We start from the raw sequence: 57,671 nt of genomic DNA on the forward strand, positions 1-57,671 counted from the left end.
TGACGACCATAGCGAGTGGGAACCACCTGAATCCATGCCGAACTCAGAAGTGAAACCACTCAGCGCCGATGGTAGTGTGGGGCTTCCCCATGTGAGAGTAGGTCATCGTCAGGCTCTTAAATATAAAGAACCCCCGTCACGAAAGTGGCGGGGGTTTTTTATATTTAGGATACGATGAACTCCTGTCCCTACACGGCCCATGTGAGCGACCCTGTTCCAAAGGAACGGGGAGCAGGCGCCAAAGGCGTCGCGAAGCGATCGCGAGCACCGCTCGCGACCTAAAGTAGGTCAGCTCACGCCAAGCCTCCGCTACCGGCAAAGCGACCTAAAGTAGGTCATCCCACGCCAAGCCTCCGCTACCGGCAAAGCGACCTAAGTAGGTCATCCCCACTCCACACCTCTCTGGAATCCTGCCGGCCGGCAGAGCCGGCCTTTCGCGGGCAAGGCCCGCTCCCACAAGGCCCAGCTCCCACAAGGCCCCGCTCCCACAAAGCCTCGCTCCCACAAACCCAGACCTCGAGCCCGTCCTAAACCTATTTATTTCTCCACCTCCATCATCGGACACTCCTCCCCAACCACCAGCCCCATCGCCCCCGGCAGCACCTTCAACTTAAACCGCTGATCCTTCAACGGCTCGCCATCCAGATTCAAATGCATCGGCTCCGGGGTCTCGATCTCCAGCTCACTGACCCGTGCACGCACGAACAATCCCTCACGCTCGCCGTTGCCGTTGCCATTGTCGCTGTTGAACAGCCCCCGCACGCCGGCGAGAAGATCCATATCCGAAGGCAGAATCGCCACATCCATCAGGCCGTCATCGATGCAGGCCTCGGGGCACAGCCGCTGGCCGCCGCCGGCCTGGCGGCCGTTGCCCAGCCCCAGGGCGAGGAATTCACCCTGCCACTCAAAATCAGGCCCCCGGAAATGCCCCTCCGCCGGACGCACTTCCGCGAACCGCGTCAGCCCGGTGAGCAAATAGGCGGCCCCGCCCAGCAGTTCTTTCAGATCCTCCGACGTCTGGGTGGTCACCTCGGTGCCGAACCCGCCGGTGGCCATGTTGAGGAAATAGCTGTCGTTTACCTGGATCACGTCCACCGGCCGGGGGGCGTGATCGAGCAGCGCCAGGGCCTCCGCAGGATCTTCCGGTATGCCGGCCGCGGTGGCGAAGTCATTGGCGGTGCCCATGGGGACTATGGCCAGTGCCAGGTCCGGCTTCCCGGACGCCATCATCGCCTGGGTGATGTCCCGCACCGAGCCGTCACCGCCCGCGGCGACAATCGTGCGGTAGCCCAGGGACAGCGCCTCGTCCACATAGCGTTCCGCGTCGCCGCCTTCCCAGGTGACTCTTACCGCCAGGTCCCAGCCGTCTTCCCGGCGGTCCATGACCGCTTCCCTGAGAGCCTGATGGGCCGCCTGTTTGCCGTGCAGAATCAGTAGCGCTTTACGCTCCATGTAAGAGTCCTTGGCTGGTGAATGGGGCGCCCCGAGGGGCGTGCTGCTAGCTTAGGCCGTGCAGGAGGAAATCGCACCCAGGCGACAGATGCCTTTACAACAATTAACCGCTCCGCCCTGAAAGCTGAATAGAGCGGACCTATCGACGCAATGAGAAAATGCGTGCTTTACCTATTGGCGAGAATGGATATCATTTACCCATCATCTAGGAGGTGCTCCATGGGTAAAACATTCAGCTTTGGCATCATGCATATCAGCATCGCCTTCCTGGTGGTTTGGGCGATGACCGGAGACTGGCGCATCGGTGGCGCCACCGCGCTGGTGGAACCCTGCGTGAACACCGTGGCGTACCACTTCCACGAGAAAGTCTGGAAGCGCCTGAAAAAGGGTAAAGGGTCGTCCGGTGGTAGCGGGGGAACGCTGATAGCGGCGTGATAGACTGCCTGTTTACGGCCCGGATGGCCTTGGTTAAGCTAGCCAGCCGGGTAAACAAAAACAGGGGAAAAATCACGTGCAACGCACACCGGAAGATCTGGACGCCATACGTCAGGTCGTCAATCAGGTCCTGGAGGCCCACGCGGAAGAGGAGGGCGGCCAGCGCTCCCAGGCGCGCGCGGAGATTCTGATCCACTCCATGTATGTGTTCGCCCAGCGCGGGCTGGCCAGGACCACCGTGCAGCACCTGCTGGACGCCGCCAAAGTGTCCCGGCGCACCTTCTACAAGTACTTCCGCAACAAGATGGACGTGCTGGAGAGCATCTACCGGATTTTTATCGATAACATGCTGCTGCACTTCCATCAGGAAATGCGCCAGGCCCAGTCGGTGAAGGAGATCATCACCAACACCACCGAGGTGTATTTCAACTACCACGTCAGCATGGGGCCGGTGATCAAGCTGATGATGGAGGAGGCCCGCTCCTCCAACTCGGCGCTGGCCCCCCACCGGGTGCGTGCCCAGCAGATTGCCGCGGAAGTGCTGTCGTCGGAGATCAGCCGGCTGACCCAGCGGGACATGGAGCCGCTGGTAATGCGGACCATGCTCTGGATTCTGGAAAACTATTCCCTGTACATCTTCGAGAACGGCGAATTTTCCGCCCAGCGTCTGGAGCAGTGCCGCCGCACCATGATCGGCATCGCCGAATCGGTGGTGCTGGGCGCCGACGCCACTCCCGGCATGCTGGAGCGGCCACAGAGCTGAAGCGCTACTCCGGCTTGCGGAACCGCAGCGTCATGCGGTCGCTTTCACCGATACGCAGATAGCGGTCCCGGTTCTCTTCCCCCAGCCGCAGGGTGGGCGGAAGGGTCCAGACCCCGGCCGGGTGCTCGGTATCGTCCGCCGGGTTGGCGTTGATACTGGCGTTGGCCTCCAGTTCGAAGCCCGCGTTCTCCGCCTGCTCAATCACGTACGCCTCGGTCATATAGCCGGACTCGATCTGCTCTTCCAGCGGCCGGCCGGCGGGGGCCCGGTGTTCCACCACCCCCAGCACGCCGCCCGGTTTCAGAGCCCGGAAAAAGCTTTCAAAGGCGGCCTCGGCGGTGCCGGCCTTGGCCCAGTTGTGCACGTTGCGGAAGGTGAGCACCCGGTCGGCGCTGCCGGCCGGCGCGATGTCGGTGTGCTCGGGCGGCCCCAGATGGGTGATTTTCACCTGGTCGTAGAGCGCCGGGCGGGCCGACAGCTTCTCTTGGTAGCGCTGCAGGGCGCGCCGGTAGAAATCGACGCCACTGTCGGCGGGAAACTGCGCCGCGTAGAGGGTGCCGTGGTCGCGCAGCCAGGGCGCCAGAATGGCGGTATACCAGCCGCCGCCCCCGGGCCAGACTTCCACCACCGTCATATCCGGCTCGACCTGAAAGAACGCCAGGGTCTCGGCGGGGTGGCGATCGCCGTCGCGGCCGCTGTCCGCCTCGCGGTGGGGGCTTTCCAGAATCTGTTCCAATGGCGCGGCCACGGCCGTGCCGGCCAGCCACAGAGTGGCGAGAGCAAAAAGCGTTGAGATGCGCATGCGGCCTCCTTCAGGCGTCGCCGGCGCGCAGGCCGCGCACCAGCACTTCCATGTAACTGACGGCCTGGTGCTCAAGCCGTCCTTCGCCGGTGAGCACCCAGGTGTAGGTGGTGCCCACCAGCAGATTCACCATCATCAAAATAGTGTCCCGGGTGGAAAGTGCAACAAAGTAGCCGTCGTTACGCAGCTCGTTGAAGAAGGCGTCGGCCACCGGCAGGTTGTCTTCCACCAGGCGCAGATAGCGTTGTTGGATCGGGCCGAGAAACTCACCGGCTTCCTGGATCAGCAGCCGGGAGAAATCGCGCTCGCTTTCCAGAAAGCGGGCCACGGCGCGGCACACATTCTCCAGGCGCTGCAGCGGCGGCGCGCCGTTGAGCAGCTCGCCCAGCACCAGGTCGCGGATCGCGGTGAGGTTTTCCTCCACCACGGTGAGCAGCAGCGCGTCCTTGGACGGGAAGAAGCGGTAGATGGTGGCCTTGCCGACACCGGCGCGCTGGGCGATGGTTTTCACCTCCGCCCGGCGGAACCCCTGTTCGGCGAACACATCCCGGGCGGTGGCGAGTATGCGCGCCCGGCGCGGGTCATTGTCGGTCAAGGCCGTGCCTCCTGACGCGGCGTGCTCGGCGCGCGCCTAAAGATACTTGATCTTCTCCATCTGCTCTTCCAGACGGGCCTGTTGCGAGCGGTGGTCGTCCAGTTTCTCGCGCTCCTTGGCGACCACTTCGTCGGGGGCTTTATCGACGAAGTTGGGATTGCGCAGCTTGCTCTCGCCACGGGCCACTTCCTTGCGCAGCTTGTCGATCTCCTTGCCCAGACGCTCGATCTCCGCGTCCTTGTCGATCAGGCCGGCCATCGGCACCAGGATTTCCATGTCGCCGACCAGACCGGTGGCGGACGCCGGGGCGGAATCCTCCGCGTTCAGCCAGGTGATGCGCTCCAGCTTGGCCAGCCGGCACATGAAGTTGTGGTTGGCGGCCAGGCGCTCGCGGTCGATGTCCTTGCCGTTGTGCAGGTACACGTCCAGCGCCTTGCCCGGCGGGATGCGCATCTCGCCACGGATGTTACGCACCACGGTAATCACCGCCTTGATCCACTCGATGTCGCTCTCCGCCTGCGGATCCAGGCGCGCGCTGTCACTGACCGGGAACGGCTGGCGCATGATGGTGGCGGCGGCGCCTTCCGCCGCCGGCGTCTTGCCCGCCAGCGGGGCCACTTTCTGCCAGATCTCTTCGGTGATGAACGGCATGAAGGGGTGCGCCAGACGCAGGATGGCTTCCAGCACCCGCACCAGCGTGCGACGGGTGCCGCGCTTTTCCGCTTCACTGTATTCGTCACCGTAGAGCACCGGCTTGGACAGCTCCAGATACCAGTCGCAGTACTCGTTCCAGATGAACTCGTAGGCGGCGTGGGAAGCGACGTCGAAACGGAACTGGTCGAGCGCCTCGGTGACTTCGGTTTCGGCGCGCTGCAGCGCGCTGACGATCCAGCGATCCGCCAGGGACAGGGTCACTTCGCCGCTGTCCGCGTCCAGGCCGCAGTCCTGGTTCTCGGTGTTCATCAGTACGTAGCGCGCGGCGTTCCAGATCTTGTTGCAGAAGTTACGGTAGCCTTCGATGCGGCCCATGTCCCACTTGATGTCGCGGCCGGTGGAGGCCAGCGACAGGAAGGTGAAGCGCAGCGCGTCGGTGCCGTAGGCGTTGATGCCGTCCGGAAATTCCTTACGCGTGCGCTTGCCGATCTGCTTTTCTTTCTGCGGCTGCATCAGCCCGCGGGTGCGCTTGTCCACCAGGGTGTCCAGGTCGATGCCGTCGATCAGATCGAGCGGGTCCAGCACATTGCCCTTGGACTTGGACATCTTCTGGCCTTCCGCGTCGCGGACCAGGCCGTGCACGTACACCTGCTTGAAGGGCACCTGGCCGGTGAACTTCAGCGTCATCATGATCATCCGCGCGACCCAGAAGAAAATGATGTCGAAACCGGTTACCAGCACATCGGTGGGGTGGAAGGTTTTCAGCTCTTCGGTTTGTTCCGGCCAGCCCAGGGTGGAGAAGGTCCACAGCGCGGAGCTGAACCAGGTATCCAGTACGTCCTCGTCCTGGCTCAAGGGGCGGTCGCCCAGGTTGTGCTCGCGGCGCACCTCGTCCTCGTCGCGGCCCACATAGACGTTGCCGTCCTCGTCGTACCAGGCGGGAATCCGGTGGCCCCACCACAGTTGCCGTGAAATGCACCAGTCCTGCAGGTCGCGCATCCACGAGAAGTACATGTTCTCGTAGTTCTTGGGCACGAACTGGATGTCGCCGTTTTCCACCGCTTCGATAGCCGGCTTGGCCAGGGATTCCACCGCCACGAACCACTGGTCGGTGAGATAGGGTTCGATCACCACGCCGGAGCGGTCGCCGCGCGGCACCTGCAGGGTGTGGTCCTCGACCTTCTCCAGCAGGCCCAGCGCGTCCAGATCGTCGACCACTTTCTTGCGGGCGTCGAACCGGTCCAGGCCGCGGTAGGCTTGCGGCGCGTTGTCGTTCAGATGCGCCTCGATGGTGAACAGGTTGATCTGCGGCAGATCGTGGCGCTTGCCCACTTCGTAGTCGTTGAAGTCATGGGCCGGGGTGATTTTCACGCAGCCGGAACCGAAGTCCGGGTCCACGTAATCGTCGGCGATAATCGGAATATCGCGGTCGGCCAGTGGCAAACGCACGGTCTGGCCGATCAGATCCTTATAGCGCGGGTCTTCCGGGTGCACCGCCACGGCGGTGTCACCGAGCATGGTCTCCGGGCGGGTGGTGGCCACCACCAGGTGCCCGGACCCGTCGGAAAGCGGATAGCGGAAGTGCCACATGTGGCCCTGTTCTTCACGGTTTTCCACTTCCAGGTCGGAGATCGCGGTGTGCAGCGCCGGATCCCAGTTGACCAGACGCTTGCCACGGTAGATCAGGCCCTCGCTGTGCAGGCGCACGAACACCTCGCGCACCGCGTTGGACAGCCCGTCGTCCATGGTGAAACGTTCACGGGACCAGTCCACGCTGCTGCCCATGCGGCGCAGCTGCTGGGTGATGGTGCCGCCGGATTCCGCCTTCCATTCCCAGACTTTGTCCAGGAAGCGCTCGCGGCCCAGTTGATGGCGGTCGGTGCCTTCCGCCGCCAGGCGGCGCTCCACCACCATCTGGGTGGCGATGCCGGCGTGGTCGGTGCCCACCTGCCAGAGGGTGTTGCGGCCTTGCATGCGGCGATAGCGCACCAGGGTGTCCATGATGGTGTCCTGGAACGCGTGCCCCATGTGCAGACTGCCGGTCACATTCGGCGGCGGGATCATCATCGCGAAGGATTGGCCCTCGCCGGAGGGGCGGAAATGGCCTGCCTTTTCCCAGGTCTGGTACCAGGCCTGCTCGATGCTGTCGGGTTGGTAGGTTTTATCCATGATCTCCGCTGTCTTCACCGCAAAAACGAAGGGCGAATTATAGCGAAAGGGGGCGCCGCCGTCGCGCTCCGTGGTTCAGAGACGGTGGCTCTGGATCTGAAAGCCCCGGTCGCGATAAAAGCGGAAACGGGCCCGGCCCGCCTCGCGCAGCGGCCCGTCACCGGTGATCATTTCCGCCACCCGCTGGAAACGGGTGGCGAAATCCGGCACCTCCGGCGCCAGGTTGATCAGCACATCGTGGTGGTCGCCGGGATCGTCCCCGTGCCCCACCACCACCGGGGTGCCGGCTGCCGGAGTGTCGGCCACCGGAGTGCCGGCCAGGTCGTGGGGCAGAAAGCCGGTGGCCGGCTGCGCCCAGAAGGCGGCGTCCACGTCGCGGGCGTGGGCGTCGTCCCGGCAGTGCACATAAATGCGCCGTGACTGCCGCCAGGCCTTCTCCGCGATACGGCGGGCGAGGGCGGTTTGCACGCCTTCGCCGGCCTGTTCAGTGATGTAGAACAGTATTTCCGTCAAGGGGTCAGCCTTTGCGCTCCGCCAGATTGATCAGGTAGCGGGTCAGCATCGGCACCGGCCGGCCGGTGGAGCCCTTCTCCTTGCCGCCGCTGCTCCAGGCGGTGCCGGCGATGTCCAGATGCGCCCACTTCACGTCGCGGGTAAAACGGTGCAGGAAGCAGGCCGCGGTGATCGAGCCGCCTTTGGGGCCGCCGATGTTCTGCATGTCCGCGAACGGGCTGTCCAGCTGGCTCTGGTAGTCTTCCCACAGCGGCATTGGCCAGCCCCGGTCGCCGGTGTCCCGGCCGGCGTCCAGCAGCGCCTCGCTGAGCGCGTCGTCGTTGCTGTACACCGCCTGGGCGTGGCTGCCCAGCGCCACCACGCAGGCCCCGGTCAGGGTGGCGACATCGATCACCGTGTGCGGCTTGTGCTTCTGCTGCACGTAGGTGAGGGCGTCGCACAGCACCAGCCGGCCCTCGGCGTCGGTATTGAGAATCTCCACGGTCTGCCCGGACAGGGTTTTGACGATATCCCCGGGGCGGGTGGCTTCGCCGTCGGGCATGTTTTCCGCCGCGGCCACCACCGCGACCAGGTGAATCGGCAGGCCCAGCTCGCACACGGTTTTCATCGCCCCGAACACGCTGGCGGCGCCGCCCATGTCGTACTTCATCTCGTCCATGTTGGCGCCGGGTTTCAGGGAGATGCCGCCGGTATCGAAGGTAATGCCCTTGCCGACCAGGGACACCGGCTTGCCGGCCGCGCCCTTGTAGTCCATCACGATCAGGCAGCCCTTGCGGCTGCTGCCCTGGGACACGGCGCAAAACGCGCCCATGCCCATCTTTTCCGCCTGGGCGTGGCTGATCACCTTCACGGACAGCTTTTTCTCGTAATCCTTGCCGAGCTGGCGGGCGCGCCTGGCCAGGTACTCCGGGTAGCAATCGTTGGGCGCCATGTTGCCCAGATCCTTGGCCAGCGCGGACCCGGCGGCCACCGCCTTGCCCACGCTGCTGGCCTTCTTCAGGCCGTTATTAAGCTCGGCCGCCCAGAAGGTCCACTTCTTCAGCGTCGCCGCCTTGGGGGCTTTGCTGCGGTACAGGTCGAACCGGTAGGCGGCTTCTTCCGCCACCCGGGTGCCTTCACGCACCTGCCATTCGGTATCCCGGGCCACGGCCACCGAGCCCAGCACCCACACCGCCTGCTTCACCGGGCCGCGCTGCAGCGCGCGGCTGACCTGGCCGACCAGTTTCAGGAAGGCGTTGCCGTCCAGCTCGCTCTTGTCCCCGCAGCCGACCAGAAACAGGCGGCTGGCGGTCAGGCCCGGCGGCTGATGCAGCCACGCGGTCTGGCCCTTGTCGCCGGAGAAATCTCCGGCCTTAATGAACGCCTTGACCGCTTCGCGTGTCTCATCGGGCAGGTTGTCTGGCAGGGTTGCGTCGCTGCTCAAGGGAAGAATCACGCAATCCGCTTTGATTTTTGCTAAAGCGGAATGGCTAATGGCGTACTCCATGCTGTCTCCTGAGTTACAATGCCGCACACTTTCAGTGCAGGTTAAGTGCGGGCGGGGCCGACGTTGATATTACACCGCTATATAAATCGACAGGTATTCATGACCACGGTACTGGTCACCTTCATTCTAGTGATGGTGCTGGTCAGTGGCCGCTTTATCAAGTACTTAGCCGAGGCCGCCGCCGGGCAGATCGCGGCGGACGCCCTGTTCCTGGTGATGGCGTTCCGGCTCCCCGAGTTTTTGCAGATGATTCTGCCGCTGAGCCTGTACATCGCCATACTGCTGGTACTCGGGCGCATGCACATGGACAACGAGATGGTGGTGCTGCGCGCCGGCGGGCAGGGCGACGGCCGGGTGGTGCGTTCCTTGATCGTACCCGCTCTGGTGGCGATGAGTGTGATCGCCCTGTTCGCGCTCTACGTCACCCCGCAAGGGGACGCGGAGGTGAACCGCATCTTCGAGGAACAAAAGGGGCGCTCGGTGCTGGAACTGCTGACCCCCGGGCGCTTCCACGTCAAAGGTGACGACGACAACCAGAGAGCTACCTACGCGGAAAGCCTCAACCGCGAGGAAGGCGTGCTGGAAAGCGTGTTCGTGGCCGACGCCAGCTTCTCCAGTGAGGAAGCCGGCCGCCTGCTGACCGTCTGGGCGCGCAGCGGCAACCTGGTGCAGCAGGACGGCATCAGCTATCTGGAATTGACCGACGGCTACCAGTACCAGGGCAAGCCCGGCGAGGCGGATTACCGCGAAGTGGCCTTCGAGAAAGCCCGCGTGCGCATCGGCAGCGAGCGTTCCAGCAGCCGGCCGCCGGAGGTGCGCGGCCGTTCCACCCTGGATCTGATCGATGACGGCGGCAACCAGGCCATGGCGGAGCTGGCCTGGCGCTGGTCCCTGGTGCTCACCGTGCCGATCATGTGTCTCGCCGCCGTGCCGCTGTCCCGCGTTAATCCCCGCCAGGGCCGGTTTCTGCGCATGATCCCCGCGGTGCTGGGCTACATGCTTTACGTGGGCCTGCTGTTGACCATGCGCAGCTGGATCGCCGAAGTGCCCGGCAGCGAACGGCCCTGGTACTACTCCATGGTCTGGATTCACCTGATCGCCGGGTTCGCCGTCTTCATGCTCTATTTCGGCGGCCGGCTGAAGCCGAGGAGGGCCCGCGCATGACCCTGCTCAAACGCTATTTCTGGCGCTCGGTGCTGCTGCCGTCGCTGGCCATCGTGGCGATCATCGTCGGCCTGGACTGCCTATTCAGCTTTATCTACGAGCTGGAATTCCTGCGCGGCGGTTACCAGGTGATGCAGGCGCTGCAGTTCGTGCTCACCACGGTGCCGCGCCGCTTTCACGAATACCTGCCCATGGCGATTCTGCTCGGCACCCTGATCGGCCTGGGGCTGATGGCCAACAGCGGCGAACTGTCGGTGATCCGCGCCGCCGGCGTGTCCACGCTGCAGGTAAGCTGGATGGTGCTGCGCCCGGTGATTTTCCTGATGCTGCTGTCGATCCCGGTGGGCGAGTACCTGGCCCCGTATACCGAGCAGGTGGCGCAGAGCAACCGCTCCCTGCAGGAGGGCGGCGGTGAGGCGCTGCGCAGTGAATACGGTTTCTGGCACCGGGAAGGCGACGAGTTCATCCATATCAATACGGTGCAGCCCAACGGGGTGCTCTATGGCCTCACCCGTTACCGCTTCAACGACGATCACCAGCTGGAAGAGAGCCAGTTCGTGGAAAGGGCGCTCTACCAGGGCGATCACTGGACACTGCAGAACATCCAGGGCACCCGTTTCGGCGACGACCGCACCGAAACCTACACCGAAGGTGGCGGCCGCTGGGACACCAGCCTGACCCCGCAATTGCTGAGTATCGTGGTCCTGGAGCCGCGGCGGCTGGCGATGGCCAAATTGTGGAACTACACCCGCTATATGAAAGAGCAGGGGCTGCAAAGCGCGGATTACATGCTGGCGTTCTGGCAGAAACTGCTGATGCCGGCGGCCACCATCGGCATGGTGCTGATCGCCATCTCCTTTATTTTCGGCCCCTTGCGCGAAGTGACCATGGGGCTGCGCATGGCCGCCGGCATCGTCGCCGGGCTGACCTTCAACTACGGTCAGCAGTTTTTTGGACATCTGTCCCTGGTGTTCCGCACCGAGCCGCTGCTGGCCGCCGGGTTACCCCCGCTGCTGTGCCTGGTACTGGGCATCTGGCTGCTGCTGCGGGTGCGCTGAACGGCTGGCAATGTTGGCCGGGCTTGGTATACTCGCCGCCCGAGACAGCGGGATCGCTGTCCAGCGGTAAGCCAAAGCCAGAGTGGTGGAATTGGTAGACACGACGGATTCAAAATCCGTTGCCCGCGAGGGCGTGCCGGTTCAAGTCCGGCCTCTGGTACCAAACATTATGTTGGGAATGGACTTCCGACGCAGCGTCGTCACTGGGATTTCCCTTTCCGGTTTCGTTAGGGCGCCCCGTTCAATTTGCTCCTTCGACTAGCTACGTTGAGGCTGCTGTAAACATCCCCGCTTCATCTGGTTACAAGCCGGGCAGCCGTAATCGGTGGTTGCCCTCCTCTCTCCTCCCTTGAACCGTACGACTACCTTATCAAACAACGGACCTGAGTTCCGCGGACGTCCCGACGCCCCTTTGTATGCACTGCTGCTTCAGATGGCAGTGTCCTGTTACGGTAAAAGATGAGCGATCTTTAAGAAAAAATTCTTATTGAGTCTTGGTTGGTTAACCAATAGCATCTTTGGAAACGTATACTTCATGCTGTAGTTCTCTAGAGGAGGTTCTGATGAGTGCAATCTCAATTCAGCCCCGTAAAGTAGATTTTGATGTGTCCTCTGTGCCGCGCCACTGGAATGGTGGTGATCCTGTGGTAACCCGTTTTTTTGACGCCTTGTCGGTGCATTTTCCCGAGGGGGAGCGGTTTTTTATCCAGTCGGTGCGCCATTTCCAGGATCAGGTGACGGACCAGCGCTTGCGTGAAGATATCCGCCATTTCATTCGTCAGGAGGGCCAGCACGGTATCGTCCATGATCGTTTCAATGACGTGATGGAGGCGCAGGGAATCGATGTCGATCAGATTACCCGCAACCTGCGTCGTTTTATTCGTACGACACAGAAATACATGCCGGAAAAGTATCAACTGGCGATGACCGCGGCTTTCGAGCATTTTACCGCCACTCTGGGCGAGGCGATGCTCAAGGATGAAACGGATATGTTCCGAGATGCGGATCCGGTAATGCGGGCGATGTTTCTCTGGCATGGTGTGGAAGAGGTTGAGCACAAGGCAGTGGCGTACGATGTATACCGAACTGCGGCAGGCGGAGGTTATTTGACTCGCGCTTCGGCCCTGGTGGTTGCCATGCTGATGGTGCACCTGGTCGTCGGGCCGGTGTTCGTGAATATGTTGCGTCTTGACGGTGCGATGCGACGGCCGACGGTAGTGCTGCGTGGTCTAAACCGGCTCTACGGTCGTCGCGGTATTCTGACCCGCATGTTGCCCGAGTTTGTTGCGTGGTTCCGTCCGGGATTCCACCCCTGGCAAACGGGCATGCCGGAGAAAGTCGCGGCATGGTTGAAGGAGTACGGAGAGCATGGTGATCCGATGCGGGCATCGGCCGCCGTATATGAAACCGAGCCGGTGAGCGAGGCCGCCTGAATGGTCGGCGGAGAAGTGTCTGAAACGGCTGTAAGACCAAAGATCGGGGCGCGTCACTGCCACAGGCCGGGCAGGCACTGTGGCAGTTCGGCCATCCGTGACTTGCTTGAGTTCCACGGCTTGGTGATGAGCGAGGCTTGCTGTTTTGGTCTTGGGGCCGGACTCGGCATTACCTATGTGGAGACTGCAGCCTCCAATACCCCTTTCATCGTGCATGTGCGTTCAATGGAATTCGAGGAAAAGGTATTCAATACTTTGGATATTCCCTTTTCCTGGCGCGGCTACCGCGATCAACGGTCCGCCAATACGGATCTCAAACGGGTGCTGAATGAAAATCGACCCGCACTGTTGTTAACTGACATTTTCCATTTGCCCTACTTCCAAAGCAACACACATTTTGCAGGGCACGCCATTGTGGCATGGTTATATGACGAGGAGCGGGACGAGGTGTTGGTCAGTGATACCGAACGCCCGGGATTGATCGCGGTATCTACGGCTAATTTGGCCGACGCACGCTTCTCCACTGCGCCCCCTTTTATTCATAACGGAAACCTGTTTGCCCCCGAAGCTATCAAAGCCAGCGTAACTCCGGAACGTATTCGGAGGGCCATCTTTGACAATGCCTATGCTCTGGCGAACGGCGATCGTTTTAGCGGTCTCGCGGCGCTGGATACTTGGATTGACGGGCTGTCACATTGGGCGGCTGACGAAAACTGGCGCTGGTCGTTGCGTTTTGCTTACCAGGTGATCGAAAAGCGCGGTACTGGGGGAGCCGGATTTCGTACCCTGTACGCCGATTTTTTGGAAGAGGCCAGTGCACGGCTTACCGTGGTGAGAGATGCGAAGTTAGTGGAGCTCATGCGAGGCGCGGCAGCGGCTTGGTCCGGCTTGGCGGCTGTTTTGAAAATGGCTTCCGAGGCAACGACATTTCCTTCCGCCGATATCGAGTTGGCTATTAATCGGGTTAAATCACACGAGTCGCGTTATGTGAAGTGTGCACTAGATGCTCTGGGCTGATTAGATAAAAGCGACCGGACCCGGAGCGAGATACCGGCTCCCGAGTGGGCCAGCCAATGAAAGGGGGAAGCGATTCGATGTCAGATCGTTATTTAACCATGGCCAAGACCTTCTTTGGCACATCCCATCCCTTGTTCAACGCCTTCGGCGTGGAAGTGGAGGAAGTTGGCAAAGGGCGTGCCGCCATGAGCCTCTCCTGCCGTCCAACGCTTTGCGATCGACACGGGGGGCTTCACCGAGGAGTTGTTGTCACGCTATTGGATACCAATTGCGGGTTGGCAATATTTTCCCGGCTCGGTGACATGCGTCCGATTGCGACCATCGATCTGCGTGTGGATTTCATCCGGCCTGTACCCGCGGGGGAGGGAATCTACAGCGAGGTGGAGTGTTACGCGGTACGAGGTGATATCGCCTATGTGCGCGGACAAGGTTGCGCTTATTCCGATCATAACTTGCTGGCAACGGTATTCGGTTCATTTGCCGTCGGTACTCTCGGGCCTGCATTCGATTCAGCCATGAAAGGAGAGGGGAAAGTATGAAAGAGCGATCGCTTTCGAATCGCCAGATGACGGGTTGGCTGACATGGCTCTGAATAAAGCGCAAAAAGAAATGCTTGAAAATACTCCATTTGTGGAGTTTCTAGGTCTCGAGGCGTTGACCTCTGATGAGGGGTTCTCTTGCCGGTTGTGCTTTCGAGAACAGCATATCGGTAATCCTCTGTTGCGTACCTTTCATGGCGGCATCCTAGCCAGTTTTGCCGAAATAACGGCAGCTCTTTATTTGATGGAATCGCTTGATCTGGTCGAAGAGCCGTCATGCAGTAGTATGACCTTTGATTATTTACGGCCCGCGTTTGCGGGCACGATTCGTGCCGAGCCTTGTATTGTCCGTGCAGGAAGACGTTTCGTAGTCGTATCGGTCGACGTTTATCTGGATAAAACGCTCGTGTCAATCGGGCGCTTTATCTACAGCCGCTAAGTATTTTCAACTGGGGCTGATGCTTTTTAAGCGACTTGGGAGAATACCATGATCATATCGCAAACATTACGTCGTGCGGTCCAGCAAAATCCTGACGGCATCGCCACGATTTACAAGGATAGAAAGCAGTCATGGCGCGCTTTTGAGAATCGTGTTGCGCGCCTGGCCGCGGGCCTTCGCGCCTTGGGAGCGGAAAGCGGGAACCGCGTCGCGATCTTGTCACTCAATAGCGACCGCTACCTAGAATATTTTTACGCCGTGCCATGGGCCGGCGCGGCTCTTAATCCCGTCAATATCCGCCTGGCGCCCCCGGAGATCGCGTACAGTCTGAACGATTCCGCATCGTCCATCCTGTTTGTCGATGATGCATTCAGCGACATGCTGTCAAAACTGCGGCCGCTGCTTGAGACCGTTCAGCATGTGGTTTTCATGGGCGACGGTAGTTTACCGGATGGGTGTGTCGACTATGAGTCGCTTATCGCTGAATCAGATCCGATGCGGGATATCAGCGAAGGAGGGAGCGAGCTTGCCGGACTGTTCTATACCGGGGGGACCACCGGGCGGTCGAAAGGCGTGATGCTGAGCCATGACAACCTTGTCTTCAATGCGCTTAATGTGGTGCCGGAAATGGATTATGGGTCCGGCACGATCTACATGCATGCGGCTCCGATGTTTCATTTGGCCGATATGGCAAGCACTTTTGCCGTGACGCTAGCTGGTGGCACGCACGGCATCGTACCTCGTTTCGATGTAGACGATGTGCTCTCTTTTATTGAGCGTGAAAGAGTTACACATGCCTTGCTCGTGCCAACGATGATCAATCTGCTGGTGTCCTCCGGAAGAATAAAGGAATTCGACGTAAGTAGCGTCAAGCGCATGCTCTACGGAGCGTCGGCCATGCCTGAGTCAGTATTGATCAGCGCCATGAAGCAGATGCCGGACGCTCTGTTCGCTCAAGGGTATGGACAGACGGAGGCGTCACCCATCATCACCGCCTTGCCACCCGATTTCCATGTGCCTGGAGGCGACAAACTCCGAAGCGCGGGCAGGGCCGCGCTGGGAGTCGAGGTTGCCATTTTTGACAAGGATGATATCGAGCGACCGAGATGCGAAGTTGGCGAGATCTGCGCCAGAGGTCCGAACGTCATGCTGGGTTATTGGGGAATGGAGGAAGCTTCCGCTGAGGCGCTGCGTAACGGCTGGTTGCATACCGGTGACCTCGGTTATATGGATGAAGACGGGTTTGTATTCATCGTCGATCGCGTCAAGGACATGATCATCAGTGGCGGGGAGAATATATTCTCGGTCGAAGTTGAGAGTGCTATCTATAGTCATCCCGCGGTACAGGAATGCGCGGTGGTGGGGATTCCCCACGATGAATGGGTTGAAACGGTGCATGCAATCGTCGTGCCTCGCCAAGGCCATGTGCTCACGGAAGACGAGCTGCTGAGCCATTGCCGGGAGTTGATTGCCGGTTACAAACTTCCACGTAGTATCGAGTTCCGTAGTGAACCATTGCCGGTAAGTGGCGCCGGCAAGATTCTCAAGAATGAGCTGCGTGCACCCTACTGGGAACGGATGGGGCGATCGGTTACCTGATTTATCATTCTTGTCAAAACCACTTGCTTGGATGAGGAAAATTATGAATTTGCAATTTACGCAGGAAGAGCAGAAGTTTCAAAAGACAATACGCGCATGGATGCGGAAAAATGTTCCCGAAGAGATTGGTCGTATTTCCGCACTTGGCGAAATGCCCGAAAAATCACAGCAACAACAATGGGAGAAACGGCTCGGTGAACAGGGTTGGCTGGCGGTAACCTGGCCTGAACAATACGGAGGTCCGGGATGGACCGCGACACAACGTTATCTTTTTGATCTTGAGAGGGCCATGGCTGGGGCGCCTCCGGTAAGTCCCTTCGGTGTCGCCATGGTAGGCCCTGTGATCTACACGTTCGGATCCGCGCAACAAAAAGAGCGATGGCTGCCTGGGATCGCCAGCGGTGAGACGCTTTGGTGCCAGGGTTATTCCGAGCCCAATGCCGGATCGGACCTCGCATCCCTTAAAACCCGCGCCGAGCGCAAACGGGACCACTACCTGGTCAATGGCCAGAAGATTTGGACCACCCAAGCGCATTGGGCGGACATGATGTTCTGTCTTGTTAGAACCGACCCCGATGCCAAGAAGCAACAGGGTATCTCTTTCCTGCTGATAGACATGAACACGCCGGGTATCGAGGTTCGTCCCATTTATACCATTGATGGACACCATCACCTCAACGAAGTGTATTTCACCGATGTCAAGGTGCCGCTGGACAATCTGGTGGGGAAGGAGGGTATGGGGTGGACGATTGCCAAGTTTTTGTTAACGCATGAGCGCACTACGATTGCCGGCGTTGCCGATAGTCACTATGCATTGGCGCGCATGAAGAGGGCTATTGACGAAGCTCCGTATTACATCGATAAGCAACAGGCGCGACGACGTGTGGCCGAGCTGGAAGTCGAACTGATGGCGTTGGAGTACACCAACTTTAGGACCGTTGCCGCGACAGACGAGGGCAGACCTTTTGGACCGGAGTCTTCCGGTCTCAAGATCAAGGGTACCGAGCTACAACAGAAAATGTCCCAAGCGATGGTCGAGATGGGCGGGTTGATGTCGCTGGTCTGGGATAGTTCATCAGCGGTGGGTAATGAAAGCTTTAATCATTCCCCTCGTCGGTACAATTTTCTTCGCGCCTGCACGATTTATGGCGGATCGAACGAGATTCAGAAGAACGTGCTTGCCAAGATGCTGTTAGGTTTATGAGAGGTCATAATGGAATTCAATCTTTCCGATAACACGACCATGGTTGCCGATACGGCGCGGCGGTATCTCAAGGATCACTATGGTTTTGATACCTACATGCAACAAATCAACCAACTCAATCATTGTGATCCATCACGATGGGAGTTGATGCGCGAGCTAGGCTGGTTTGGTCTGCCGTTTCCTGAGTCGGTTGGAGGCTATGGCGGCGATCTGATCGACGTGGCGATGATTGTTAGGGAGGCCGGCGCCGTCTTGTGTCTGGACCCCTATGTCGATCTGGTGATCGGTCCTGGAAAACTTCTCGAGTATCTGGGTACTGAGCGGGCATTGAAAGTATTGCAATCCATTGTCGATGGTGATGAGAAGGTGGCATGCGCGCTCTATGACTACCACGCCGGATACAATATTTTGAAGCCATCCCTGTCGATTAACAGTGGCAAACTGTCTGGACGGAAGAATTTCGTTCCTGATGGTGGCTGCGCGAATAAGGTGCTGACGACGGCGATGCTTGGCGATGAGCTGACCTTGGTCCTTGTGCCGCTTGAAGGCTGCGAGGTGACCCGATATCGGGGCTTGGACGGTAGCCGGCTTTCAGATGTGCTGTTCGATGACGTGGTGATTGATGAGGAAATGATTCTTTCGCGTGGCGTGAAGGTGGGGCGCGCCGTCAGCAAGGCCGTCGCCTGGTTGCAGGCGCTCGATTGCGCGCGTATGTATGGCGCCGCCAGTGCGCTTTATCAGCGCACTCTTGATTACGCAAAGACGCGGAAGCAGTTCGGTGCGCCGATAGGCAGCTTTCAGGTAATTCAACACTATCTCGTGGATATGTTCACGGATCTTCAACAGTTGGAGTCGATGCTGTTCATGGTCTCCGTCAAGGCGGATCTAGACGATACCTTTGAACGGGAACATGCTTGTTCGGCCACCAAGGCGTATTACGCCGACAAGGGGGTGAAGATCGCGCAACAGGCGATCCAGATTCACGGCGGTATCGGGGTCACCGAAGAGCTTGATATAGGCCATTACTTTCGTCTCATGACGTACTGCTCCCTAACACACGGTCATGGTGACTACCATCTTGATCGTATCGCCGCCCTCGGAGAGGAGTGCGATCGTGGATGAATATGATTTCATCGTAGTCGGAGCGGGATCCGCCGGTTGTGTCCTGGCCAACCGATTAAGCGAGTCCGGCCGATTCTCTGTTTGCTTGCTGGAGGCGGGCCCGCACGACAACAGCGGTTTTGTGAACGTGCCGTTCGGGGTGATCGGTTTGATCAGGGAGGGCAAGCGTAACTGGGGCTATCAAACAGTGGCTCAACGAGCGCTTGGCAACAGGCAGCTCTATTGGCCCCGTGGAAAAACTCTCGGTGGCAGTAGCTCAATCAACGCCATGGTTTATATTCGTGGACAACCTGAGGATTACGATGCCTGGCGGGACAGCGGGCTCAAGGATTGGGGGTGGGATGATGTCCGGCCCATCCTCAACGCGCATGAGCACAATGAGGAGTATCCGCCGGACGCCTGGCACGGTAGCGAAGGACCGCTGAACGTCACTCGGGTCAGGGATCCTAATCCGCTGACTGAGTTGTTCATTCGCGCCGGGGAAGAACTGGGCGAAAAACGTAACGATGATTTCAACGGTGAATCGCAGCGCGGCTTCGGCCAATTCCAAGTGACGCAAAAAGATGGGCGACGTTGGAGTGCCGCGAGGGCGTTTCTCGATCCGGCGAGAAGCCGCGGTAATTTGACCATTCTCACTAATGCAATGGTTTCCCGGGTAGTGATCGAAAATGGACGTGCGGTGGCCGTCGAGTATAGCGATACGGCCGGCACATCTCACACCGTTCGGGCAAATCGGGAAGTCGTACTTTCGGGTGGGGCAATCAACTCGCCTCATTTGCTGATGCTTTCAGGCATTGGTGATCGTGACCATTTACAAAGTGTTGGCGTTGATTGTCTGGTGGACTGCCCAGAGGTGGGTTGTAATCTTCAAGACCATCTGGATATGACTATTTCGATTCACGACCGTAGCAGACAGTCAATTGGCTTCTCCCCTTACTTTCTACCGCGTTTGATGCGAGCGTTCTATGCGTACTTCCGCCATCGGCGCGGCTTTCTAGCCAGCAATGCGGCTGAGGCGGGGGCGTTTATTAATGTCGGCGGAGGGGCGCGCCCGGATGTGCAGATGCATTTTCTGCCCGCATTTCTGCGCGATCATGGCAGGGAGTTGACGTCAGGCTTTGGCTGCACCATTCATGTATGCCAGTTGCGACCTAAAAGCCGCGGTTGGATTCGCCTCGCCGATAGCAACCCTCTCAGTGCCCCGCTCATCGATCCCTGTTATCTTTCCGATGCTGACGATCTCGGCGTCCTGAGAGAGGGCGTCAAACTGGCTCGGCGGGTGTTCCAGACAGAAGCTTTCGCCGAGGTCTTTGGAGGAGAAGATCTGCCGGCGAGCGATGTGCTAACCGATACCCAGATTGAGGAAGATATCAGGCAGCGCGCTGAAACTATTTATCATCCGGTGGGCACTTGCCGTATGGGGGTGGATGATCTGGCCGTAGTGGATGGTCGGTTAAGAGTCAGGGGCGTGTTGGGATTGCGCGTTGCTGATGCGTCCGTCATGCCTTATTTGATCAGTGGCAACACTAACGCGGCGAGCATGATGATCGGCGAGAAAGCGGCTGGTTATATCATTCAGGATCAACAATGAGACGACATTGGCGCCACCAAACGGTAGTGCTAATGCCGTCCCCGGGTCTTTTGAGGCGGTTGAATTCGGATATTAGGCGATCTTGACTTGGTCGCCCTCGGGACGGTTTCTGTAAGCTTGGTACAGTGGTCCGTTTTCAGCGAACAGGCGTTGTCGCCACGTATCTTCCAGTGCCCGCGTATCATGATTGTCAGGATGGTAGCGCCGATCAACGAACTCCGGAAGGCGGCGCATAATCCCGGAGACAAATCCCTTTGGACCGAACAGTACGTTCAATCCCACGGCGTTGTCCTTGACGCTGCCCAGCTTCCCGTCCTTGGCGAGCATCCATGCCCAAGTGATCCCCAACATCGGCAAGAGCACAACCAGGGATGCCGCCGTCGCTGCGATCCGCTCACCGTGACTGTTGCCGATGATTTCGTAAACGTTGTAAGCAACAGATTTGTGTTCAAGCTCCTCAAGAGCATGCCATTGCCATATCTTTATCATCTCCGGGTCGGCCAGACTTTGAAACGTCTCGTCTTCCAATAGCTGCTCCGCAAGCAAGGCGGTAAAATGTTCCATGAAAGTAGTGGCGGCAAGCTGGGTGCTTTTTGGCAACATCCTCAGAACGCGGAGGCCGAACTTTACGAAGCGGTCCGGAGTGTCCATGTCGAAGCCCCTCTCAGCAAGCAATTCGTTAAGGCGGTCATGCTCGCGACCATGAATGGCTTCTTGCCCCATGAATCCGGAAATGGCCGCTCGCTGCTGCTTGTCGGTAACACGGTTTCGAAAATAACGCACCGAATCCATGAAGTAGCGCTCACCGGGTGGAAAGAACCCGGACAGCATGGCAAAGAATGTGGTTGCCGTAGCGTTGTCCGCATAGAAGTACTTTGGTGTTGTGTCCGGAAACTGGAAGTCTATGTGACGGGGTGGAATGCCCACTGACGCACCGTTCAGGACGTTGGACGTCTTTGCATTAGTTGTCTTCTTTAAAGCCATGATTCGGCCCTCTTTTTGAAGTTTGATCCTGCTTATTGCGACGATTGACTAGGCATTTTTTGCCGCCCCTGTCGCATTCGGAAGAATGCTTCGAGGGGCCGCTGATAGCCCGCCGGCATCAGGCGTTGGCCGGCGTCCAGTATCGCTGCGTCATTACCTATCAACACGCGACGCCGGTTCTTGCGAACCGCCTGCAGGATAGCGTTGGCTGCCTGTTCCGGCGTGGACCGGGCGATGCGATCGAAAAGTTCCGTAATTTCTTCCTTGCTGCCCGGGGCTATGTTCCCCATATCACCCATGCGGCTGTTACGGGCAATGTTGGTCTTGACGCCGCCCGGGTGAACGCAGGTTGCGCTAACACAGCTTCGCTCAATGTCCAGTTCTTCGCGCAGCGACTCGGTGAACCCTCGAACAGCGAATTTCGCGGCGTTATAGGCTGATTGGGTGGGCACTCCAATGATGCCAAAGATGCTGGAGATGTTTATCACATGGCCGTCGCCGGATTGCTTGAGGTAAGGCAGAAAGGCCTTGGTTCCGTATACCACCCCCCAGAAGTTAATGTTCATAAGCCATTCGAAGTTTTCATAGCTCATGGCATCAACGGTTTCTCCGAGACCAACGCCGGCATTGTTCATTATCAAGTTAACCTGTCCGTGCTCCTTGACACATTGATCCGCATACCGATACACCTCATCCCTTCGGCTGACATTAACAACATGGGTGGTGACCCTGACCGGGTAGTCGCGCAGGTCAATGGCGGTGTCTTTTAGACCGTTTTCGTCAATGTCCGACAGAGCCAAATGGCAGCCCTTTTTAGCCAGCAGCATGGCGGTCGCTCGACCTATGCCTGAACCAGCACCAGTAATCGCAGCGACTTTCCCGTAAAAACGTTTCATAATATGCTCCAACAGGTAGGCGGATCAGGCACTCAGTAACTTGCGAAACACGCGGTTCCTTCCGCGCCTGATGCTACTTCCCTCAAAACGAAGGTGGCCATCCTCGAGGTTGCCATAGCGTAATGCGGGCAGGTCACGCAAATAGTCATCAAGATTCTGCCAGGGGGTCCTGCTGCCCTGACGAGGAAGGCGGTCGTTGGCGCGAAGAACATATCCGGAACGTAAATTAAGAAAGTTCATCTGGGTCTTGCTCCCTTGTCCATCGACGGGTGTGACCACCCGGGCGCCAATATCGCGCATGTGATTCAGGAGGCGGCAGACGAATTCAGAGGCGATATCGGCCTTCAGCGTCCAAGAAGCGTTGGTGTAACCGAACACCAGGGCCATATTGGGTACCCCTTCGAGCATCAGTCCCTTGTACATCAGGGCGTCCGCCACATGAACTTCACGGCCGTCGACTTCCAATCTGGCGCCACCGAACAGCTGCAAATCAAGGCCAGTGGCTGTGATCAGAACATCAGCGTCGATATGAGCGCCGGACTTCAATTGGATCCCGGTTTCGGTGACCGCTTCGATGTGGTCGGTGACCACGGAGGCCTGGCCTTCGCGGATAACCTTGAAGAGATCACCCTTGGGAACGGCGCACATGCGTTCTTCCCAGGGATTGTAATGGGGCTGGAAATGCCGCATGTCGACCTCCGGGCCGAGCTGCCGGCGCGCGGTCGCCAGAAGCAGGCGTCGCATCGCCTTGGGCTTACTCAGAGAAAGCCGATATACCGCTCTCTGCAACAGAATATTGCGGGTCCGGGCCAGCCGGTAAACGGCCATCTCCGGCAGAATGCGGCGCAGGTTCCTGGATATCAGATCCTGCTCTGGCACGGTGGCTACATAGGTGGGCGAGCGCTGCAGCATCACCACATGATCCGCCTTGTCGGCCATAGCCGGTACCAGCGTCACGGCAGTGGCGCCACTGCCAATAACCACCACCCGTTTGCCACTGTAATCGTAGTTTTCCGGCCAGTGTTGCGGATGGATCACGTCACCGCGGAATTGGTTGATCCCCGGAATCTCCGGCGTGTAACCGGAGTCGTACTTGTAATATCCGGTGCAATTGAATACAAAGCCGGTGCTGAACTGGTGCTCCTCATCGGTTGCCTCGTCGATGGCTTTGACGATCCAGTGTTTGTTTTCGCTATGCCAGGATTGCGAGATCACTTTCAGACCGAACTGGATTCGACGTTTCACACCGTATTCGCGTGCGGTGTCGTCAATATACCGACGGATAGAAAGGCCGTCGGCAAGCATCTTGGTATCGGTCCAGGGTCGAAAGTTATAACCCAGGGTAAACATGTCGGAATCGGAGCGGACGCCGGGATAGCGGAATAAATCCCAGGTGCCTCCGATCCGTTTGCGTCGTTCAACGATTCCAAAACGGACGTTGGGGCATTTTTCCTTTAAGTGACAGGCCGCGCCAATTCCCGACAGGCCCGCCCCGACAATCAGAACATCAAGATAAGGGTGTTTCATGGTGTTGCTCCGTAGTGGCAGTGCGGCACGATTCCGGCTCAGTGGCGGCTGGCCGTTCTTGCAGAAATTGCAATACCGCCTCGGTGAAAACACTGTTACGGTCTCCGGCCACCATATGGCCGGCCTGTTCCAGAACGACATAACGTGCTTCGGGGATTAGAGTGAGCAACTCTGTTGCGCCCCGGTCACTAAGAACATCGCTGTAGTAGCCACGTATCAAAAGCACCGGTACGTCCAACTGGCGGGCCGCCAGCTCCAGCCTTGCGCGGTCGAACATGCTCCCGGCCTTGGTTGGCGCGTTCGCGTGGTTGAGAAAAGCTGGGTCCCAGTGCCAGTAAAACCGGCCATTACTGTGTTGCCGCAGGTTTTTGCGTAGCCCGGAGAGATCTTTTGATGGCGGGCGGCGCGGGTTGTAGGCGGTGATAGCATCGCGTACCTGCTCCAGCGTTTCGAATCCGTCCTGATGATGACGCATGAATTCGATGATCCGGCGGACGCCCCGAGGTTCCAATCTTGGCGCCACGTCGACCAGTACCAGCGCCTCGCAATCCAGGGAGGCGTCCTCGCCAAGTGTAAGCAAAGCGGTCAGACCACCCATGGATGCGCCGACGATAACCGGCCGGGCCGGTAGCGAGCGAATCACCGCGCTGAGGTCCGCTGCAAGGGCTCGGGCACTGTAGTCGCCTTCTCGAGACCAGTCGCTTTCGCCGTGGCCTCTTGCGTCCAGGCTAAACGCGCAGTAGCCGGCATCGGCCAGTGCGATCGCCGTGTCGGACCAGGCATGGCGGGTCTGCCCGCCGCCGTGCAGGAGCAATACGGGGGGCGCCGTGTCTTCACCATGGCGGCTGGCCCACAGACTCAACCCGTCACTGCCAGTGAATCGCACCCGAACACTGCGTCGAAGGCCGCAATGCGCGGAGGATGTCGTCGTCTGAGAGTCAGTCATAGTCAACTCTTCCGGCAATACATTTGGTCATCCAACCAATATTACAGATTGAATATATCAACGGCAATGCTTCTCCAGCCCTTTCCAGACCAGTTTGTAACGGCCGGGGTAAAACACGTTAAAAATCCTTCACCGGAAGGAACGTGAAGGTCAGGTCCACTCCCAAGGGAGGTGCTTCAAGTTCAACCGACGCCAGACCGATGCCGATCAGGTCGATGTTGGCGGGAATGGTCAGCGGGTCGGGATTGGAGACCTTGAGTATCAGTCTGCCATCGTCGACGAACCGAAGCGGTCCTTCGAGAGTGACGTTGTTAACCCGTTTGCTGCGAATATCGTGCCCAAGTTCAATAATCAACCTAGGTTCCAGTTCAGGCGCGTCTATCAACAGGTCGAAAGTGGTGCTGAACCAGGGACCGTCCTCTGTCTCGGTGATGTAGCCTTCAATAAACGGTGAATCGCCCTCGGGTAGTAAACGCAGAACCAAGGGACCTGTCTCGAGACCAATGGTGATAAGGCCTAACGCTCTGGCTTCGAGAAAGACTTGCGTGGTGGTCAGCGTGGTTGGAAAGACGGAAACAAGAACAGCGCCCGTGGTCCGATCATCCGTGTCCGGGTTACCGTCAATCAGTCGACGGTTGATGGAGACGGCGGAGTCGTATTCCCGGGGGCCGGCCTGCAACGCGCCGGTGCTGACGAACGCGAAGCGTTTCTCCGGACAGTCCTCGCCAATTGAGCAGCCCAGGTTGGCGTTGGTAATCACGCCCCCGGTGTCCCGCAGCTCCAACCGCAGGTGGTTGGCGGGCGCCTTGATGACACCATTGTTGTCGGTAGCACCTTGTTCTGAATTGTCGACCTGTAGATTGGCATTGACGTCGACCGTCGGTAGGGAACGCAGGGATACGAGGGTATAACGCTGGTCGTCACCGGTCACGACAAAGTGGTTCACCATATCGGGGCCTCCCTCGCGCGGCGCTGGAGCCGTGTCACTGCTCTGTGACAGTTGGCGTGTTTGCAAGGCAGCACCGTCCAGTGTGCAGATGGCGTTGTTTCCGCAGTCGGGACTGGTGGGCTCCGAGCGCAACGTATAGCGATATAGCTGACCGTCTCGCCAAGGGCTGTCAGGGAAAAACTCGACCCGTTGCGCCAGCACGTCGAGGTGGCCTGGCACCGTTTGCCAATCCCCACCGGCATCGCGACGCTCGACGAAAAAGGTGTCGCCGTTGACTGTTGCCGGATCTATACGGCGGTTGAAGATGACCCGTATAGGGTACTCTCGAAAAAGCCCGACCACAGGGAACAGGGGGTCGCTTCCCTGGCCGCCCTGGCAGCGCCCGTTACGCCATTGTGATCGTTCACCGGTTAACCGGGCGTCGGTCAGAGCACAGGGGTATCCGGGGAAAACAGCGGCTACCAAGGGCGCACGAAGGCTGTCGCGGTTGCCATTCGGCAAAAACAGATCGTCAAGGCGCATATCAAGGGTGTAATCCTTGCTCAGCGGGTTGCCCGCCGTGTCCCGTAGTTGGCTGGTCAGTATGATTTCAACGTCCTGGTTGTGCTCCACGATTCCCGTGCCTTCGAGGATGACGGTGGCGCCGTCGACACGCATCGAGACGTCTTCAGGTGGTAGCGAAGTGCCGTTAACCTGGACGTTGATAGCGCCATCAAGAAACGCCGACGCAGGATCAATCGCCTTGTTAAAGTTCAGAATGACCGGATCCCCCGGGCGTGTGTTGGCCTGGAAGTCCTCACCCGGCGACCAGGATTGTAATTCCAGAGGGCGTAGATCCGGCTCAGGCATTGGCGGGTTTCGCTGCCCGGCGAAGGACTCCATGCGGAAGGATAATTGGGCACCAGCCTTTTCAAGGCCGAGAATGTCGGGGTCGACCACGGAGATCGCATCCAGCACCAGCTTGCCATCCTCGACAATGGCGAGACCGACGACCTGGATATTGAGCAGATTCTGACTGAGGGCGGCATTGGCGATGGTTCCCTCCGCGGTCATGGCCGCATCCATTCTCAGCAGTGCATAGCGAGGCGCCGTCGCCTCGGTACTGAAGGGATTGGGAATCAGATAGCCGTTGGCGTCACTGAGAAGGGTAATCTGCAGGTCGCCGGTCTCGATACCGGCGGGGATTTCCCCCAGAATGTTGACATCGACCGGCGCGCCTCGCAGTACCGTGCCGGCCGGCACCCGGAGGGGGACGGCATCGGCAAAGTCCGGGACAAAGCCCAGGTCCGCGGCTAGCGAGCCTGTTAGTTCGGTAACGGCGCTGTCACCGATGATAAAGCTGTCCAGTGGCACCTGATTGACCGGTCTTCCCGTCAGCTGGGATTGCAGGTCCGGCTGTTGCTCGCCTAGGGAACCGACCTTGATGACCGTGGTTTCGCGCGGCTGCGTGCCCATGGGTGTGAACTGGCGCTCGACTTCCGGCAGTAGAGAGCCGTCACGACTGCGCAGCCCCGATAATGCTAACGTGTATTCCACCGAGTCGAGGTCCCGGCGTGGATCCAGTATCAAATAGCGCCCCTGCAGTAGCACGGAGGCGTCGATCAGCTGGCCCTGGTCGTCGACAAGCGTGATCTGCTTGCCATAAACGGTGGTGGCCGGGTCGAGCGGTCGGTTGAAGACCATGCGTAGCGTGCTCATATCATTTATTCTGGCATCCTCGATGCCGGCCAGCAGTGGATCGGGATCCAGAGGGGTGATGCCAAGTATCTTAAAGCCGTCATTGCCGACGGCGTCGGCGAACCCCGCATGGGCGCCCATCGTGTGAAATTGAAAATTTTTGAATACGGTATCGTCGATACGCCCCAGGCCCGCCTCGCTGACACTCAGCCGATAATGCGTATTGGGCGACAGTGAAGTCCGTGGTTTCAGTACCAGTCCCCGGCCGCCATCGATCACTTCGGGGGTATAGGGCACGGTGTTCCCGGCGTCGTCGGCGAGCCGCAGACGGTCCTCGACATCGCCGCTCACTTCGTCACTCAGTGTGGTGGAGAAACGCAGCACGACATTGCCGCTCGTCGGCACCTCCTGCTGGCCGGGGTAGGGGTATGCGAACACCAGTGTGTCCGAAGCGCGCCATGGATTGGCGACTTTGCCTTCGTCATCGCCGCACGCACTGATCAACATCAGCCCGAACACCCAAAGGGCAAACGAAACGTACCGCGGACGAATGTTTATTTGCTTATTCATCTCTACTCTCCTGAATTCGGCTCCGCCATCGCGGTCTAGAATTTGAGTGACAGGGAACCCGAGATGACGTGTATGTCGCCATCCACGCGAACGGTCTCGTAGGGGCTGGGATTGGTTGGCGAGTTGATGGATGTGAGGTTGAACTCTCTTTCATCAAGCTGCTGGTATTGATAAGCCAGGGACATCACAAGGGGCATATTGATTACCGGCGCGCGTTTCAGGCGGTAATCGGCGCCAACACCGACCACGATACGGTCGCTGTCGAGGAAGTTGACATCCTGGGACCGGGTCGATTGAAGTGGGGAATCCTCGACGGCCACGCCCCCATAAAGTTTAAGAGCGTCCGACCATGTGTAGCGGACGCCGATGCGGGGAACGGTGGTGTCATTAAAGCGCAGTCCAGCCTGGTCCCTGACCGTGTCACCGGCGAATTCACTCTCCAGATCGGACCAATACTGGCGCTCTACAGCCGCAACCAGCTCGAATTTACCTAAAGGCACCAGCAATCCGATTCCGTACACCTGGGGCTGGAACGTGTCGAGAGTCGCCAGTGCAAGATCAAGGCCCGGCTCGGGTATGACGCCAGGAATCACCACGTTGGCGTCCACGCTGACGTCGTACTCCGATTCCCCTCGATAGAACAACGCCAGCTCCGGTTTAAGCGCGAAAGGCAGGCAGGCGCTCGAACCGCACAGCGTGTCGCTCAAATTGACGTTAATGCCCAGCGAGGGCGTCAATGTCGGTTCGGCTTCCAGGGAGAGCTCTTCGGAGTCGGTATTGCCGGACAGATCGGAGACCGCTTCAAGGCGGGCCTGGGCCGCCAGCGTGAGTCTTGCCGAGGCACCGATATCAACGCCGCGCAGGACGTTGCCAACCGCACCGCCAAAAGCGAGATACAGGGGTTGCGACTCAAAACGCAGGAACTGGCCTTCCTGGCTGGTATTGGCCGCGAAAGGCAGTGCGTTGGAGGCATACTCATCCACGCCGACGTTAATACCAAGATAAATCGGTGTGTCCAAGTCCGCCGCGCCGGCGACACGGGTCTTGATACCAAGAAGCAGCAACTCCGAACTCTGGTCCGTGAGCACATCGTTTTCGCGATCGAATGGTGCGGCTCCGCCGAGTGATTCGGCACGCAACTCCTGGTCACCGTGCTGAAAGACCACTGTGAGTTCACCTTCCGGCGAGCGCGCAAGTGCCGCCGGGTTGTAGTAGGTGGCCCAAGCACCGCTGTGGAAAGCGCTGAATGCCTGGGCCGAGCCGGCGTGAATGGGGCCCAGGCCGTAGGTGCTTGCTGCATCGCCCGCTCCGGCCATTACCTCGCATGGGAGCAGCACGACTATCAGAACGGCCAAGGCACGACGGACCCGAAGACCCGCGTTGGGGAGGAAAAGATATCTGCGGGACTGATGGTGAGACCTGATTATCGTCATAGGGAATCATCCTTTTTGTTATTCGGGGGTGGCATTTGGCATGCTTTGTTTGGTCGAACAAACAATGCGCTGGACTTGTTTTTGAGGCAATACGAAAAATTTCTTATCAGTCAATGAAAATTTAAGGTTTTACGGTGTTGTCGTCGTCAGCCGCCTTCCGCTCCAGCGAAAAAGTCGCGCAGTTCGGTGCGTATGATGCGCTTCTGGCCTTGCCGGTCCCGGTGCGGGGGAAGTCCTCGTGGATCTGGGCCACTTTCGGCACCTTGGAGCTGCCCGGCCACTGGCGGCGTGATGCTCCGGTTTCGCGAGCAGCACACGGGCTCGGGACATCGCGCGGAGAGTGGTCCTTGACCGCTCTGGGGCGGCTCTTGTTCTTGCCTATCGAAGTTAAAGAAGGATAGGGTCTTGAGCAAGCGCTTGGTTAGGAAGCAACATCGCGGGGCCTCCAGTGCGCTCAAAAATACTATTTTGTTCTGTCGACTGTTGCGGTTCCGAATACGCCATCCGACAGAAACCGCCAGAGAAAATCGACTGATTGAGGAGAGACAGATGCGTGGATTAATGATGGACCGGCCTTTGATGATTTCCCAGATCATCGAGTACGCGGCCGCCAGCTATCCAGAGCAGGAGATCGTGTCCCGGACTCCGGAAGGCGGCCTGCACCGTTACAACTACGAAGATGCGGCCAAGCGTAGCCGCCAGTTGGCCAACGCGCTCAAGTCGCTGGGTGTCCAGGCCGGGGATCGCATCGCGACGGTGGCCTGGAACACCTATCGGCACTTGGAGCTGTATTACGCGGTCTCCGGCATTGGAGCGATCTGTCACACAATCAATCCGCGTCTGCCGGTCGAGCAGTTCGGCTACATCGTCAATCACGCCAAGGATCAGTACATTTTCCTTGATCTGACCTTCGTTCCATTGCTGGAGAAGTTGCAAGGTCTGTTTGAAGGCGTGAAGGGCTACGTCGTCATGACCGACCGCGCTCATATGCCCGAAACCTCGCTGCCCAACGTGATGTGCTACGAGGAATTGGTCGGCGAGCAGTCCGATGAAATGGCCTGGCCGGAGTTCGACGAGCATACCGCTTCGTCGCTCTGCTATACCTCCGGCACCACCGGCAATCCCAAGGGGGTGCTGTACTCGCACCGCTCGACGCTGCTGCACGCCTTCTCGGTGTTGACCATCCCCGGAATGAATCTGGGCGAGGAGAGTGCCGTGCTGCCGGTGGTGCCGATGTTCCACGTTAACGCCTGGGGCGTCCCCTACTTCGCGCCAATGGTGGGCGCGAAGATCGTCTTCCCGGGGCCGAAGCTCGATGGCGAGAGCCTGGCCGAGCTGATCAATAACGAGGGCGTCACCGAGGCCTGGGGCGTGCCCACCGTGTGGCTCGGGCTTCTTGGTCATATGCGTAAGACCGAGCAGAAGTTCACCTCGCTCAAGCGTGTTCTTATCGGCGGCTCGGCCGCGCCACGGGCGATGATGCGCGAATTCCAGGAGAAGTACGGCGTCGAAGGCCAGCAGGGCTGGGGCATGACCGAGATGAGTCCGATCGGCACGGTTTCGATGATCCGTCCCAAGGACGCCGATCTGCCGCTTGATCGGCAGTTCGACATCAAGGCCAAGCAGGGGCGTGCGGTGTTCGGGGTGGAGATGAAGATCGTCAACGACGACGGTCAAGCGCTGCCGCGGGACGGCAAGTCCTTCGGTGAGCTGCTGGTGCGCGGCCCGGCGATCATCAGCGGCTACTACGAAAACCCTGAAGCCAGCGCCAAGGCCTTCGACAGCGAGGGCTGGTTTCGCACCGGCGATGTTTCCAAGATCGACCCCGAAGGCTACATGGAGATCGTCGACCGCACCAAGGACGTGATCAAGTCCGGTGGCGAGTGGATCAGTTCCATCGATCTTGAGAACGAAGCGGTGGGGCATCCCGAGATCGCCGAGGCAGCGGTCATCGCGGTGCATCATCCGAAATGGGACGAGCGGCCGCTTCTGGTGGTGGTGCGCGAGCCGGACAGCCAGCTCGACAAGCAGGGCGTGATCGACTATCTGAGCCAGCGGGTCGCGAAATGGTGGCTGCCGGATGACGTGGTATTCGTCGACGAACTGCCGCACGGGGCGACCGGCAAGCTGCAGAAGGCCAAATTGCGCGAGCAGTTCAAGGACTATTCGTTCCCAGAGGTTGGCGGTTAAAAAAGGCCTCGATCCGCGCCTCGTCGGCGGAGTGAGCTCGCGGTACGCCAACCGGCGTTGGCTCAGGTCTTTGAACACAGCTGGAGTAGTGGAATGAAAAGCGTGCAAATCTCCAACTATCCCCACCGGATGGGTGGGCACTGCGGCTCGGGCGCACTGCGCGACCTGTTGGAATGGGCCGGGCTTGGCTGGGACGGGCCGCCGGGCGAGGGGCTCGTGTTCGGCCTCGGCGGCGGACTGTCCTTTATGTATATGAGAGTATCCGAACTCACGCCTCCCATCTACCTGGTAGGGCGCAACGGTGACATGGAGCTCGACTTCTGCCACCGCCTCGGCATTGAAACCGAGCGTCGCCAAACCGACGATCCGGACGAGGGTTGGCGCTGGGTCGCCGACGAAATCGACGCCGGCCGTCCCGTGATGATCTGGGCTGACATCGCCGAGCTGCCGTATCTCAGGGTACGTTTATCCAACACCCGTCATGACATCGTCGTCATCGGCTACGACGAGAGGCGCAGCGTCGCCCGGGTGGTGGACAACGATCGCGAGGAGGTGCAGGAAGTCCCCCTAAAAGCTCTGGCGCGAGCTCGTGCCTCCCATGGCTTTCCCGATCCCAATCGCCACGCGACTTACCCGATACGCTTTCCTGATCGGCTGCCTGAGCTACTGCCGGTGGCGCGCGATGCAGCGGCAAGCGCGGCGCGCAATATGCGCGGCACGGATGCGACGCTGTTCGATCCGGCGGACCTGCCCGCCGATGGTGTGGTCGCCTCCGGCCTGAAGGGCGTCAATATCTTCGTCGACGATCTGGCCACCTGGGGAGATAGCCTGACTGATGACCAGCTTAACGCATCGCTAAGGGTCTTACCGGTCTTCGTCGAGAAAGCCGGCACAGGCGGTGGCTTGTTCCGCCGCCTCGAAGCGGAATTCTGCGCCGAGGTTGCCCGCCTCACTGGCGATCGATCCTTTGCCCGTGCCGCCGACGTCCTGCTCGACTGCGCCAACGCCTGGAGCCGTCTTGCTACATATGCCGCCGCCGATCAGCTTGACTGGCGGGCGCTCGTCGTCCATGCCGAACAACTCCCGTCATCCGAGCAACGCGCGGTGCAGGCGCTGGAGGAGGCGGCAAGCCCGTAGAGTCGGCGGTGAGCGCCGGCGAGACCCGACCCGCCGCTCGCGGATGCCAGCCATGAACCACAAGGCGGTAAGGCGCAGCGAGCGCGGACTCGGTTGGGGCCAATAAGCTTGGAGGAATAGGGTAAATGATCTTACACGAACCTGAACTGATCGAGGAATACTCCGATAAAGGCTACTGGGGTGACAGAACCCTGCTGGATCGCTTTGCCGCCAATCGTGCCGCCTACCCGGACCGGGAAGCGGTGGTGGATCCACCCAATCGTGACGAGCTGGTCGGCACACCGCCCCAGCGGCTCAGCTGGGCCGAGTTTGGTCGGGCCGTGGACGCCACCGCCGCCGAGCTGGCACGCCGGGGCTTCGGCAAGGACGACCTACTGGTGGCGCAGTTGCCGAACATCTGGGAGCTGGCCATGCTCTATCTGGCGGCGGCCAAGGCCGGCGGTCTGCTTTCCGCGTTGCCCCTGCAATGGCGAAGCAAGGATGTGGGCTATGTGAAAGAGATCACCGGCGCCAGATTCTACGCCTCGGTGGAAAGCTTCCACGGCTTTGATTACCGGGCCCTGGGGCAGGAGCTGGGCTTCGAGCACTACATTGGCCTGGCGGCGCTGACCGATATCGCCCATGGAGATCCGGGCCGGGTCCCGGAGGTGCCGGTGGATGCCAATGACATCTTCACCCTGTGCTGGACTTCGGGCACTGAGTCAAACCCCAAGGGCTGCCCCATGAGCCACAACAACTGGGAGTACATGACCAACCTGGTGTTCACCACCTGTGGCCTGCGCGAGGGTGACCGTATCCTGTGTGTGGCACCGCTGGTGAACATGACGGCGGTAGGGGTGAACTACCTCCCCTGGCTGGCGGCGAGGGGCACCCTGGTGCTGCATCATCCGATTACGCCGGAAATCCTGTTGCGCCAGCTGACCGAGGAGAGTATCCAGTACACCATCTTGGTGCCGGCAATGCTGAACATGATTGTCAAGCTGCCCAACGTGGACCAGCTGGATCTCTCCAGCGTGCGAACCATCACCACCGGTTCGGCGCCCCCCTCGGCCTGGTCGATGCAGGAGTTCAAGCGCCGCTGGGGCATCGAGATCGTCAACATCTGGGGCCAGAACGAGGGCACCAGTCTGGTAGCCGGCCCGGCCGATGTGCCGGACCTGGAGATGCGGGTGGATCACCTGCCCTGGTGGGGCAAGGCAGGAGTCCAATGGCCTTCCGGCGTCAGCGGGGTCGAGCTGAAAATTCTCGGCGATGAGGATGAGGAGATAACCGAACCAGGTGGCATCGGCGAGCTTTGCTATCGCAGCCCGGGTGTGTTCGCGGGCTACTTTCAGCGCCCGGATATTACCGCGGCTTCGTTCACTTATGACGGCTTTTTCCGCACCGGCGACCTTTTCATCGTGCGGGATGACAGGCACCTAGGGTTCTATGACCGCAAGAAGGACATCGTGATTCGGGGTGGTTACAATATCTCCAGTGTGGAGGTGGAGAACGCGGTGCTGGGCTTCGGCAAGGTACGGGACGTCGCGGTCATACCCCAACCGGACGAGATCATGGGCGAGCGGATCTGTATCTGCGTGGTGCCTGTTGACGAGGATAACCCACCGACCCTGGAGGAAATCAACGACTACTTGAGGGAGCAGGGCATGAGTGTCTACAAGCTGCCGGAAAAGATGAAACTGATCAACGCCATTCCCCGCAATCCGGTGGGCAAGATTCTGAAGAAGGAATTGCGAGCCCTGTAGCCGGTTCGCCGTCATGCCTCTCATTGGGTGTCTCCAAATGACCCCGTATTGTCAAAAAATGACCTCGATAGGCTGCTGTCACACAACCATGGTCGGGAACAGATGGTGCTGCTGAAACTTCCACCGTTGCATAGACAGCCGGCTGGCCGAATTGCAACTGCGCATCCTGTGGGAGGAACTTTTAAGCGTTTCGACAACACCGGAATCGTCGACGAGTTTGAACGGGTTGCGGTCCAGCTTAGCGCGCGTCCGGTTCGGTGGAAACCACGGAAACGGGCGGGTTACCAACCCCGTCTCGCGCCTGCCATAACAACATAACACCAGCCAGGAGATCTTCGAAATGTCCGCTATAGCCCAGCTGAAAGCAATGCCCGAGGCCCGTGCGGCCCTCAGGGAGATTTTGGGCCAGTTTGGTTGGGGCGCGTTGGCGATTGGTGGCGTCCGGGCCGCGTGGCGTAGCCGGCTTAAGCGACAGGAGCTTCCGCGGCAATTCCTGCTTGCGCTATGGGAGCATTGGGGAGATCGTGAGGCGATTGTCGACGGTGATCGTCGGGTCACCTTCGGTCAATTCAGGGATCGAGTTCTCCGCCTGGCCAATGGCCTGCACCGGCTGGGTATCGGCGAAGGCGAGGCGGTGGCCGAGGTGATGCACAACGGCGCGCCATGGTTCGAATTGATGCTGGCTTGTACGCTCAGGGACAATCCCATGCCGATGCTCAATTGGCATCTTCAGCCCAAGGAGTTGGCGGAATGCATCAACAAGGCCTCGCCAAAGGCCCTGGTATTGGGGGGCGCCTTTGTGGAAGTGGTACAGTCGGTTCGTGATCAGTTGACCACCGTCGAACACTTCATCGTGGTTGACGCTGACGAGTTGCCCGAGGGTATGATCGCCTACGAGTCACTGATCCGGGACAGCCGGTCCATACTCCCAAGCGGCAAGCTGGGCATGGCCCCAAAGACCTACAGCGGCGGTACCACAGGGACGCCGAAATACATCAACATCGACCGTGACCGGCTGACATCGGATTCGGCCGAGGCGCGGCGGGGCGCCTCCAAGGAGGAGGTGACCCGGTTGGGGTTGATGCAGGTCTCGGCCTTTCATTTCTACAAGATCGGCAAGATCCGGGATCCGATCAGCAACAACATCCGCACGCTGATTCCGGGGCCGCTGTATCATGCCGGGGTACAGATCGCGGTGTTGCCGTTCTTTCTCGGCGGCACCGCGGTGCCCATGAGCAAGTTCGATCCCGAGCTCATGCTTAAACTTATTCAGGACGAGCGCATCAACTGGACCTTCGTCGCCCCGACCATGCTCGAGCGCATCCTGGCACTGCCCGAGGCTCTGAAGTCCCAATACGACCTTTCCAGCATGCGGGTAATCATTTGCGCGGCGGCGCCTTGTCCGCCCAAGGTCAAGCGCGAGATTAACGCGCTGTTCCGCCGCCAGGGAGCGTCGGATGATGTCTTCCATGAATACTACGGCGCTTCGGAGAGCGGCCTGATCAGCGTTCTCGCCAGCGAGGACTACCAGGAGAACCCGAAGCGCTACGACAGCGTGGGCAAGCTGCGGGCGGCGGAATGCCGGATCTATGACGAGGAGACCGGCACCTGGACCCCACCCGGCAAGGAAGGGAAGGTGCTCGTGCGCTCTCCGATGGCCCTTGCGCTGAACTATGTCGGCCTCAGCGACGAGAAGATGAAGGAGAATTATATCGGGGTCGAGGGCAAGCTCTGGTACGACGATGGTCTGATTGGTTACGTGGACGAGGATGGTTTTCTGTACCTGACTTCGCGGATCAAGGAAATGATCATCTCCGGCGGGGTGAATCTTTTTCCCAATGAGATCGAGACGGTTATCAAGCAGCATCCGGCGGTTCTTGACGTTGCCGTGGTGCGGGCGCCGGACAAGGACCTGGGCGAGGTGCCGGCGGCGGTAATTGAGCTCAAGGAGCACCAGCAGGCCACCCGCGAGGAGATCATCGAGCACTGCAAAAAGGAGGGATTGTACGGATTCAAGCTGCCGAAGATCGTGGACTTTGGCGAGCTGCCCCGCAACCTGGCCGGCAAGCTGCCGAAGAAGCAGCTTGAGGAGAAATACTGGGAAGGTGTCGCCCGGCACGGTTAGCGGGCTGTTGGAAATGCTCGGCGGCGGCACCCCCGGGGACTGGGCGATATCGCCATCCGGCTGATGGAAGTCCGGCGACGTGAATCGCATTCAATCCTGCCCCCGCGCAATCAGCTCCTTCATGATCTCGTTGGTGCCGCCGTAGATCTTCTGTACCCGGGCGTCGGCGTACAAGCGCGCGATGGGATACTCGAGCATGTAGCCGTAGCCGCCGAAGAATTGAAGGCACTCGTCGACGATCTCGCACTGCTTTTGCGTGCACCACCATTTGGCCATCGAGGCCGTCTCCACGTCGAGTGCGCCGACGCCGATGATCAAGCGCTCGCCCGGCTGTTCGACGACCAGCAGCGAGACGCCCCTGGCGGCCTCGGCCGGATTGGTCTTGCAGACGACGATCAGCAGGCCGCAGTGATGGCCGTTGGAGATGAAGGTTTTCGACCCGTTGACCACATGTTCTCGCCCCGCCGTATTCCTCCGGCACGTCGGTGCACAGGAGGCCGGCGGCGCCTGCCCTGGTCCACAGCGCGCGCTCGACGTGCTGCTGGGCGTCCCAATGTTCTTCGAAGGGTGTGATTTCGGTGGCGATGAACTTACGGACGTTGTCGCGGAACAGCGTTAGTTCTTCGTCCATCCAGGGTGATTGATTAAACGTCATGGTGTCCATGGCCTCACATTGAGAACCCGCCGCCACAGAGCAGCGTCTGACCGCTGATGTAGTTCGACTCCGGAGTGCAAAACAGATAGACGGCCCCGGCGGCCTCGGCCGGCGTGCCGGCGCGACCGAGCGGCACCATGGCCTCCATGGTCTTGAGCAGATCGGGGTTGACGCCGACCTTGATCTTGCGGCCTTCCACGTCGATGCTCGCATCGGAGCCAGCCTCCGCCTCTGTGAGGCGCGTTTTGATCAGTCCGAAGGCCACGCAGTTGACGTTCACCTTGAGCCGGCCCCATTCCTTGGACATCGCCTTGGTCAGGCCGATCACCGCCGCCTTGGCGGCCGAATAGTTGGCCTGTCCGGCGTTGCCGCCGGTGCCGGCGATCGAGGCGATGTTGACCACCTTACGGAATACCTCGCGCCCTTCGGCGGCTTCTTTCTTGGCCTGCACGCGGAAGTATTCGGAGGCCGCGCGCAGAATGCGAAAGGGCGCCGTGGCGTGCACGTCCATGATCGCCTGCCACTGCTCATCGCTCATTTTCTGAATCACGTTGTCCCAGGTGTAGCCGGCGTTGTTGACGATGATGTCCAGACCTCCCAGCTGTTCGATTGCCGTGTTCACAAAGCGTTCGGCAAAGTCCTCCTGTGTCACGCTGCCGATGCAGGTCACGGCCCTGCCGCCGGCGTCCTTGATCGCCGCGACCGTTTCCTCCGCCGGGGCGGCATCAAGATCGTTGACTACCACGCTGGCGCCTTCGGCGGCGAGTTTGAGGGCGATTTCCCGGCCTATCCCGCGCCCTGAGCCGCTGACGATGGCCACTTTATCTTGAAGTTTCATACGCAGTCCTGCTTTGTTGGTGATGGAAAGGACGTGTTTCAGGCCAGCGCCACCAGGGCGTCGCCGGCGAGCTTGACTTCCCCCTGTTTATCGACCACGCCGATCTCGAGCCGGGCCAGTGTTTCGTGGCCGTCCTCGGTGATTTCAACGATCTTGCCGGTGCAACTCAGCCGTGCGCCGACTGGCGTGATGGCGGCGAAGCGGACCGAGAACCGGCGCAGCCGGGTCTGCGGTGCCCACTGGGTCAGAAAGCGGCCCAAATAGGCCATCGGCAGCATGCCGTGCGCGAACACGTCCGGCATGCCAGAGGCCTTGGCAAAGTCGATGTCAATGTGGATCGGGTTGTGGTCACCCGAGGCGCCGGCGAACAGTGCCAGCGTCGCGCGCGTGATGGGCGGAAGCTCGAGTGGCGGAAGCGCCTCGCCGACCTTGACCTGGTCACGAGTGGGGGCGTTCATGCTGCGTTCTCCTGCGGGTTGCGGACGACGATCACGCTGCGTGCCTCGAGCACGGTCTCGCCAGTCGCGTCCTTGATCAGCGAATCCTTGACGATGAATTCGAGCGCACCGCTCTTCTTGCCGTAGATGTCGCTAATCTTTGACTCGACGCTGAGCACGTCGCCGGCACATACCGGCGCGTGATAGGTGAAGCTTTGCTCGCCGTGCAGGATGCGTCCGATCGGCACGTTCAGCGTTTCGAGCAACGTGGTCATGGTGCCGGCATCGAGGTCGGCGCCCATCAGAAAGGTTGGTGGTGCCGGCAGGCTGCGGTAGCCGGCTGCCCGGGCCGCAGACTCGTCGAGGTACTCGGGCCGTGTTTCGCCGGTGGCTTTGGCGAAAAAACGTAACCGCCCCTTCTCGACCTCGAAGCTGACGGTCGGCAGGCGCAGCCCGATGTGTTTAGTGTCGATCATAGTTCGTCCTCTTCAGGTGGCCTGGTACATCGTCACCACGCAGGCGCCGCCCAGGCCGAGATTGTGTTGGAGCGCAATGCGCGCACCTTCGACCTGGCGGTCCGCGGCCTGTCCTCGCAGCTGTTGGACCAGCTCGGTGCATTGCGCCAACCCGGTGGCGCCCAATGGATGACCCTTGGAAAGCAGCCCGCCCGAGGGGTTGGTAACCACGCGCCCACCGTGGGTGTTGTCGCCGTCCTCGACCATCTGCTCGCCGCCACCTTCCGGCGCCAGCCGCAGTGCTTCATAAGTCAGCAGCTCGTTGGTGGCGAAGCAGTCGTGCAGTTCCACGGCGTCGAGCTCCTCCGGACCGATGCCAGCGGCCTCGTAAACCTGATCGGCGGCGGCGCGCGTCATGTCATAGCCGACCAGTTGCATCATGTTGCGCGCCTCGAACGTGCTCGGTGTGTCGGTGGTCATCGCCTGCGCCAGGATGCGCACTCGGTGATCGAGAGCGTTGGCCCTGGCGAAGGCTTCGGAGCAGACGATGGCCGCCGCCGCGCCGCAGGTCGGCGGGCAGGCCATCAGGCGGGTCATTGGGCCGATCAACACCGGGGAGTCCATCACTTCCTCCACTGTCACTTCCTTGCGGAACAGCGCCACCGGGTTGCGCGCGGCATGCCGGCTCGCCTTGGCGCGTATTTTGGCGAAGGTCTCCGCCTTGGTGCCGTACTTGTCCATGTGCGCCATGCCCGCGCCGCCAAAATAGCGGATCGCCAGCGGCACCTCGGGCTGTCCCACCAGCTCCTCGCAGATCCGGTCAAAGGGTTCGAAGGGGGTCGGCCGGTCGTTGTAGTAGCTGCCCAGCGCTCCCGGCTTCATTTGCTCGAAGCCCAGGGCGATCACGCAGTCGGCGGCGCCGGACTCCACCGCCTGGCGCGCCAGGAACAGGGCGGTCGAGCCGGTGGAACAATTGTTGTTGACGTTGACCACGGGAATGCCGGTCATGCCGATTGGGTAGAGCGCTCGCTGGCCGCAGGTGGAATCGCCGTAGACATAGCCCACGTAGGCTTGCTCCACCTTGGCGTAGTCCAGCCCGGCATCGGCCAGGGCCTGACGCGCCGCCTCGGCACCCATCTGGTAGTAGGGCGCGCTGGCGCCGGGTTTCGCGAACGGCACCATGCCGACGCCGCTGATCACCGCTGTGTGTTTCATGCTTTTCTCCTTACCCTCTAGGTATCACCGTGCATTGCTTGTCGCACTGCATCCCGCACCACTTCCGGTCGCTCCATGGGCAAAAAATGGGTTGTTCCAGCCAGAACGTTCAACTCGGCGGAGGGTAGCAAGGCATGTAGGCGCCGGCGCGCCCTTGGCGAGAAGGTTGAGGCGCGTTCCGCGGCCAGTACGACCATCGGACACCGCAATCGTCGGACGGCGGGCCAGGGGTTGTGTTCGGTATGGGCAAAGGTGGTGCTTTCCCATTCCGGCGTACAGGCCAAGCGAAAACGATCATCATGGGCCACGAGGCCGTGCTCAACGTAGTTTTCCAGCCATGCTTCCGGCCAGGTTCTGAAGCCACCACGGCCACGAAAGTTCTCCAGTGCGGCGGCGCGCGAGTCAAACACCCTGCGGCGACGTGCGGCTCCGGCGGCCAGTGAAAACCGCTGTGACTGGCGTAGCAGCTTGGCCGACCACAATCGCCAGCCCTGCCAGGGATCCATGATCACCGGTTCCGCCAGGATCAAGCCCCGCACCTTGTCCGGTCGTCGGGCCGCGGCCATGATACTGGTCGTGGCACCGATCGAATGACCCGCAAGCCAGACAGGCTCATCCAGACTTTCCAGCCAAGCGACAAGGTCTTCGTAGTACGTTTCCCAACCGCGGAATGTTTTAATATCGGCCGCCTCGGCGCTGGCCCCGTGGCCCCGCATATCCCAGGCCAGCACGTTGCAATCGTCAGCCAATTCGTCGAGCAGCGAGCGGTAAACCTGGCTATGGAAGCCCGTCGCATGGGCCCAATGCAGGGTGGGGCGTTCGCGCGATCCGGGCCAGCGCCACAGCGCGATTTGCCGCCCGTCCGGGGCAGTGAATCCGTCACGCTCGATCACGTCACGCGTCTCAGTAGGATTTGGGTAAGCCAAGGACATGTTCTCCGATGTAGTTGAGCAGCATTTCGTTGTTGATTGGTGCAACCTCCATTAACCGTGCCGAAGGCCATAGCGTGATGATGTCGTAGTCCCGGTCGAAACCGTAGCCGCCGTGGGTCTGCAGGGCGGCCTCGACGGCTTTGACCGCCGCGCGAGAACCCAGCAATTTCGCCATGTTGGCATGAGAACCGGCATCGCCACCGGCGTCGAACGTCGCAGCCGCGTGGATCATCATCAGCCGTGCTGCCTCCAATTCGGCCTTGGCCTCGGCCAGCCGGTGCTGTATAGCCTGATAACCCCCGATGGGGGTGCCGAAAGGTTTGCGTTCGTTGGCGTAGGCCACTGCCTTTTTGAGAGCGTAATTGCCCAGGCCCACGGACATGGCGGTGACCAGCAGGCGCTCCGAATTCAGCGCCTCGAACATTCCGGCCAGGCCCTGTCCCGGGTTGCCGATCAAGCGACCCGCGTCGAGTTTGACGTCATCGAAAAAAACCAGGTATTGCCGCTCCGGCCAACCGACGTCGATATTCAGGGGCTGTAGTTCCACGCCGGGCGCGTCGGTATCCACCACGAACAAGGACATACCCTCGGTGCGTCGTTTGACTTCGCCGGCTTTTTGGGTGCGGGCCACGACCAGCATTCGATCGGCGTCCGCCGCACCGGAAATAAAAACCTTGCGCCCGGTCAGCCGATAGCCGTCACCATCCGGTGTCGCCAGCGTGGACATCGCGAAGCTGTTGGTCCCGGCATCCGGCTCGGTGATGGCGAAGCACAGTTTCTCGGCCCCGCTGATTGTCGGCTTGACGAACCGCTCTATTTGCCCGGGTGTGCCATTGCGGATGATCGGCACTCGCGCAAACCCAGTGAGCAACAGCATGGGCAGCACCAGCCCGGCCTCGGCCAGCGTTTCCATCAGCGCGACTAGTTCCACCTGGCCGCCGCCCGAGCCCCCCAGGTCCTCGGGAATGGTGATGCCAAGCAGCCCATATTCGCCCAGCGCTTCCCAGGCCTCCTGAGGGAATCGGTGATTATCGATGCATTCGCGCATGTATTCCCGGGAAAAGCCTTCGCTCACGACGCGGGTGGCCTCGCGAATGTCACGCATGCGTTCGGCTACGCGCGCTTGGTCGAACTGGGCTTCGGACGCGATGCTCATTATCGTCTCCCCCTTGCGCTCACCCCTCCGGGGTAAATAGGTTGCGTTTGCCATCGTGGTGCACGCGGCCCGTGCGATTGAGAAATTCCTCGTTCGTCATGGCATTGAGCAGGTCCGTGTCGGTGGGAGTGTTGGCAACAAACCGCCGGCCATCGCTCAGGCGGCCCAGCACAATACCCTGGACCGGGCGGTCGGCGCGGTCGTGCATGACAGTGTAGGTCTCGATGCGGGCCTTGCCCTGCGCCTGCTCCACCAGTTCCACGACGGGGCCGGCGTCGATCTCGGCTTGCAGCCCGGCCGGATCGATCGGCCGCCAACCGCCGACGGGCGGTCTTCCGCCGTAGAGCCCCAGCGAATGCTTGCTCATGTACCAGCCCACGCCGCTGACCAATCCGGTGGTGCTTCGGTCGGCGCGGATACGGTTCATGATCTCGGCGATGGCGTGGGTGCAATAGTTGTTGCCGGGCCCGCCATGGTAAGCCAAGCCACCCGTGACGGTCAGTGGCCGGGGATCATGCACGGAGATACCCAGCGCATCGCGCGCCATCTGTACAGCGCTGGGGAAACAGCTGTACAGGTCCAGGTGATCGATCGCGTCGATCCCGAGTCCGCTGGTCGCCGCCAGCCGCTCGCCGCAGGCGGTGATCGCCGGCGAGCGGGAAAGATCCGCCCGCTGGGAGACGAACCAATGATCGTGGCCGTTTGCCGCGGCCAGGGGGTACACCCAGCGTTCAGGGTCGATGCCCAGCCGCCGGGCCTTGGCCACGGACATCATTACCAGCGCGGCGGCCTGATCCACCGCGATGAGGGCGTTCATGTGCTTGGTGTAGGGCGCGCCGACCATGCGATTTTTGGGTGAGCGCTCGGCGATATCGGCCGCCGATAAAGGGTCGCGGCGCCAGGCTCGCGGATTGTCGACCGCGACGGCGTTGAATCGGGCATAGAATTCGCCCAGCATTCGTCGGTGCTCGGCTGGGTCAAGGCCGTAGCGACGCCGCAGCGCCTGCTCGAACAACGGATAGATCTGGATGGGCAGATTGAGCCCGTGGCGTTGTTCCGCCGAATTGGTCGGCTCGCGGTCATCGCCGAGCAGTCGCGGACCCTCGCCGGTGGCGGTGTCCAGCACTCCGGACAGGCCGGCGCCCTTGCCGCGCATCTGTGTGGCAAGCGCCTCGCCGCCCGCGATCAAGATACAATCGAGACCACCGGCGGCGATGCGATCGGCATAGTAACCGACCAGCCATTGACCCATGTTCCCGCCTATGGGTGTGTAGAAGCGCTCGCCGGGGTCGATGCCCAGATGCCGCGCCAGGGTGGACGGGGCATCGGAATAAGACGGCGCCAATATGTTGAGACACGTTAACGACTGGATCTGACCCAGAACCCCGGTCACACCGCAGTCCGCCGCCGCGGCTCGGGCAGCCTCGGCGACCAGGCCTATGGGGGTGCGCTCGGTATCCGGTTCGCGCGCGCTGATCTGGCCGGCGCCGACCAGCACCGGTGTTGTTTCCTCATGAGTCGTCATCGGCGAATAACCTCCGCAACGGTATCATCTCCGGGAAAAGGCCTGCTGTTGGACGTCAGCCTTGAGTCATCTGATAGCCATCCTGCCGGATAGGCCTTTTTGAAATGGTAATGAGCCATGGGCAGGTGTTTCGCTCGCCAAAGCATCTCGAAAGAGGTAGAAGGTCGAAGCATGGGCGCGTCGCCATGATGATCGAAGTAATAGCTGTTAGAGGCCGCGCAATTGTGGTTAAGGAACACCGTCCCTTGTTGGCGTCGTTGGATATTCCGGAAGTAGCGATCGTGCACGTCTTGACGAATCTCCACGCAAGTCGCGTCCCGCTTTCGGGCGGCCTGGATGCAGCGCGCCACGTGAATGGCGTTACCCTCGACCATTTTGAAATAGGATGAACCAATCAGCGCGTATGGACCCAGCATGATGTAGAGATTGGGGTAGCCGGGTACTGTCAGGCCCTCATAGGCCTGGTAACGGTTCCGCTCCCAGAATTCGCCCAGATCCACACCGCCGCGTCCCACGACTTCATAGGAGGGCAGATTGCCCTTTTCGAAAACCTTGTAGCCGGTCGCCAGGATCAGCACATCGATCTCGTGCTCAATGCCGTCGATGGTCTCGATGCCCTTGGGAGTGATGCGTTGGATAGGGGTGGTGATCAGATCGACGTTGCTACGGCTGAAGGTGGAAAAGTAGTTGTTGGAAAATGTCGGCCGCTTACAGCCGAAGCCATATCGCGGGGTTAATTTGCCCCATAACTCCGGGTTATCGGGCAATTGCTCGCGCATGTTGTTGACGCCGGCGCGCTGGGCCCATTGCACCAGCCAAGGAAAGCGCCGATAGTAAACCGCCGCGATGATCATCAACGATTCGGTCAGCGCATCGGTGGTGGTACGTACTCCCTGCTGGGCCAGGCTCGACCAACGAAAGACGGTGCGCATCCAGCCGGGCATACGGACATCCGGTTTCTTGAGTACCCAGATGGGCGTGCGCTGATAGACATCCAGATGCGCCACCCGCGGGGCGATTTCGGGAATCAGCTGCACCGCGGTGGCGCCGGTACCGATCACCGCCACCCGCTTGCCGGTGAGATCCACTTCGTGGTCCCAGCGCGCGGTGTGCATGCGCTCGCCCTGAAAATCCTCGACCCCTTCGATATCCGGCATCTTCGGCGAGATCAACCCGCCGGTGGCGGACACTAGGTGGCGTGCGGTGACACATCCCTTGTCGGTTGTCACCCGCCACAAGTGCTCGCCTTCATCGAACTCGGCACGCTTCACGCTGACGCCGAAACGTATGTAGGGATAGAGGCCGTATTTGCTGGCCACACGGCGGGCGTAGTTCTGCAGCTCGTCACCCGGCGCGAAGACCCGCGACCAGTTCGGATTCTGCTCGAAGGAAAATGAGTAGACGAAAGAAGTGATGTCCACCGCCACTCCGGGGTAGCGGTTGTCGCGCCAGGTGCCGCCGACATCGGCGGCACGCTCGATGATTGATAAGGATTTCATGCCGCGGCTGAGAAGCTCGATGGCCGCGCCCATTCCGGCGAAGCCGGCGCCGATGATCAAAATCTCGTGGTCGGGTTCAGCGCTCCCGTGGCGCGGCGCCCGCTGGCCACGACGGCTTTGTTGAATCCGGTCCTCCGCGACATTCATAGTGGTCCTCCTTCCAGTTTTTGGCAGGTCGCTTAGCCGCTATGCGCGAGGCGCAGTTTCGTCCGTGCCACGGCCCGGGTGCATGCTACGGGCGCCGACAAATGCCGGCGCATAAAGCCGACTATTTCGGTAACGTCCTGGCGCGCCTCCGGCAACATGGAATGAAACACCGGCCACACATGTGGCATATTCCAGCGGGCGCGCAGGGTCACGGCCACGCCGGCCTGGCGCGCACGGTGCGCTACCCGATAGGCATCATCACGCAGGGCCTCGGATTCGCTCACAGTGAGCATAAGAGGCGGCAGGCCACGGAAATCGCCGTAGATCGGTGAGACATAGGGATCCCGGGGATCATGGCCGGCCAGATACAGATTGGTGGCCATCTCGATCATGCGTGGAGTCAGCATGGCATCGCTGGCCGCGTTGGCCTGGCGCGACGGTGTATCGCCAACCGCGTCGGCGCCGGGCGAGATCGACACGGCGCAGGCTGGCATGCGGGGGGAGGAATCGGGCGAGGCGGCCTGCGCATCGCGCAGCCTCAGCAGCGTGGCCAGAGTGAGGTTGCCACCCGCGGAATCTCCGATCAGGGCCAGCGGCTCGTCAGGATAGTCCTCGGCCAGCGCCTTGTAGGCATGGTGGGCATCGTCGAGGGCGGCCGGGTAGGCCGCCTCCGGCGCTAGGCGGTAGTCGATCCAGAACACGCGTGCGTTCAGTCTCTTGGCCAGTTGCCCGCAAAGCTCAGCATAAGTAGGGAAACGGCCACTGATAAAAGCGCCACCGTGGAGATACAGCACGGTGGCCGTGGGCTGACTGGGGCTGACACGCACCGCCGGCACGCCGGGTGGCACGGCCGGTTGATTGCCAATGGTGGTCTTGCGCGCGGTGACTCCGGACGGCAGCCCGCCCGGCAGGCGGGCCACCGCGGCGATGCGCCGTAACCGTATCACCAACTCGTCGGGACTAGCCGGCTCGCGCTTCATCAGTAGCCGAAAACCACGGTCGGCAACTCTTGCCGAGAATGATGTCATGATTTGCCTCCTGCCGGATATCAGCCCCCGGCCAGGCGATACGCCTCGCCCAGCGCGCGAGCGTATAGCCGCGGCGCGTAGCGCTTGAACCGCCATATGAAACGCCCGTCGAACTGCGGCACCACATAAAGCTGCTTTCGATCGAGGGCGTCCAGGGTCCGGCGTGCCACCTGGTCGCTGGTGGCGAAGGTCCACTTGCGCATGGCCGCGTGGGCGAAATCGCCGCGGTGCTCGGGCAGGCGCGCCTTGTCCAGAATATTGGTGGGTACCACGGTGGGACACAGGGCCGAAACATGCACGCCGGTGCCGGTCAGCTCGGCCGCCAGAGTTTCGGAGAGTGAAAGGACCGCGGACTTGGTCACGTTATACGCACTCATCTCCGGCGCCGCGCCGAAACCGGCGGCCGAAGCCACGTTGACAATGCCGCCGTAGCCCAGTGCGCGCAACTTGGGTGCGAAGAAGTGACAACCATGAATGACGCCCCAAAGATTGACTTTGAGGCACCAGCGCCAATCGCCAAGCGGCACTTCTCCGATGCGGCCGCCTACGCCCACCCCGGCGTTATTGACCACCAACGTCATTGGCCGTCCGAGCAGCGATTCGGCCTTGTCGGCGAGCGCGGCCATCTGTTTTTCGCTACCTACGTCGCAGCGGTAGGCGACAGCCCGACCTTCGCCCAATTCCGAGAGTATGCTGGCGGTTTGCTCGGCGCGCTGGCGGTCTATATCCGCGCAGATCACTGATCCGCCACGGCGCACGATCTCATAGGCGAAGCTGCGGCCGATGCCGCTGCCCGCCCCAGTGACCAGGGCCGCTGCCCCCTCGGAGGGTTTCAGTGTTTTACGCTTGGCACCGCTCACGCCGCCGCCACTCGTTCCGCTGTTGTGTCACGCCTGTTATCGTCATGCCATTGCCGGAATGCTTGGTAAGCCTGCTGGGCATCGCCGGTTTCCTCGTAGGCGCGCTTCCAGGCGTGGATGACTTCCCGGTTATCGGCGTCCCATGGATGGAAGCGGGGGGAGAGAAACGGCAGCGTATCGATCACAAAAGCTCGGGTGAAGATCCCGGGTGCGAAGTACAACCACTTAATGGCGCGCAGTGCCGAGGGAATGTTCGTGAGCTGCCTATCCTTCCAGAGGAAATACAGCCAGTTGCCGTGCACCAGAGGCAGGAAAAGGGCTGTACCCAGAGCGAGCGTCGCCATGCGGATCGCGTAAGCGCGGACGCCGCCGCCGCTCACCTCTCCGAACACATCGAAGCTGACTGACTTGTGCTCCGTCTCCTCCACGAAGTGCCAGAACAGCATGGCAGCGACTTCCAGCCTGGTATCGTCCCACAGTTCCGGATGATCGAGCATTACCTGGGAAATCACGGCCGTGAAATGCTCGAAGTTCGCGGCCATGGCGCATTGGGTGACACCGCCCAGGTAGCGTTGAAGGGGCTTTCTGATCGCCTTGAACACGGCCTCCGCCCGGTCTATTGGAATGCCGTGCGCGACCATCGCTTCATTCATGGCGTCATGCTCCCGTGCATGGGTGCGTTCCTGTCGAATAAAGCTGATCGCGGCTTTGCGCACTGACGGATCGTGAAGATTCTCGAGTTGCTTACTCGTGGCCTGCATGACCCAGCGCTCGCCGTCCGGCACCGCGGCCAGGATCGCGTTCATCCAATGGGTCATCCACGGATCATTGTTGAACCAATGGCGTGGCACCGTCTCCGGACTCATGCCGAAGTTCAAATCCCTATGCTCGACTTCATCGTAACCAATCTTGCGGCTTGCGATCACCATGTCGGCCTCCTGAGTAGTTCGACTGTTGAATCACTCTATTTGGGCGATTGACCAAATGTCAAGGCCCGAAAAAGCAGTCAGTGGATATCTTCGCGCGCCGGGAAACAGATCGCGTCGGATCGGCGGGAAAGGCCGGTCGAGATACGGTACAAAAGAAAGGAAACGGAATGCCGGAGCGTGGTACCGGGCGACCCTAGGGGGCAGGGGGTAGGGTGTGCCGGGAACCGGCGTGCTGCCGGTACTGATCGGGTGAAAGACCGAACCAGCGCTTGAAGGCACGCCTGAAATTGGCTCCGTCATGATAGTTCATCAACGCGGCGATGGCTTCGATCGAAAGCTTGCTGTCACACAGGTAGCTGATCGCTTGCCGGGATAGGATTTCGTCACGAATTTTCCTAAAACTACTGTTTTCCTCCTTGAGCTTGCGAGCGAGAGTGCGTTTGCTCATGAAAAGGGAGGCCGCTGCTTCGTCTTCGCTGAGCGAACCGGGGGGTCTCGATAGCATCATCTTCTTAAGCCGGGTCTGGTAGCTGGGCTTGTGGTTCTGAAGCTCGGCAAGCATTGATTCACATTGCTCAAGAGCCAGGCGGTAATTTTCATGATTGGCGGAGGCGTTCGGTTCCCGGCACAGTGCCATCGGCAGTTTTAGTGTGAACTTATCGGAGCCAAAACGAATGCGACCGGGCAAGTAGTCCGAGTACATCGCGTGGTACTCAGGTGTCCGGTGGGTAAAACAAATTTCAGCCTCATGTAGTGGGCGACCGACAACGAACTCGCCGAATTCAAGCAGCACCACGATCATGGTATCCGCCAGGCAACGCTCGATATCCGCGTCCAGCGGCACTTGGAAGTCCAGTCGGCATTCCAGGTGTTCTTCAGCTTCCTGCAGGTGTAGCTCGACGATGCTTGCGCGAGTAGGTAGGAATGTCTGAATCGCCTGTAGCGCGGTGAGCAGGTCCGGACTGCTCGAGGCGGCAAAACCGATGGCGCCGTGGGTCGCCGGGGTCAGACGCTTACCCAGCCGTAAGCCGAATTCAAACTGGCCGGACAACGCCAGTGCATTGCGTAAAATCCGCACCTGGTGAGCTGGCGTGAGCAGACTGTCCTCGCCCAGAAATTGCGCGATACCGAGACCGGTACCTTGCAGCAACGAGGGTAGCTGGCTGACGGTTAAGTCCAGCTCGCGGGCAATAAGTCGTGAATAGTTCGACGGAATGCCGCCTTCCGAAGCTTTCGGTTCACCTTTCCGCTGTGTCATTGATACGGTCCGTTGATAGGCATGCCTGTCTTTAAATGACCCCAGTGTGTCAATAAATGACCTCCCCGGCAAGCCAATCAACAACCACGATGCAGTCATTAAGTTACTTGCTGGAGAAAGGTCTTGGGTAAGATTACGTTCATTGAGCATGACAGTACCGAGCACATTGCCGAGTTTGAAGCTGGTTCCTCGCTGATGCAGGTTGCTGTTAATAACGCTGTGCCCGGCATCGACGGAGACTGCGGTGGGGAATGCGCCTGCGGCACCTGCCACGTGATAGTGACCGATGAATGGTTCGGGAAAACCGGGGAAATAAATGATGCTGAAGAGCAGATGTTGTCCATGACTCCTGAACGGGCAGAAACCTCTCGGCTGGGCTGTCAGATTCGAACCACAGAGGCTATGGACGGTATGACCGTTCTGTTGCCTGAATTTCAGATGTAGCGGGAGGTCACCATGTCAACCAAGTCAGGCACGAACGATGCCATGCAAACAAAGATGATTAATGCCACATCGAGATTGGTGCCTATGCACTTACAGATCAAGGCACTCAAATCTCTAATGAAAGCGAAGAAAAAGGCACTGGGGTCAACACGCCCACAGGTCAAGTTTCTCGAACAGCCCGTGCCTGACGTCAATACCCTGGCACTTGAGGATATTGACACCAGCAACCCTTTTCTGTATCGGCAAGATCAGTGGGGTGCCTATTTCAAGCGGTTACGTGATGAGGCACCGGTGCACTTCCAGAAAAGCAGCCAGTTCGGGCCATTCTGGTCGGTGACACGCTATGAAGACATTTTGTTCGTCGATAAGAATCACGAGCTCTTTTCCTCCGAGCCACAGATTATTCTGGGTGATCCTCCGGAAGGGTTGTCGGTGGAAATGTTCATCGCCATGGATCCGCCAAAACATGATGTGCAACGCCGGGCGGTCCAAGGTGTGGTGGCGCCCCAGAATCTCAAGGAAATGGAGGGGCTGATCCGGCAGCGCGCCGCCGAGGTGCTCGACAGCCTGCCCCTGGACAAAGCTTTCAACTGGGTGCCGGCAGTGTCCAAGGAGTTAACAGGGCGCATGTTGGCGACGTTGCTGGATTTCCCTTACGAGCAGCGTCACAAGCTGGTTGATTGGTCGGACCGACTGTCCGGAGCATCTTCGGCGACTGGTGGCGAGTTTACCGACGAAGACATCATGTTTGACGATGCCGCGGACATGGCCTGGTCATTCTCGAGGCTTTGGCGAGACAAGGAGGCACGACGCAAGGCTGGCGAGCCTCCGGGTTTCGACTTGATCAGCATGCTACAGAGTAACGAGGATACCCGGGATTTGATCAACCGTCCGATGGAGTTTATCGGCAACCTGGCGCTGCTGATTGTTGGCGGCAATGACACTACCCGCAACTCCATGAGCGGCGGTGTGCTGGCCCTGAATCAGTTCCCCGAGGAATTCATCAAGCTGAAGAAAAACCCGGAATTGATTCCGAACATGGTTTCGGAAATTATCCGCTGGCAAACTCCACTCGCGCACATGCGCCGGGTTGCCACGCAGGACGTGGAGCTGCGTGGTCAGACCATTAAGAAAGGGGACCGCGTGTTGATGTGGTATGCCTCGGGTAATAGGGACGAACGAAAGTTCGAAAATCCCGACCAGCTTATTATTGATCGCAAGGACGCGCGCAATCATATTTCCTTTGGCTACGGCATTCACCGTTGCATGGGCAACCGTCTGGCTGAGTTGCAATTGCGGGTTTTGTGGGAAGAGTTACTCAAGCGCTTTGATAACATAGAGGTCGTGGGTGAGCCCGAGCGTGTGCAGTCCAACTTTGTGCGGGGCTATTCCAAGCTAATGGTCAAGTTGACCGCAAAAAATTGAATTTACGTCCGGAGCCGATGTCACCCGAACAGTTCGATTATGTCGTGGTTGGGGCGGGCTCGGCCGGATGCGTCGTCGCCAACCGTCTATCCGAATGCGGCCGCCATTCGGTGCTGTTGCTTGAGGCCGGTCCGGAGAGCCGCCGCAATCCGTTCGTGAATATGCCTTTGGGCTTTCTGCAGCTGATTTTCAGTCGTCGCGTCAACTGGCAGTTCAATACCGAGCCGCAACAGCACATGTATGGCCGTGCCTTGTATCAGCCACGGGGTAAGATGGTCGGCGGGTCCAGCGGCATGAACGCGCAGGTCTACATTCGCGGACATGCCCGGGACTACGACGAGTGGGCACGGCTCGGTTGCGAAGGGTGGTCGTATGCCGATGTGTTGCCTTACTTCCGAAGATCCGAACATTTCGAGCCGGAGCTGGCGGCTCTTGAAACGGCGTTTCATGGTCGGGGTGGTCCGCTTAATATTACCGAGCGCCGCTATACCAACCCGCTGAGCACGGCGTTCGTCAAGGCGGCGATGCAGGCGGGCCACCGGCGCAACCCGGACTTCAACGGCCGTGAACAGGAAGGCGTGGGCTACTACTATGTTTATCAGAAGGACGGCACGCGCTGTAGCAATGCGCGTGCCTATCTCGAACCCGCGGCGTTTCGGTCCAACCTGACTGTCCGCAGCGGAGCGCACGTCACGCGTGTGTTGCTCCAGGGCGGCCGTGCCACCGGTGTCGAATATCGGAGCGCGAAGGGGCTGGCTCAGGTCCGTGCCCGGCGCGAAGTTGTACTCTGCGGCGGCGCGTTTAACTCTCCGCAGCTGCTGATGCTTTCCGGAATTGGACCGCGCGGTGAACTGTCCCGGCACGGGATTGAACTGCGTCATGAGCTGGAGGGCGTCGGACGGAATCTGCAGGATCACATCGACGTGTTCGTGCGTGTCAGAGCGCGCGACCGCCAGAGCATTTCCATGCATCCGAGCTACTGGTTCAAGGGCCTTCGGGCCCTGCTGCAGTATCTGAGCGGTCGCCGCGGTGTACTGTCGAGTAACGGCGCCGAGGCCGGTGGGTTTATTCGTTCCCGCGCGGAGGAGCCGATCCCCGACTTGCAACTGCATTTCGGGCCGATGTTGTACGCTGATCACGGGCGGGACATGAAGACCGCGATGAGCGGTTATGGTTACATCGTAATGATTTATGGGCTCCGGCCTTTGTCGCGCGGCCACGTCGGTCTGCACAGTGCCGACCCATTCGCGGCACCGCTGATAGACCCCAATTATATGGCTGAGCCCACCGACGTCGAGAGACTCGTTCGGGGGGTGCGTTTAGTACGCAGGATTCTGGAGCAGCCGGCTTTCACGCCTCACCACGAGGTCGAGATATCGCCGGGACCGACGCTGCGCAGTGACGAAGACCTCGCCACATGGGTGAGGCATAGCGGCGAGTCGGCCTATCACCCTGTAGGTACCTGTAAGATGGGATTGGATCCAATGGCGGTGGTCGATCCCCGACTGCGCGTGCATGGCCTCCGGTGCCTGCGGGTGGTTGATGCTTCCGTTATGCCGACCCTGGTGGGCGGAAATACTCATCAGCCAGCGACCATGATTGGCGAGAAGGGGGCCGAGATGATTCTCGAGGATTTCAAGGTTTCCCGCGGCCGATCTCGGTATTGAGTGCGGCGAGCTCGTCCCCATGGCGTTTGTAATCGTGAAATCGGACCCCAAGGCACAGTAGAAAAGAGACAGGCTATGACGAACAATCAGAAACAAACGACGGTCATCGTTGGCGGCGGGCACGCGGCGGGAGCGCTTTTGACAACACTGTTGCAAAAGAAATATCAGCATAAAGTGATTCTGGTGGGCGAAGAGCCCCACCCACCCTATCAGCGCCCGCCTCTGTCCAAGAATTACCTGACAGGCGAAGTTGATCAGGGTTCACTGTATTTGAAGCCAAGCTCAATATATGAAAACGCGGGTCATCAGTTGCGGCTCGGTGTGCGAGTCGTGCAAATCGATCGAAACAACAAAATCATCCGGTTGTCGGACCAGAGCACCTTGAAATACGATCAACTTGTCCTGGCCACGGGATCGCGTGTTCGGCGTTTGAATGCGCCAGGAGCGGACTTGAAAGGCATTCACTATCTGCATGATATAGCCGATGCGGATAACTTGCGTGAACAATTAGTTGCGGGGAAACGTTTGGTCATCGTGGGTGGCGGCTATATCGGTCTCGAGGTCGCCGCCAGCGCAAACAAGAGCGGCGTCGATGTCACCGTACTGGAAGCCGCTGATCGGCTTATGCAACGGGTTACTGGGTCGGAGATGTCCGCATTCTTTTACGCCAAGCATACTGACGCCGGCGTGGATGTACGTTTGAACACGGCGGTTACCGGCTTCGAAGCGGGAGAGCAAGGTTGTGTGACTGGCGTGAGATTGGCGAACGGCGGTATCGTGCCGGCCGATATCGTGCTTGTTTCCATCGGTGTTCTTCCGGAAACCGCTCTGGCCGAGGCCGCGGGCTTGCCCTGTGATGACGGTATTGTCGTTGACGAGTTTACTCGTACCGCGGATCCCGCTGTCCTGGCGATCGGCGACTGTACCCGCCACCGGAATCTGTTATTTGAAAAGATGCAACGACTTGAGTCCGTGGCGAATGCCGTCGATCAGGCTCGTACGGCGGCCGCGACGCTTATGGGTGAGCGCGTGCCCTACAAAAGCGTGCCGTGGTTCTGGTCGAACCAGTTTAACGTACGCTTACAAATGGTGGGGTTATCTCAAAACCACGATCAGCGGGTGGTTCGCGGCGATCCCTCGGATGAAGCGTTTGTGGTATTCTATTTACGCGGAAGCCGGCTGGTGGCCGTTGACGCGGTAAATCTGCCCATGGCCTTCATGGTCGGGAAGAAGCTTGTATATCAAGGCAAGGACGTCGATGTTGAAGCATTGAAAGATCCGAGCACCGAATTGAAATCGTTGGTATAAGGCATGATACCGAAGCAGCACCGGCATTCGGTGCGACGCAGACCGTACACGGCCCGGACCCCTTCCCTGGCCAGCTGACCAAGGCCGGTGGTGCTTAGCCGATGACTTGTGAGAAAATCAGCGGGGCCGCGCGGATCTTCGGCGTGACGAGCCATTATGGGGGAGTCGTCGGTCTGACGCAGGCAATGGACTCTCGCAATTCGGATTCGCGCCGTACCCCGAGGCCGGAGGAGAAAACCATGAAAAAAAAGCGCCCGGCCGGTCCGGCCCGGTCTGATCGTCAGTTTGTATTGACATCCGCCGCTCGACTGTTTCGTGAGCAGGGCTATGACCGGACCACGGTGAAAGAAATCGCAAAAGCGTGTAATTTGCTGCCCGGCAGCCTTCATTACCGGTATCAGGCCAAGGAGGATATTCTTGTTGATCTGATGCGCCTTGGTTTGGAGCAAACCTCGACTGCTGTCTCCGAAGCCGTGGCCGGTGCGGCGGAACCCGTGGAGCAGTTGCGTAGAGGCATCAATGCGCACCTTCAGATGCTGGTCAGCGGCTCGGACATGGTCTATGTACTGTTGTTTGAGTGGCGTTCTCTGCGCGGCGAAGCACGTAAGGAGATGATCAAGTTGCGCGACCGTTATGAGTCCCTCTGGGCGACTATGCTCAAGTCACTGGCGGAGAAAGGGGTAATTCGAAAGGAAGTGGATCTGGATTTGCTGCGGCTTATAGGCCTCGGTGCGCTCAACTGGGTAGCCACCTGGTTTAGCGACGATGGTCGCTACACGCTAGAGGAGATAGGTGATTTTGTCTGGCGCATGATCCGCGACGCGGTGCTAAAGGAGCGCCGGCACGATGTGCGGACTGAATACGGTTGATCGGCGCCCCTATGGCTCTAACGTCAGGCCCCCGGGAGCATTAGCGCCTCGGTGAAACCCAGCTTCGGCATAGGCACGGTCTTTGGATTGATCACGACAGAAAGTTCGCCAGAAGTGGGTCTGGGGAAGAGGCGCCCGGTGGCGGATCATTGGCGGTTTTGAGTCGGTTTCTGCTACACTCGCGCATTGGGCCAAGTCCCGCTCTGCTACCCAGCATGAAACGAAGCCCCCGTTACACGCGGGCTTTTTATTCCGTATCCGTTCGTCGCCAGACGCTGGTCCGCCCGTCGGAGCCCCCATGATTGAAGACGCCAAACCCGCCGGTTTGCTCAAACGCTTTATGGCCCTGGTTTACGACGGCTTCCTGGTGATCGCCCTGTGGTTCGTCAGCGCCGGCCTGTTCGTGCTTCTCTATAACCACACCGGCCTGCCGGTGCAGGACATCAACGGCGTCACCCGCGCCGACCCGATGGTGCTGCGCGGCGTGCTGTTTCCCCTGCTGATACTGGAAACCTGGGCCTTCTACGCCTGGTTCTGGCTGCATGGCGGCCAGACCCTGGGCATGCGCGCCTGGCGCCTGCAGGTGCGCGACTACCGTGGCGGGCCCATGCGTTTCTGGCAGACGGTGGCGCGTTTCGCCGCCGCCGGGCTGTCCTGGCTGACCCTCGGCGCCGGCTATCTGGTGGTGCTGGTGCACCCGCACCAGACCCTGCATGACCGCCTGTCGCTCACCGCCACCGTGGTGTTGCCCAAGGGCGCCAAGGCGGTCTGACCGGGGTGGAGGAATAACCGCGTGAGAGTCGACGACTTTGATTTTGATCTGCCCGAAGAGCTGATCGCCCGCCATCCCCCCGAGCGGCGCCGCGACGCCCGCCTTCTGGCGCTCACCGTGGACGACCTGAAACATCAGCGGTTCCCGGACCTGGCCGGCCACCTGCGCCCCGGCGACCTGCTGGTGTTCAACGACACCCGGGTGATTCCGGCGCGTCTGTTCGGGCACAAAAGCTCCGGCGGCCGGGTGGAAGTGCTGATCGAACGGCTGCTGGAGGGCACCCGGGCGCTGGCCCACGTGCGTGCCTCCAAGTCGCCCAAGCCGGACACCGGGCTGGTGTTCGAACAGGGCATCGGTGCCCGGGTCGAGGGCCGCCGTGGCGAGCTGTTCGAGCTGGATTTCAGCGGCTGCGAGACCGCCCTGGAGGCCCTGGAGCGCATCGGTCATGTGCCGCTGCCGCCCTATATCGACCGTCCCGACGAGGGCGCCGACCAGGAGCGCTACCAGACCGTGTACGCCCGCGAGCCCGGCGCCGTGGCGGCGCCCACCGCCGGCCTGCATTTCGACCAGCCGATGCTGGACCAGTTGCAGGCGATGGGGGTCGAAACCGGCTTCGTGACCCTGCATGTGGGCGCCGGCACCTTTCAGCCGGTGCGGGTGGAGCGGGTCGAGGACCACCCCATGCACAGCGAACGGTTCCGCGTCGAGGCCGCGCTGGTGGAGCAGGTCGAGGCGACGCGCGCCCGGGGCGGCCGGGTGGTGGCGGTGGGCACCACCGCCCTGCGCACCCTGGAGGCGGCCTCCGCCGGCGGTGCGCTTGAAGCCGGTGAATCGGAAACCGATATCTTTATCTACCCGGGCTATCAATTCCGCCAGGTGGACGCGCTGGTTACCAACTTCCATTTGCCGCGTTCCACGCTGTTGATGCTGGTGAGCGCCTTCGCCGGCCGTGAGCGGGTGCTGGCGGCGTATGAGGAGGCGATCCGTGAACGCTACCGCTTCTTCAGTTACGGCGACGCCATGTTCATTGAAAGAGCGCCCGACGCGCAGCGAGGCTTGTCATGTCCCGAATGACCTTCCAGCACCTGGCCAGTGACGGCGCCGCCCGGCGCGGGCGGCTGACCTTCCCGCGCGGCAGTGTGGAAACCCCGGCGTTCATGCCGGTGGGCACCTACGGCACCGTCAAGGGCATGCTGCCCCGGGACCTGGAAGACATCGGCGCGGAGATCTGCCTCGGCAATACCTTCCATTTGATGCTGCGCCCCGGCACCGAAGTGATCGGCGCCCACGGCGGACTGCACGGCTTCATGCAGTGGCAGCGGCCGATCCTCACCGATTCCGGCGGCTTCCAGGTGTTCAGCCTGGGCGAGATGCGCAAGATTTCCGAGCAGGGCGTGGTGTTCCAGAGCCCGATCAACGGCGACCGCATTGAGCTGAATCCGGAAATCGCCATGCGCGTGCAGGCGGATCTGGACAGCGACATCTGCATGATTTTCGACGAATGCACGCCGTACCCGGCCACCGAGACCGAGGCCGCCGACTCCATGCGCCTCTCCCTGCGCTGGGCGAAACGCTCCAAGCAGGCCCATTTCGACGATCTGGGGAACGATGCGGCCTGTTTCGGCATCGTACAGGGGGGCATGTACGACGCCCTGCGCCGCGAATCGCTGGACGGGCTGGTGGATATCGGCTTCGACGGCTATGCGGTGGGCGGCCTGAGCGTGGGCGAGCCCCAGGAAGAGATGCTGCGCACCCTGGGCGCGCTGACCCCGCACATGCCCGAGGACCGGCCCCGCTATCTGATGGGGGTAGGGCGGCCCGAGGACATCGTCGAAGCGGTGCGGCGCGGCGTGGATATGTTCGACTGCGTGATGCCCACGCGCAACGCGCGCAACGGCCATATTTTCGTCGGCGAAGGCGTGCTCAAGATCCGCAACGCCCGGCACCGGCACGACCTGGGGCCGCTGGACGAAAACTGTGATTGCTATACCTGCCGGCATTTTTCGCGCAGCTATCTGCACCATCTGGATCGCTGCAA

48 protein-coding genes, 1 tRNA gene, 1 rRNA gene and 1 pseudogene (1 of these 51 running past the window's edge) are annotated in these 57,671 nt (G+C 60.2%); 26 read left to right on the plus strand and 25 right to left on the minus strand.

The window, feature by feature from the left end; all coding sequences use genetic code 11:
• Positions 1 to 114, plus strand: a 5S ribosomal RNA gene (rrf, locus tag ACEQZD_RS12280); the annotation flags it as partial.
• A gap of 423 nt (positions 115 to 537) precedes the next feature.
• Here the strand turns inward: rrf and yegS are convergent.
• Positions 538 to 1,452: a lipid kinase YegS gene (gene yegS, locus ACEQZD_RS12285; RefSeq protein WP_370185873.1), complete on the minus strand. Its 915-nt coding sequence runs from the start codon at positions 1,450 to 1,452 to the stop codon at positions 538 to 540.
• Between the two features lie 219 nt (positions 1,453 to 1,671).
• Between yegS and ACEQZD_RS12290 the strand changes: the two genes are divergently transcribed.
• Positions 1,672 to 1,887, plus strand: coding sequence for a DUF2061 domain-containing protein (locus ACEQZD_RS12290; RefSeq protein ID WP_067612176.1), 216 nt, complete (start codon positions 1,672 to 1,674; stop codon positions 1,885 to 1,887).
• Positions 1,888 to 1,963: 76 nt separating this feature from the next.
• Complete coding sequence (locus ACEQZD_RS12295) at positions 1,964 to 2,650, plus strand: TetR/AcrR family transcriptional regulator (protein ID WP_142949020.1); 687 nt, start codon at positions 1,964 to 1,966, stop codon at positions 2,648 to 2,650.
• A gap of 4 nt (positions 2,651 to 2,654) precedes the next feature.
• On the opposite strand, the gene ACEQZD_RS12300 is transcribed toward ACEQZD_RS12295, so the two are convergent.
• The 5 genes from ACEQZD_RS12300 to ACEQZD_RS12320 all read right to left on the minus strand — a co-directional run bounded on the left by ACEQZD_RS12300 (position 2,655) and on the right by ACEQZD_RS12320 (position 8,869).
• The gene (locus tag ACEQZD_RS12300; RefSeq protein WP_335628995.1) at positions 2,655 to 3,452 is read right to left on the minus strand and encodes a class I SAM-dependent methyltransferase; all 798 of its coding nucleotides are present in this window, start codon (positions 3,450 to 3,452) and stop codon (positions 2,655 to 2,657) included.
• 10 nt (positions 3,453 to 3,462) lie between these two features.
• Entirely contained in the window at positions 3,463 to 4,047 is a 585-nt protein-coding gene (locus ACEQZD_RS12305; RefSeq protein ID WP_142949018.1) for a TetR/AcrR family transcriptional regulator, read from the minus strand.
• Between the two features lie 36 nt (positions 4,048 to 4,083).
• Positions 4,084 to 6,870 carry a valine--tRNA ligase gene (locus ACEQZD_RS12310; protein ID WP_370185877.1) on the minus strand — a complete coding sequence of 929 codons (2,787 nt, stop codon included), beginning with the start codon at positions 6,868 to 6,870 and terminating at the stop codon, positions 4,084 to 4,086.
• A 75-nt stretch (positions 6,871 to 6,945) separates the two neighbouring features.
• Positions 6,946 to 7,383: a DNA polymerase III subunit chi gene (locus ACEQZD_RS12315; protein ID WP_370185880.1), complete on the minus strand. Its 438-nt coding sequence runs from the start codon at positions 7,381 to 7,383 to the stop codon at positions 6,946 to 6,948.
• A gap of 4 nt (positions 7,384 to 7,387) precedes the next feature.
• Positions 7,388 to 8,869 carry a leucyl aminopeptidase gene (locus ACEQZD_RS12320; RefSeq protein WP_370185883.1) on the minus strand — a complete coding sequence of 494 codons (1,482 nt, stop codon included), beginning with the start codon at positions 8,867 to 8,869 and terminating at the stop codon, positions 7,388 to 7,390.
• Between the two features lie 45 nt (positions 8,870 to 8,914).
• Between ACEQZD_RS12320 and lptF the strand changes: the two genes are divergently transcribed.
• From lptF to ACEQZD_RS12375, 11 genes are all read left to right on the plus strand, one after another.
• Positions 8,915 to 10,033 carry an LPS export ABC transporter permease LptF gene (lptF, locus tag ACEQZD_RS12325; protein ID WP_370185886.1) on the plus strand — a complete coding sequence of 373 codons (1,119 nt, stop codon included), beginning with the start codon at positions 8,915 to 8,917 and terminating at the stop codon, positions 10,031 to 10,033.
• Entirely contained in the window at positions 10,030 to 11,091 is a 1,062-nt protein-coding gene (gene lptG, locus ACEQZD_RS12330) for an LPS export ABC transporter permease LptG (protein ID WP_067608681.1), read from the plus strand. The genes lptF and lptG overlap by 4 nt, the downstream gene beginning before the upstream one ends.
• Positions 11,092 to 11,167: 76 nt before the next feature.
• Positions 11,168 to 11,254: transfer RNA gene (locus ACEQZD_RS12335), tRNA-Leu, on the plus strand.
• A 400-nt stretch (positions 11,255 to 11,654) separates the two neighbouring features.
• Positions 11,655 to 12,524, plus strand: coding sequence for a metal-dependent hydrolase (locus ACEQZD_RS12340; protein WP_067608685.1), 870 nt, complete (start codon positions 11,655 to 11,657; stop codon positions 12,522 to 12,524).
• A complete protein-coding gene (locus ACEQZD_RS12345; RefSeq protein ID WP_370185890.1) occupies positions 12,525 to 13,541 on the plus strand; it encodes a BtrH N-terminal domain-containing protein in 1,017 nt (338 codons plus the stop codon). It begins immediately after the preceding gene.
• Between the two features lie 77 nt (positions 13,542 to 13,618).
• Positions 13,619 to 14,080 carry a PaaI family thioesterase gene (locus ACEQZD_RS12350; protein ID WP_214012239.1) on the plus strand — a complete coding sequence of 154 codons (462 nt, stop codon included), beginning with the start codon at positions 13,619 to 13,621 and terminating at the stop codon, positions 14,078 to 14,080.
• Positions 14,081 to 14,123: 43 nt separating this feature from the next.
• Positions 14,124 to 14,519 (plus strand): PaaI family thioesterase, encoded by a 396-nt coding sequence (locus ACEQZD_RS12355; protein WP_014994391.1) that lies wholly within the window; start codon positions 14,124 to 14,126, stop codon positions 14,517 to 14,519.
• A 48-nt stretch (positions 14,520 to 14,567) separates the two neighbouring features.
• A complete protein-coding gene (locus ACEQZD_RS12360; protein ID WP_214012238.1) occupies positions 14,568 to 16,118 on the plus strand; it encodes a long-chain-fatty-acid--CoA ligase in 1,551 nt (516 codons plus the stop codon).
• A gap of 43 nt (positions 16,119 to 16,161) precedes the next feature.
• Positions 16,162 to 17,322, plus strand: coding sequence for an acyl-CoA dehydrogenase family protein (locus tag ACEQZD_RS12365; protein ID WP_067608698.1), 1,161 nt, complete (start codon positions 16,162 to 16,164; stop codon positions 17,320 to 17,322).
• Positions 17,323 to 17,331: 9 nt separating this feature from the next.
• Positions 17,332 to 18,444, plus strand: a complete 1,113-nt coding sequence (locus tag ACEQZD_RS12370) for an acyl-CoA dehydrogenase family protein (RefSeq protein WP_370185895.1) — start codon at positions 17,332 to 17,334, stop codon at positions 18,442 to 18,444.
• Positions 18,437 to 20,035 carry a GMC family oxidoreductase gene (locus ACEQZD_RS12375; protein ID WP_335629004.1) on the plus strand — a complete coding sequence of 533 codons (1,599 nt, stop codon included), beginning with the start codon at positions 18,437 to 18,439 and terminating at the stop codon, positions 20,033 to 20,035. The genes ACEQZD_RS12370 and ACEQZD_RS12375 overlap by 8 nt, the downstream gene beginning before the upstream one ends.
• Before the next feature lie 72 nt (positions 20,036 to 20,107).
• On the opposite strand, the gene ACEQZD_RS12380 is transcribed toward ACEQZD_RS12375, so the two are convergent.
• The 6 genes from ACEQZD_RS12380 to ACEQZD_RS12405 all read right to left on the minus strand — a co-directional run bounded on the left by ACEQZD_RS12380 (position 20,108) and on the right by ACEQZD_RS12405 (position 28,900).
• Positions 20,108 to 21,019 (minus strand): metal-dependent hydrolase, encoded by a 912-nt coding sequence (locus ACEQZD_RS12380; protein WP_067608708.1) that lies wholly within the window; start codon positions 21,017 to 21,019, stop codon positions 20,108 to 20,110.
• 32 nt (positions 21,020 to 21,051) lie between these two features.
• Positions 21,052 to 21,915, minus strand: a complete 864-nt coding sequence (locus tag ACEQZD_RS12385) for an SDR family NAD(P)-dependent oxidoreductase (RefSeq protein WP_142949010.1) — start codon at positions 21,913 to 21,915, stop codon at positions 21,052 to 21,054.
• Between the two features lie 24 nt (positions 21,916 to 21,939).
• On the minus strand, positions 21,940 to 23,442 hold the full coding sequence (locus ACEQZD_RS12390) for an NAD(P)/FAD-dependent oxidoreductase (protein WP_067608714.1): 1,503 nt from the start codon (positions 23,440 to 23,442) through the stop codon (positions 21,940 to 21,942).
• Entirely contained in the window at positions 23,423 to 24,388 is a 966-nt protein-coding gene (locus tag ACEQZD_RS12395) for an alpha/beta hydrolase (RefSeq protein WP_335629005.1), read from the minus strand. Before ACEQZD_RS12395 ends, ACEQZD_RS12390 begins: the two co-directional genes overlap by 20 nt.
• Before the next feature lie 118 nt (positions 24,389 to 24,506).
• Complete coding sequence (locus ACEQZD_RS12400; protein ID WP_335629006.1) at positions 24,507 to 27,584, minus strand: Ig-like domain-containing protein; 3,078 nt, start codon at positions 27,582 to 27,584, stop codon at positions 24,507 to 24,509.
• Positions 27,585 to 27,619: 35 nt separating this feature from the next.
• Positions 27,620 to 28,900 carry an outer membrane protein transport protein gene (locus ACEQZD_RS12405; protein ID WP_335629007.1) on the minus strand — a complete coding sequence of 427 codons (1,281 nt, stop codon included), beginning with the start codon at positions 28,898 to 28,900 and terminating at the stop codon, positions 27,620 to 27,622.
• A gap of 666 nt (positions 28,901 to 29,566) precedes the next feature.
• Between ACEQZD_RS12405 and ACEQZD_RS12410 the strand changes: the two genes are divergently transcribed.
• The 4 genes from ACEQZD_RS12410 (at position 29,567) to ACEQZD_RS12425 (ending at position 36,214) form a co-directional block, all read left to right on the plus strand.
• Positions 29,567 to 31,207, plus strand: coding sequence for a 3-(methylthio)propionyl-CoA ligase (locus tag ACEQZD_RS12410; protein ID WP_089033106.1), 1,641 nt, complete (start codon positions 29,567 to 29,569; stop codon positions 31,205 to 31,207).
• A 93-nt stretch (positions 31,208 to 31,300) separates the two neighbouring features.
• Positions 31,301 to 32,344, plus strand: a complete 1,044-nt coding sequence (locus ACEQZD_RS12415) for a BtrH N-terminal domain-containing protein (RefSeq protein ID WP_370185901.1) — start codon at positions 31,301 to 31,303, stop codon at positions 32,342 to 32,344.
• Positions 32,345 to 32,469: 125 nt separating this feature from the next.
• Positions 32,470 to 34,089, plus strand: a complete 1,620-nt coding sequence (locus ACEQZD_RS12420) for a class I adenylate-forming enzyme family protein (RefSeq protein ID WP_204427020.1) — start codon at positions 32,470 to 32,472, stop codon at positions 34,087 to 34,089.
• Positions 34,090 to 34,429: 340 nt separating this feature from the next.
• Positions 34,430 to 36,214: an AMP-binding protein gene (locus ACEQZD_RS12425; protein ID WP_370185904.1), complete on the plus strand. Its 1,785-nt coding sequence runs from the start codon at positions 34,430 to 34,432 to the stop codon at positions 36,212 to 36,214.
• Positions 36,215 to 36,304: 90 nt separating this feature from the next.
• Here ACEQZD_RS12425 and ACEQZD_RS12430 read toward each other — a convergent pair.
• The 13 genes and pseudogenes from ACEQZD_RS12430 to ACEQZD_RS12490 all read right to left on the minus strand — a co-directional run bounded on the left by ACEQZD_RS12430 (position 36,305) and on the right by ACEQZD_RS12490 (position 49,298).
• Positions 36,305 to 36,878 (minus strand): annotated as a pseudogene (locus ACEQZD_RS12430) (acyl-CoA dehydrogenase family protein).
• Between the two features lie 4 nt (positions 36,879 to 36,882).
• Positions 36,883 to 37,707 (minus strand): SDR family NAD(P)-dependent oxidoreductase, encoded by an 825-nt coding sequence (locus ACEQZD_RS12435; RefSeq protein WP_067610061.1) that lies wholly within the window; start codon positions 37,705 to 37,707, stop codon positions 36,883 to 36,885.
• A gap of 38 nt (positions 37,708 to 37,745) precedes the next feature.
• On the minus strand, positions 37,746 to 38,165 hold the full coding sequence (locus ACEQZD_RS12440; RefSeq protein ID WP_067610063.1) for a MaoC family dehydratase: 420 nt from the start codon (positions 38,163 to 38,165) through the stop codon (positions 37,746 to 37,748).
• Positions 38,162 to 38,620: a MaoC family dehydratase N-terminal domain-containing protein gene (locus ACEQZD_RS12445; RefSeq protein WP_014994410.1), complete on the minus strand. Its 459-nt coding sequence runs from the start codon at positions 38,618 to 38,620 to the stop codon at positions 38,162 to 38,164. Before ACEQZD_RS12445 ends, ACEQZD_RS12440 begins: the two co-directional genes overlap by 4 nt.
• 12 nt (positions 38,621 to 38,632) lie before the next feature.
• The gene (locus tag ACEQZD_RS12450; protein WP_014994411.1) at positions 38,633 to 39,814 is read right to left on the minus strand and encodes a lipid-transfer protein; all 1,182 of its coding nucleotides are present in this window, start codon (positions 39,812 to 39,814) and stop codon (positions 38,633 to 38,635) included.
• 17 nt (positions 39,815 to 39,831) lie between these two features.
• Positions 39,832 to 40,707 (minus strand): alpha/beta fold hydrolase, encoded by an 876-nt coding sequence (locus ACEQZD_RS12455; protein ID WP_232802237.1) that lies wholly within the window; start codon positions 40,705 to 40,707, stop codon positions 39,832 to 39,834.
• 10 nt (positions 40,708 to 40,717) lie between these two features.
• A complete protein-coding gene (locus ACEQZD_RS12460; protein WP_089033102.1) occupies positions 40,718 to 41,902 on the minus strand; it encodes an acyl-CoA dehydrogenase family protein in 1,185 nt (394 codons plus the stop codon).
• Positions 41,903 to 41,921: 19 nt separating this feature from the next.
• Positions 41,922 to 43,427, minus strand: a complete 1,506-nt coding sequence (locus ACEQZD_RS12465; protein ID WP_089033101.1) for an acetyl-CoA acetyltransferase — start codon at positions 43,425 to 43,427, stop codon at positions 41,922 to 41,924.
• Entirely contained in the window at positions 43,424 to 45,073 is a 1,650-nt protein-coding gene (locus tag ACEQZD_RS12470) for an NAD(P)/FAD-dependent oxidoreductase (protein WP_116028214.1), read from the minus strand. Before ACEQZD_RS12470 ends, ACEQZD_RS12465 begins: the two co-directional genes overlap by 4 nt.
• Positions 45,074 to 45,105: 32 nt before the next feature.
• Positions 45,106 to 46,101 (minus strand): alpha/beta hydrolase, encoded by a 996-nt coding sequence (locus ACEQZD_RS12475; RefSeq protein WP_370185911.1) that lies wholly within the window; start codon positions 46,099 to 46,101, stop codon positions 45,106 to 45,108.
• A 20-nt stretch (positions 46,102 to 46,121) separates the two neighbouring features.
• Positions 46,122 to 46,961, minus strand: a complete 840-nt coding sequence (locus ACEQZD_RS12480; RefSeq protein ID WP_370185914.1) for an SDR family NAD(P)-dependent oxidoreductase — start codon at positions 46,959 to 46,961, stop codon at positions 46,122 to 46,124.
• Positions 46,958 to 47,890: a metal-dependent hydrolase gene (locus tag ACEQZD_RS12485; RefSeq protein WP_067610079.1), complete on the minus strand. Its 933-nt coding sequence runs from the start codon at positions 47,888 to 47,890 to the stop codon at positions 46,958 to 46,960. The genes ACEQZD_RS12480 and ACEQZD_RS12485 overlap by 4 nt, the downstream gene beginning before the upstream one ends.
• A gap of 193 nt (positions 47,891 to 48,083) precedes the next feature.
• Complete coding sequence (locus tag ACEQZD_RS12490; RefSeq protein WP_372530080.1) at positions 48,084 to 49,298, minus strand: AraC family transcriptional regulator ligand-binding domain-containing protein; 1,215 nt, start codon at positions 49,296 to 49,298, stop codon at positions 48,084 to 48,086.
• Here ACEQZD_RS12490 and ACEQZD_RS12495 point away from each other — a divergent pair.
• The 8 genes from ACEQZD_RS12495 to tgt all read left to right on the plus strand — a co-directional run.
• A complete protein-coding gene (locus ACEQZD_RS12495) occupies positions 49,272 to 49,592 on the plus strand; it encodes a 2Fe-2S iron-sulfur cluster-binding protein (RefSeq protein ID WP_089033096.1) in 321 nt (106 codons plus the stop codon). The two genes, ACEQZD_RS12490 and ACEQZD_RS12495, sit on opposite strands and share 27 nt — an antisense overlap.
• 12 nt (positions 49,593 to 49,604) lie before the next feature.
• On the plus strand, positions 49,605 to 51,017 hold the full coding sequence (locus ACEQZD_RS12500; RefSeq protein WP_370185918.1) for a cytochrome P450: 1,413 nt from the start codon (positions 49,605 to 49,607) through the stop codon (positions 51,015 to 51,017).
• Positions 51,018 to 51,034: 17 nt separating this feature from the next.
• Positions 51,035 to 52,684, plus strand: coding sequence for a GMC family oxidoreductase (locus ACEQZD_RS12505; RefSeq protein WP_067610085.1), 1,650 nt, complete (start codon positions 51,035 to 51,037; stop codon positions 52,682 to 52,684).
• Positions 52,685 to 52,759: 75 nt separating this feature from the next.
• Positions 52,760 to 53,992, plus strand: coding sequence for an NAD(P)/FAD-dependent oxidoreductase (locus ACEQZD_RS12510; RefSeq protein ID WP_067610087.1), 1,233 nt, complete (start codon positions 52,760 to 52,762; stop codon positions 53,990 to 53,992).
• A gap of 239 nt (positions 53,993 to 54,231) precedes the next feature.
• On the plus strand, positions 54,232 to 54,861 hold the full coding sequence (locus ACEQZD_RS12515) for a TetR/AcrR family transcriptional regulator (protein ID WP_067610095.1): 630 nt from the start codon (positions 54,232 to 54,234) through the stop codon (positions 54,859 to 54,861).
• Between the two features lie 298 nt (positions 54,862 to 55,159).
• Positions 55,160 to 55,633, plus strand: a complete 474-nt coding sequence (locus tag ACEQZD_RS12520) for an RDD family protein (RefSeq protein ID WP_194855028.1) — start codon at positions 55,160 to 55,162, stop codon at positions 55,631 to 55,633.
• A gap of 21 nt (positions 55,634 to 55,654) precedes the next feature.
• Positions 55,655 to 56,707 carry a tRNA preQ1(34) S-adenosylmethionine ribosyltransferase-isomerase QueA gene (gene queA, locus ACEQZD_RS12525; RefSeq protein WP_214012229.1) on the plus strand — a complete coding sequence of 351 codons (1,053 nt, stop codon included), beginning with the start codon at positions 55,655 to 55,657 and terminating at the stop codon, positions 56,705 to 56,707.
• Positions 56,695 to 57,671, plus strand: partial view of a tRNA guanosine(34) transglycosylase Tgt gene (gene tgt, locus ACEQZD_RS12530; protein WP_228547867.1) — the 5' portion only. 154 nt of this gene lie beyond the right edge of the window; 977 of the gene's 1,131 nt are visible here — the first part of the coding sequence; the start codon lies at positions 56,695 to 56,697; the stop codon falls past the right edge of the window. Before queA ends, tgt begins: the two co-directional genes overlap by 13 nt.

Source organism: Alloalcanivorax sp. (genome assembly GCF_964221125.1).
In the GTDB taxonomy this organism is placed as follows: Bacteria; Pseudomonadota; Gammaproteobacteria; order Pseudomonadales; family Alcanivoracaceae; genus Alloalcanivorax; species Alloalcanivorax venustensis.

Bases quoted from the DNA above. Each gene is read 5' to 3' on its own strand.
- yegS (WP_370185873.1), bottom strand. From the start codon at position 1,452: ATGGAGCGTAAAGCGCTACTGATTCTGCACGGCAAACAGGCGGCCCAT.
- ACEQZD_RS12290 (WP_067612176.1), top strand. From the start codon at position 1,672: ATGGGTAAAACATTCAGCTTTGGCATCATGCATATCAGCATCGCCTTC.
- ACEQZD_RS12300 (WP_335628995.1), bottom strand. From the start codon at position 3,452: ATGCGCATCTCAACGCTTTTTGCTCTCGCCACTCTGTGGCTGGCCGGC.
- ACEQZD_RS12310 (WP_370185877.1), bottom strand. From the start codon at position 6,870: ATGGATAAAACCTACCAACCCGACAGCATCGAGCAGGCCTGGTACCAG.
- ACEQZD_RS12320 (WP_370185883.1), bottom strand. From the start codon at position 8,869: ATGGAGTACGCCATTAGCCATTCCGCTTTAGCAAAAATCAAAGCGGAT.
- lptG (WP_067608681.1), top strand. From the start codon at position 10,030: ATGACCCTGCTCAAACGCTATTTCTGGCGCTCGGTGCTGCTGCCGTCG.
- ACEQZD_RS12340 (WP_067608685.1), top strand. From the start codon at position 11,655: ATGAGTGCAATCTCAATTCAGCCCCGTAAAGTAGATTTTGATGTGTCC.
- ACEQZD_RS12345 (WP_370185890.1), top strand. From the start codon at position 12,525: ATGGTCGGCGGAGAAGTGTCTGAAACGGCTGTAAGACCAAAGATCGGG.
- ACEQZD_RS12350 (WP_214012239.1), top strand. From the start codon at position 13,619: ATGTCAGATCGTTATTTAACCATGGCCAAGACCTTCTTTGGCACATCC.
- ACEQZD_RS12355 (WP_014994391.1), top strand. From the start codon at position 14,124: ATGGCTCTGAATAAAGCGCAAAAAGAAATGCTTGAAAATACTCCATTT.
- ACEQZD_RS12360 (WP_214012238.1), top strand. From the start codon at position 14,568: ATGATCATATCGCAAACATTACGTCGTGCGGTCCAGCAAAATCCTGAC.
- ACEQZD_RS12365 (WP_067608698.1), top strand. From the start codon at position 16,162: ATGAATTTGCAATTTACGCAGGAAGAGCAGAAGTTTCAAAAGACAATA.
- ACEQZD_RS12370 (WP_370185895.1), top strand. From the start codon at position 17,332: ATGGAATTCAATCTTTCCGATAACACGACCATGGTTGCCGATACGGCG.
- ACEQZD_RS12380 (WP_067608708.1), bottom strand. From the start codon at position 21,019: ATGGCTTTAAAGAAGACAACTAATGCAAAGACGTCCAACGTCCTGAAC.
- ACEQZD_RS12385 (WP_142949010.1), bottom strand. From the start codon at position 21,915: ATGAAACGTTTTTACGGGAAAGTCGCTGCGATTACTGGTGCTGGTTCA.
- ACEQZD_RS12390 (WP_067608714.1), bottom strand. From the start codon at position 23,442: ATGAAACACCCTTATCTTGATGTTCTGATTGTCGGGGCGGGCCTGTCG.
- ACEQZD_RS12395 (WP_335629005.1), bottom strand. From the start codon at position 24,388: ATGACTGACTCTCAGACGACGACATCCTCCGCGCATTGCGGCCTTCGA.
- ACEQZD_RS12400 (WP_335629006.1), bottom strand. From the start codon at position 27,584: ATGAATAAGCAAATAAACATTCGTCCGCGGTACGTTTCGTTTGCCCTT.
- ACEQZD_RS12405 (WP_335629007.1), bottom strand. From the start codon at position 28,900: ATGGCCGGAGCGGGCGATGCAGCAAGCACCTACGGCCTGGGCCCCATT.
- ACEQZD_RS12410 (WP_089033106.1), top strand. From the start codon at position 29,567: ATGCGTGGATTAATGATGGACCGGCCTTTGATGATTTCCCAGATCATC.
- ACEQZD_RS12415 (WP_370185901.1), top strand. From the start codon at position 31,301: ATGAAAAGCGTGCAAATCTCCAACTATCCCCACCGGATGGGTGGGCAC.
- ACEQZD_RS12420 (WP_204427020.1), top strand. From the start codon at position 32,470: ATGATCTTACACGAACCTGAACTGATCGAGGAATACTCCGATAAAGGC.
- ACEQZD_RS12425 (WP_370185904.1), top strand. From the start codon at position 34,430: ATGTCCGCTATAGCCCAGCTGAAAGCAATGCCCGAGGCCCGTGCGGCC.
- ACEQZD_RS12435 (WP_067610061.1), bottom strand. From the start codon at position 37,707: ATGAAACTTCAAGATAAAGTGGCCATCGTCAGCGGCTCAGGGCGCGGG.
- ACEQZD_RS12440 (WP_067610063.1), bottom strand. From the start codon at position 38,165: ATGAACGCCCCCACTCGTGACCAGGTCAAGGTCGGCGAGGCGCTTCCG.
- ACEQZD_RS12445 (WP_014994410.1), bottom strand. From the start codon at position 38,620: ATGATCGACACTAAACACATCGGGCTGCGCCTGCCGACCGTCAGCTTC.
- ACEQZD_RS12450 (WP_014994411.1), bottom strand. From the start codon at position 39,814: ATGAAACACACAGCGGTGATCAGCGGCGTCGGCATGGTGCCGTTCGCG.
- ACEQZD_RS12460 (WP_089033102.1), bottom strand. From the start codon at position 41,902: ATGAGCATCGCGTCCGAAGCCCAGTTCGACCAAGCGCGCGTAGCCGAA.
- ACEQZD_RS12465 (WP_089033101.1), bottom strand. From the start codon at position 43,427: ATGACGACTCATGAGGAAACAACACCGGTGCTGGTCGGCGCCGGCCAG.
- ACEQZD_RS12470 (WP_116028214.1), bottom strand. From the start codon at position 45,073: ATGAATGTCGCGGAGGACCGGATTCAACAAAGCCGTCGTGGCCAGCGG.
- ACEQZD_RS12475 (WP_370185911.1), bottom strand. From the start codon at position 46,101: ATGACATCATTCTCGGCAAGAGTTGCCGACCGTGGTTTTCGGCTACTG.
- ACEQZD_RS12485 (WP_067610079.1), bottom strand. From the start codon at position 47,890: ATGGTGATCGCAAGCCGCAAGATTGGTTACGATGAAGTCGAGCATAGG.
- ACEQZD_RS12490 (WP_372530080.1), bottom strand. From the start codon at position 49,298: ATGCTCAATGAACGTAATCTTACCCAAGACCTTTCTCCAGCAAGTAAC.
- ACEQZD_RS12500 (WP_370185918.1), top strand. From the start codon at position 49,605: ATGTCAACCAAGTCAGGCACGAACGATGCCATGCAAACAAAGATGATT.
- ACEQZD_RS12505 (WP_067610085.1), top strand. From the start codon at position 51,035: ATGTCACCCGAACAGTTCGATTATGTCGTGGTTGGGGCGGGCTCGGCC.
- ACEQZD_RS12510 (WP_067610087.1), top strand. From the start codon at position 52,760: ATGACGAACAATCAGAAACAAACGACGGTCATCGTTGGCGGCGGGCAC.
- ACEQZD_RS12515 (WP_067610095.1), top strand. From the start codon at position 54,232: ATGAAAAAAAAGCGCCCGGCCGGTCCGGCCCGGTCTGATCGTCAGTTT.
- ACEQZD_RS12520 (WP_194855028.1), top strand. From the start codon at position 55,160: ATGATTGAAGACGCCAAACCCGCCGGTTTGCTCAAACGCTTTATGGCC.